The following is a 57,087-nucleotide window of genomic DNA, read 5'->3' as shown; positions in this document are numbered from 1 at the left end:
GATGGGCAACACGGCGAGCGCCTGGGGCAACCAGTCCATCGCACTCGGCTTGGGCGCGCAGGCGGGCGTTCAGGCCAACACGGCGCTACCGAATAGCATCGCGATCGGCACCAATTCGCTCTCTTCCGGCGCTTTCGCCGTCGCGATGGGCAGTGCTTCAATTGCGAGCGGCTCCGCCGGCACCGCGGTTGGCAACACCGCCGTTGCCAGCGGCGCAAATGCCTCCTCGTTCGGGTCTGGAGCCAACGCGGCAGGAGACAATTCGCTTGCTGCCGGCGTCAGCGCCAGCGCCGGCGGGGTAGCCAGCACCGCACTCGGCATCGGCGCCAATGCGTCGGGAGCGAACTCCGCTTCGATTGGTTCCGCCTCCAAAGCCACCGGTGCCAATGCGTTCGCGGGTGGCCGTTCCTCCACTGCCAGCGGTAACGATTCCATCGCCATCGGCACGACGGCCGCCTCGACAGCGGCAGGCTCGACGGCAGTTGGATCGGGCGCGGTGGCACAGGACGTAAACGCGGTCGCCATGGGCACCGCCGCCAGCGCGATCACCGCTGATTCCGTCGCGATCGGCACGGGCGCGGTGGCCGACGGCGGCAAGGCGGTCGCCATCGGTTACGGCAACGAAGCCTTTGGTGACGGTGCGGTCGCCATCGGCGATCCAAGCTATGCCAGCGGTACCGGCGCCTTCACCGGCGGCGCCAACAACATCGCCAACAGCGACGGCACGGCCAGCGCCACCGCCGCCAATCAGGCCGCCGGCGCGGTGGCGATCGGCAACAACAACAAAGCGATCGGGCAGGGCTCGGTGGCGCTGGGCAACGGCTCCACCGCGGGCGCCGCCGGTCTCGCGGGCAATGTCGCGCTGGGCAATGGCGCGACTGCGGCGGCAAGCTCCGGCGACGTGGCGCTCGGCTCCGGCTCGGTGACCGCCGCAGCGGTCGGCACCAGTGGCACGACGATCGGCGGGACGGCCTACAGCTTTGCCGGAACGGCTCCGACATCGACCGTCAGCATCGGCGCTCCGGGCGCGGAGCGGACCCTCACCAATCTCGCGGCGGGCCGGCTCAGCAACGCCTCGACCGATGCCATCAATGGCTCTCAGCTCTTCGCCACCAATCAGCAGGTGACGCAGAACACGACCGATATCGCCAACATTGGCAATACGATCACCAACATCAACACCGGCGCGGGCATCAAGTATTTCCATGCCAACTCGACGCTGCCTGATTCCCAGGCTCTGGGGACGGACTCCGTCGCGATTGGCCCGAACGCGGTGGCCAACAACGCCGGCGACGTGGCGATCGGCCTGAACTCCGTGTCCGGCACCACGACGGTGGTCGGCGGCACAACGATAGGCGGTGTGAACTACACCTTTGCCGGCGGAACGCCGGCCGGCGCATTCTCGGTCGGCTCGGTGGGCGCCGAGCGCCAGATCCAGAACGTCGCGGCCGGGCGGTTGAGCAACTCCTCGACCGACGCGGTCAACGGCTCGCAGCTGTTCGCGACCAACCAGCAGTTGACGCAGAACACGACCGATATCGCCGCCAATACCGCCGACATCACCACTCTCGGCAACACGATCAACAACATCAACACCGGCGGGGGAATCAAGTATTTCCACGCCAATTCGACGCTTGCCGATTCCCAGGCCCTGGGGACGGACTCCGTCGCGATTGGCCCGAATGCCGTCGCCAACAATGCCGGCGACGTGGCGATCGGCCTGAATTCCGTATCGGGCGCCACGACCAATGTCGGCGGCACGACGATCGGCGGAGTGAACTACACCTTCGCCGGCGGAACGCCTGCCGGCGCGTTCTCGGTCGGTTCGGTGGGCGCGGAGCGCCAGATCCAGAATGTCGCAGCCGGGCGGTTGAGCAACTCCTCGACCGATGCCGTCAACGGCTCGCAGCTCTTCGCCACCAATCAGCAGGTGACGCAGAACACCACCGACATCGCCGCCAACACCGCCGACATCACCACTCTCGGCAACACGATCAACAATTTTGCCGGCGACACCTCGACGGCCTACACCGACGCCAATGGAGACGGCATCCGCTACGTGCGCACCAACGACACCACGCTGCCGGTCACCGATGCCTTCGCGCAAGGGGTGGGCTCCTCGGCGCTCGGCTATCAGGCGACGGCATCCGCCGCCAATTCGCTGGCTCTCGGCCGCGGCACAGCGGTCACCATCGCCGACGGCGTGGCGCTTGGCTCCGGCTCGGTCTCGGATCGCGCGGTCGCGCCCGTGTCGGGATCGATCCTCTCCGGCACCGGCCTCATTCCCTACAACACCGCGGACATGACCCTGCTCGGCGCCGTCTCGGTGGGAACCTCCACCGCTTATCGCCAGATCATCAACGTGGCCGACGGCACCCAGGACCAGGACGCGGTCACGCTTCGCCAGCTGAAGGGCGCGCTGAGCTCCTTCGCGGTGACTGGGACCATGTACTTCCACGCCAATTCGTCCGCCCCGGACTCGCTGGCGGTCGGCGCGGAGTCGGTCGCGATCGGCCCGCGCACCACCGTCAACGGCGACAACGGCATCGGTATGGGCAACGGCGCCATCGTCCAGCAGACCGCGCCGGGCGGTATCGCGATCGGCCAGAACGCGACCTCCAACCAGGCTGACAGCATCGCCTTTGGCACCAACTCGACCGCCAACGGCGCCCAGTCCATGGCGCTCGGCGCCGGCGCCACGGCCAATGAGCCGGGCAGCGTCGCGCTCGGCGCCGGCTCGACGACCGCCGCGGCAGTCGCCACCACCGGCACGACAATCAACGGCGTCAACTACACCTTCGCCGGAACCGCTCCGACGAGCACGGTTAGCGTCGGCAGCGTCGGCAACGAGCGCACCGTCACCAACGTGGCGGCGGGGCGGATCAGTGCCTCCTCCACCGACGCCATCAACGGCAGCCAGCTCTACGCGACCAACCAGGCTGTCGAAGCAGTGCAGGGAAGTGTCGGCAATCTGAATGAGTTCGCCGTCCAGTATGACAAGAACCCGGACGGCACCAAGTCCAATTCGCTGACGCTCGTCGGCGGCGACGTGAATGCGCCCGTCGTCATCCACAATGTGGGTGCCGGTACCGCCGACACCGACGCGGTCAACGTCCTACAGTTCAATAACGGGCTGGCGACAACGTTCGACAACTCCAAGGCCTACACCAACCAGGTGGCGGCCACCACGCTGCAGCAGGCCAATGCCTACACCGACTCCAAGCTCAGCCAGCTCAACATGGATATGGGCGAGGCTCGGGGCGAGGCGCGCCAGGCCGCCGCGATCGGCCTTGCGGCCGCCTCGCTGCGCTATGACGACCGTCCGGGCAAGTTGAGCGTGGCGGCCGGCGGCGGCTACTGGCGCGGCGAAGGCGCCGTGGCGTTCGGCGCCGGTTACACCAGCGAGGACGGCCGGGCGAGAGCGAACGTCTCGGGCACGACGGCGGGCGGGCACTGGGGTGTCGGCGCGGGCGTCAGCTTTACCTTGAACTGAGCTCGTTGATGACCAGGCAGACGGCCCTTGCCGTGATATCCGGGACTTGCCTCCTTCTGTCCGGCCCGCACGCGGCCGGGCAGGAGGCGGCCCAGCCTGCCTATCGGATAAAACCTTCCGACGTCGCGGTGCCCGCGGGCGTGAAGCTTGGCGACTATCAGCGCACCACTCGTCCGTTCGAGAACTGGACGCTGATCTGCGACGAGAACCTGCAGGCCAGGAAGAAGGTTTGCAACATCGGCCAGTCTTTCATCGACCAAAGCCAGGCGTTGGTCTTCAGCTGGTCGCTCGCGGCCGACGAGAAAGGCAAACCCTTCATGATATTGCGGACTCCGAGCGCGGCAGGTAAGGGCAGCAAGCTTTCGCTGAGACTTACCGGCCGCAAACAGCCGGTCGACGTTCAACTGCAGGGTTGCGATGCGTCGGTCTGCGTCGGCTATGTGCCCGTCGGCCCGGTGCTTCGCGAGCAAATCGGCAAAGAGACCACCGTCCAGGTTTCCTATTCCCTGCCGTCTGGAGCGACCGTCAGCCTCGATGCCCCGTTCAAGGGACTCAAGACCGCGCTGTCGGCCATCAACTAGAAAGACTTTGAGATGACACGCCAATCCATCGAGGACAGAATCCTGACGCACTCCCAGCCGGTCGCGCTGCCGGAGCCGCCGGCAAGTCCGCCGCCACAGCGTTCGCCAGGCCGGCGCCTGGTGCGAAACACGGCGCTGCTCGGCGCGTTCGCGGTCTTGGTCGCGGCGGCGGTTGTCCTGTCGTTCCGCCTCTATCCCGCGCTTGGAACATTCGTCGCGGGCACGGCCTCCGCGCAGGCGCAGGCGCCCATGCAGGGCAAGCCGGCGGAAGCCGTGCCCGCAACGGCCGACGCCTCGGCAAACAAGAATCCCTTTCAGGCGCATGTCGCGCAGGCAGGCGTCCGCACCTGCGCCAATCTCTTTGCCACGGTGGGGCAGGCTCTGACTGCCGGGTCGACCTATGCGATCCAGACGCAATGGGACAACACTTCGCCCGACACCCACGCCGTGCAGGCCGTCGCCGGGATGAGCTACAACCTGCCGAACTACAAGACACAGGCCGCGGGCGTCGTTTTTGCCTCGCCTCTCGGCCAGAGCTGCGAGGGCGGGTTCGTGCGCGTGGCGCCGTTCCCTCGCTCTTGCCAGGAAGTCGCCGGGACGCTTCCGAAGGGCAGCCTGCTGGCGGACAATCTTTCGAACTCGATGCTTTTCAACCTGGCCGACAATGCCGGCCAGGCGCTGCTGGTCCCGACCGGCAACACTTGCATCGTCGTCTCGGTCGCGCGCATGGGCGGCTAGAGCCGGGCATGACGGTCGACTGCTGAATAGCTGCAACTGGAGCACGAAGATGCTGATCAATCCCCGCCTTTCGATCCCGCTGCTTGCGGCGCTCGCCGGGCTTACGATTGCGAGCAACGCCGCTGACCTGGTCGCCCCGTCACCGCCAGCGTCGGCGAGCGAAGAAAAGGGCATCTGGGGCGCGATCGCCTATTCACCGGGCGACGGCCGTCACGGCTTCTTCTGGGGCGCCGACAAGCGGCAGGAGGCGGAAGACATCGCGCTCAAGCATTGCGAGAACGCGGACGGCAAGGGCTGCCGGGTGGTCGAAGTATTCCGCAACCATCGCCATTGGGACGATGACGACGGCACCGGCTTTCCCTATGAGCACTGCGCGGCGCTCTCGGTCGGCAAGAGCCGTGGCGCGGCGACGCCGTTCTGGGGTGCAGCGTCGGCAACGACCCGCCGCGAAGCCGAGGACAAGGCGACGGCCCAGTGCGGAGGCGAGAACAAGGAGTGCAAGATCCGCGAGTGGGTCTGCACCTGACGAGAGGCAGCGGAATTCGAGCGGCTGCGGCGATCCGTCGGCCCTGGCGCCGTTCACACCGGGATGAGTGGCGCGACCTCGCGGTCCGACGGACGGTCGCTCGATGACAGGCCGGAAATAACACCGGCGCGATCGGCGGCGTTGCGGTTCTGGCTCATCTTGCGCTTGCCTTCGAGCCGGGTAATCGGCATGCGCAAACCGACAATGCCCTTCAGTTGCGACTGGATGAAATCCGCTGGCGCATCCGACACGGCCCAGGGCGAGGCGCGCCCGCCTTCATGCAGATTGGTCAGCCGGGTCACGACCTCGAGCAGCCTATGGGCGTCCTCGAAGAATTCGACAGGACCATGGGCATGGACGGCGACATAGTTCCAGGTCGGGACGACCTTTCCGGTCTCCTGCTTGGTCTGATACCAGGCGGGCGTCACATAGGCGTCCGGCCCCATGAAGATCGCCAAGCCATCGCCCACCAGCGGCACCCGCCATTGCGGATTTGCCTTTGCGACATGGCCATAGATCACGCCATGCTCGCCCTCGTTCTCGTCGAGCAAAAGCGGCAACGGCGTCGCCAACGGACCTTCCGCCGTGGCGGTGATCAGCGTCGCCAGACGCGCCGCGCGGATCGTGGCCATTAGGCTCTCTTGATCGTCGTCACGGAAGGCAGGCGGGATGTACATGATGAAAACTCCTTGCGTTGCACAGCAAGATGCCGGAAAGCTGGCTTGCCTGGAACATCCAGTTTTGAAGGTTTTTAGTGGTCCAGTTGGAGCAGGACGGCGTGGCGCGCCGCATCATCGCGGCCATCAAGGCGCAGATCCACAGCGGCGCCTACAGGCCCGGCGATCGCTTGCCGTCGACGCGGGCCTTTGCCGCCGAATGGGGCGCGTCGCGGACCACGGTGACCGCGGCCTACAGCCAACTCGACGCCGAGGGCTACCTGATCATCCGGCAAGGGTCGCGCGCAATCGTTGCTCCGGGACTGGAGAAGGCGTCGGGAGAAGCGCCCGTCGCGGCCGCTTCGCCACGGCACCTGTCGGCATTCGCCCAACGATTACTGACCCTGCCCCCACCGACGTTGGCGCAGCCGGCCAAGATTGCCGATTTCCGCTATGGCGACCTGTCCGGAGCGGACTTTCCCGTGCTGGCCTGGCGGCGGGCGTCGAACAAGGCAATCGTCAACCGGGCCGCGCGGTTGCGCTATGGCGACCCGCAGGGGTCTTCCGGTCTGCGTAATGCGCTTCAGGCCTATCTCTGGCGGGCTCGCGGCATCAATTGCACGCCGGACCAGATCGTCATCGTCAACGGCTCGCAGCAGGGGCTCGACCTCTGCGCACGGCTGCTGCTCGACCCTGGTGACCCCTTTGTGATCGAGAATCCGGGCTATCTGCTCGCCCGCCACGCCTTCGTGGCGGCGGGAGGCATTGCCGTGCCCGTTCCTGTCGATGCGGACGGGCTACAGACGGGAAAGCTGCCGCCGGCCCGTCTCGCCTATGTGACGCCTTCGCATCAGTTTCCGCTCGGCGGCGTGCTTTCGGCGACACGGCGGCGGTCGCTGCTGGCCTGGGCCGCCGGCACGGGGGCCTATATTGTGGAAGACGATTATGACGGCGAATACCGCCACGACATCAGCCCCATTCCGCCGCTGCAGGCGCTGGACGCGGACACGGTCATCTATGTCGGCACGCTGTCCAAGACGCTCTCGCCGACCTTGAGGCTCGGCTATCTCGTCGTCCCCGTCAGCCTGCGCCGGGCATTCAGCGAGGCCAAGCGCCTGACCGACCGGCATGCTCCGATGCTGGAGCAGGATGTGTTGGCCGAGCTGCTGGCGAGCGGCGCCTACGAGCGCCACGTGCGCAGCATCCGCAGGAAGAACGCCGAGCGCAGACAGGTCCTGCTGAAGGCTTTGACTGACCATCTGGGGCCGCGGGTCACTGTCGCCGGAGCCGATACCGGCCTGCATGTCATCGCCTGGATGAACGGCATCGATGCAGGACGCGAACCGGCGATCATCGCCGCGTCGCGCGCGGCCGGCATCGGCCTCTATCCCGTGTCGCCCCTTTATGATCCGAGCGGGCCCAGGCCGGAAACGGCCGGCTTCATCCTGGGCTACGCCGGGCTCGACGCGGAGGCCTTGCGACGCGGCGTTGCAGTGCTGGCCACGATTTTGGCCGAGCACCGCTGACCGATCTGGGTCTTAGAAAATCTCGTTGGTGAGATTCTTGACCGGGCCGAGCAGGATCGAGCCCGTCGGCACGCCATTATCGATCGGGATCGCCTTGCGCTCCGGCATATTCTCTTCGGGCGCGCCGATATTGGCTGTCACGATGACGGGGGTCTTGGTCGGCACGCGGTCGTAGAGGTCGATGATGTCCTGGTTGATCAACCGCACGCAGCCGGACGATACCGACTTGCCGATCGACCACCATTCGGGCGAGCCGTGCAAGCGGTAGAGCGTGTCCTGGTTGCCCTGGAAGAGATAGAGTGCACGCGCCCCGAGCGGGTTCTTCAGGCCGCCCGGCATGCCGCCATTCTTGGCGCTGAATTGCGTCAGCTCTGGCTGGCGGGCGACCATCTCGTCCGGCGGCGTCCATTTCGGCCATTTCTGCTTCCACTGCACGACCGCGTCGCCCGACCATTCGAAGCCGGCGCGGCCGAGGCCGACGCCGTAGCGGATCGCTTGGCCGCCCTCGCGCACCAGATAGAGGAAGTGGCCAGTGGTATCGACGACGATGGTGCCAGGGCGCTGTCCGGTCGGATCGGGAACGATCTGGCGCAAGAATTGGTGATCAATCTTGTTCACCGGAATTGCCGGCAAGTCGAAGCCATTGTCCGACATCGCGCCATACATCGTCGCGTAATCGCCGAGCGGCGGCTCGACATAGGTGGGCGGCGGCGGCTGGATGGGAGCAGGGGCCGGACCGGTGGTGGTGCAGGCTGAAACGGCGGCCGAAGCAGCGCCAAGGGCCGTGAAATTGAGAAAGCCACGGCGGCTGATGCGGAAGGAAACGTCTGACATGGTTGCCTTTTCTAGGTCTTAATTCGCAAGAAAGCATGAATTCGCGGGCACGTCGCAGGCGGCATTCATAACAGTCGGCGGCGATAGGCGGTTCCAATTCTGGCCTGAGGGTGGACAGAAAAAGGCGAAGCTGTGACCGCGCCGCAGCTGTTGCGCTGCAGCAACAGAAGGCTCAGACGCCCGCCAGAAGGCCTTCCAGTGATGGCAGGATCAGCCCCGGCGGAAAGTCGCGGTATTCGTCCGGCTGATTGGTCCGGTTGATCCAGACTGTACGGAAACCGAACTTTGCGGCGCCGGCTATGTCCCAGCGGTTCGACGACTGGAACGACACCGCGCCCGGATAGAGCCGCCAGCCGGTGACCACCATGTCGTAGACCGAGGGGTCGGTCTTGAAGCGTTTGACCTGGTCGACCGAAAACACGTCGTCGAGGATCTGATCGAGCGCCGCGGATTTGACCGCCGCGTCGAGCATTTCCGGCGAGCCGTTGGAGAGGATCGCAAGCTTCGCGCCCGACGCTTTGAGCGCCTTCAGCACGGCAGGCACCTCGGGGTAGCAATCGAGCCGCCAATAAGCTTCGAGCAATTTCGTCCGCAGCGCCGGATCGGCCGAGGGCACTTTGCGCAAAGCGAAATCCAGCGCCTGCTCGGTCAGTTGCCAGAAGTCGGCGTAAGCACCCCCCATCAATGTCCGCACCCAGGAATATTCGAGCTGCTTGGCGCGCCAGATTTCGGAGAGAAGCTGGCCGTCCGGGCCGATCTCGCCGGCATGACGGCGCACGGCGGCATGCACGTCGAACAACGTGCCATAGGCGTCGAATACATAGGCAGCATGATGCATGGCAAGAGTTTTGAGGCGAGGATGCGTCCCGTGCAAGCGCTGATTGCGCTTTAATGCATGTCGCCCAAAAGTGTGTAGCGGTTTTGAGAAACCGACATGCATCAAACATAAGACTTACAGGGCGTTGCACGATCCGTTTCAGGCGACGCTCTGTAAGTACCGCTGGCCTCAATGATTTTCGGCCATGTCGGTTGACGCCGGCACTCAAAGCATCGTCCTATGCCGGTCCGAAATCACTCGTTTGGACGGCAAATATGACACTGGCGGCAGCGGCGCAAACCGCGACTTGGACCTATGTGGACGGCGACTGGCACGAAGGCAATGTCGCGATACTGGGGCCGCGCAGCCATGCCATGTGGCTTGGCACCAGCGTCTTCGACGGCGCCCGCTGGTTCGAAGGCGTCGCGCCTGACCTCGAGCTGCACTCCGCTCGCGTCAACGCTTCCGCGATCGCGCTTGGCCTGAAGCCTTCGATGACGACGGAAGAGATCGTCGGCCTGACTTGGGACGGTTTGAAGAAATTCGACGGCAAGACGGCGGTCTATATCAGGCCGATGTATTGGGCCGAGCATGGCGGCTATATGGGCGTTCCGGCCGATCCGGACTCGACGCGCTTCTGCCTCTGCCTCTATGAATCGCCGATGATCCCGCCTTCCGGCTTTTCGGTCGGCGTCTCGCCGTTCCGGCGCCCGACCATCGAGACAATGCCCACCAACGCCAAGGCGGGCTGCCTCTACCCCAACAATGGCCGCGCCATTCTGGAGGCCAAGAACCGCGGCTTCGACAACGCGCTGGTGCTCGACATGCTGGGCAATGTCGCCGAGACCGGAACCTCCAACATCTTCCTGGTCAAGGACGGCCATGTGATGACGCCGGCGCCGAACGGCACGTTCCTGTCGGGCATCACCCGCTCGCGCACCATCAACCTGCTCGGCGACTACGGTTTCAGGACCACCGAGAAGACGCTGTCGGTTCGCGATTTCCTCGAAGCTGACGAGATCTTCTCGACCGGCAACCACTCCAAGGTCGTGCCGGTCACCCGCATCGAGAACCGCGATCTGCAGCCCGGACCCGTGGCCAAGAAGGCGCGCGAGCTCTACTGGGAATGGGCGCATTCGGCTTCCGCCGCCTGACCCGCCGGAGCGGCTGACCGTTTCGTTGAAATGGCGAACCGCTCCATCTGTTTGTTTTGCGCAATTGCGGGCGGAAAACCGTTTCGCACTTTTCTCGGAATTGCTCTAAAAAGTCGCTCGGCGTTCCATTCCGGAGTTGCCCCGATCCATTCCAGACCTATCTTAGCTCGGTAGTTTCACCGGACTTTTTCCTCGAGGGAGTACCATCCATGGCTTTTGAGTTGCCCGCTTTGCCTTATGACTACGAGGCCTTGCAGCCTTACATGTCGAAGGAGACGCTGGAGTATCACCACGACAAGCACCACAAGGCCTATGTCGACAACGGCAACAAGCTCGCCGCCGAGGCCGGAATGGGCGACCTGTCGGTCGAAGAGGCCGTGAAGCAGTCCTTCGGCAAGAATGCCGGACTCTTCAACAACGCCGCCCAGCACTACAACCACATCCATTTCTGGAAGTGGATGAAGAAGGGCGGCGGCGGCAACAAGCTGCCGGGCGCGCTGCAGAAGGCCTTCGACAGCGACCTCGGCGGCTACGACAAGTTCAAGGCGGATTTCATTGCCGCCGGCACCACCCAGTTCGGCTCCGGCTGGGCCTGGGTCTCGGTCAAGAACGGCAAGCTTGAAATCTCCAAGACCCCGAATGGCGAGAACCCGCTGGTTCATGGCGGTTCGCCGATCCTCGGCGTCGACGTCTGGGAGCACTCCTATTACATCGACTACCGCAACGCGCGACCGAAGTATCTCGAGGCCTTCGTCGACAACCTGATCAACTGGGACCACGTCCTGGAGATGTACGAGAAGGCCAAAGGTTGAGCGATTTCACTGAAGAGCCCCGGCACGCCGGGGCTTTTCTTTTTCTGCTGAGGGAAACCACAGGACAGCCCGCAAAATCGTCACGGCGAAGGGAATAATCCCGCCGCGACGCCCGTTAGCGTTCAGAGCAATTCCAGAAAAAGCATGGAACGGTTTTCCGTCCGGAATTGCGCCAGCGAACTCTCTTCATCCACGGAGCCAATTGAATGAGAAAGCTTGTCATCGCCATCTCTATGCTTGCCTTTGCCGGCTCGGCCTATGCCGACCCGATCAAGGGTCGTCAGGCCCTGATGAAGGAACGCGGCAAGCTCGCCGGGCAGATCTCGAAGGTGGTCAAGGGCGAGACGCCTTTCGATGCCGCCGCCGTGCTGGACGCGCTGAAGGCACTGCAAGCCAATGCCGAGAAGTTCGATGTCGACACGCTGTTCCCGGCCGGCTCCGACAAGGGCGACACCACCGCCGCGCCGAAGATCTGGGAAGACATGGCCGGCTTCAAGGCGGCCGAGGACAAGTTCCTCGCCGATACCAAGGCCGCGGTCGCTTCCCCACCGGCCGATGTCGACGCGCTGAAGGCGCAGCTCAACACGCTGGGCGGCGATTGCGGCACCTGCCATCAGACCTACCGGATCAAGAAGAGCTGATCGCCTGACGATGGCCTGGCTGAAGAAGCTTGTCGGCGCCGTCGTCCTGCTTGGCGGCGCCGCGGCCGCCGCCGGCTGGGCTCTGTCGGCTCCGGTCGAACTGGACGCCGGCACCGTCGCGCAACTCGGCCCCGGCGACGCCGCCAAGGGCAAGCGCATCTTCTACGCGGGGGGCTGCACCTCCTGCCACGCCAAACCGGGCGCCCAGGGCGACGCCCGGCTGCAATTGGTCGGCGGGCTGGAACTCAAGACGCCGTTCGGTACTTTCGTTCCGCCCAACATATCGCAAGACCGGAAGGACGGCATCGGCGCCTGGAGCGAGGAGGACTTCGCCAACGCCATGCTGAAAGGCGTTTCGCCTTCGGGCGAGCATTTCTATCCGGCCTTTCCCTATGCGTCCTACGCGCGCATGAAGCCGGCCGACATTGCCGATCTCTACGCTTTCATGAAAACGCTGCCGGCGGTTGCCGGCAAGGCGCCGGACCACAAGCTGTCCTTCCCTTTCACCATCCGCCGCGGCATCGGCCTTTGGAAGCTTCTCTATCTCAGCCCCGAACCGGTGATCGCCCTGCCCACTGGCACGCCGGACAAGGTGCTGGCCGGCCGCTACCTCGTCGAAGGGCCCGGCCATTGCGGCGAATGCCACACGCCGCGCGATTTCGCCGGCGGCGTCAAGAAGGCCGAATGGCTGGCGGGCGCCGTGGCCGCCGAAGGCTCGGGCGTCGTGCCCAATATCACCCCGCAGGGTGGCACCAAGGACTGGTCGGAGGCCGACATCGCCAATTACCTCGAAACCGGCTTCACACCCGATTTCGATTCGGTCGGCGGCGCCATGGTCGACGTGCAGCGCAACATGGCGCAGCTGACCGCCGACGACCGGGCTGCGATCGCGGCCTATCTGAAGGCCGTCCCGCCGCATCCGAACGGCTATCCGGCGCGCAAGCCGGCGAGTTAACCTGCGCACGCGGCGTCAAACCCGCGACCATACATGATGGCGTAAAGCGGATTGGCATTCCCAATCAAAGGCATTAGTTGACTTGAATACTCATGTATTATAGGCGCTTCGGGCCAATTCCCCGAGGACCGAAGCTTGCCCACGCCCTCCATCGACCTTGTGTCCGGATTTACCCATGACGAGCAACGCGTGGCGCTTGTCCTCGCCGGCGGACGCATGCTGTCTTACAGGGAACTCGGCAGTCTTGCGCTAGGCTTCGCCTCGCAGTTGGGGCAAAGTCAAAAGCGGCTCGTGGCGATTGCGGCGGAAGCTTCCGAGCACGCAGTCGCCGCCTATATCGGAGCCCTGCAGGCTGGGCACGCAGCGGCCATGCTGCCGCCGTGCGACAATAGGCTTTGGGACGATTTCCAGGCAGCCTTCCAGCCGGATTTCACCTACAGGCCAATCGACGGCCGCTGGCGTCTCGTTGAGGAAGCTCGACCCGCCGGAGATGCGGAGCCGCTGCATCCCGATCTCGCGCTGCTGCTGATGACCTCCGGCAGCTCGGGCGCCGCCAAGGCGGTCAGGCTTTCCTACGGTAACCTCGAATCCAATGCACGCTCGATCGCGGCTTATCTCGAACTCTCTTCCTTCGACCGGGCCGCTCTCGTGCTGCCTCTCCACTATTCCTATGGGCTGTCGGTCCTCAATTCGCATCTGGTTGCGGGCGCTAGCGTCCTCTTCCCCGGGATGTCGGTCATGGACAGCGATTTCTTCAGCACGATCGACGACGGCGGCTGCACGAATCTGTCTGGAGTCCCGTATTCTTACGAACTTCTGGAACGGGTCCGTTTCCGCGACGCTGAGCTCAAGGCGCTGCGCATGATGACGGTGGCGGGCGGAGCGCTTGGCCCGGATCTCATCCGTCTTTATCGGAACCATATGCTCGCCAGGGGCGGCCGCTTCTTCGTCATGTACGGCCAGACCGAGGCGACGGCACGCATGGCTTTCGTGCCGCCGGAGAGCCTTTCCGACAAGGAGGATCGGATCGGCGTGGCGATCCCGGGCGGCAGCCTCGGTATTGTCGACGCAGAAGGCGAGCCGATCAGCCAACCAGGCATTCCCGGAGAGCTCGTCTATCGCGGTCCGAACGTAATGATGGGCTACGGCACGCGGCGCCGCGACCTCGCGCGCGGCGCAGAGATCGAGGCCCTGAACACTGGCGACATTGCCGTACGGGACCAACATGGTTTCTTCCGCATCGTCGGGCGCAGAAGCCGCTTCGCCAAGATCGCAGGCCTCAGGATCGGCTTCGATACGATGGAGCAGGCGCTGGAGCGGGCCGGCATTGCCTCTACGGTGGTTGGCGACGATCGGGGATTGCAGGCCTATGTGATCGGGGCCGACCCGACGGGGAGAGCACGGCGCATTCTTGCCGAAATCAGCCATCTGCCAGCCAATCTGGTTCGGGTTGCGACGCGCGAGGACTTTCCCAGACTTGCCTCTGGCAAGATCGACTATGCCTGCCTCCATCAGGAGATGTTGGAAGGGCGGACGGAAATCCGCTGGGAGCTGGGCGGTCTGCTCGGTGCCTACGCCCGCGTATTCTATCCCCTCGCCGTCGGCCGCAACGACAGCTTTGTCTCTCTTGGCGGAGACTCCCTTCGATTCCTGCAATTGGCTCTGGAACTCGAGCGTCTCGGCATGAACCTGCCGGACGGCTGGGAACGCTTGAGCATTGCCGAGCTGGCAAACCGCCAGGCGGCGGGACTTCCCGAACACCGGCACGCAAGCGAGATGCCGACCGATTTGGTGCTGAGGGCTATCGGGATCCTGCTGGTGGTCGTGCATCACGAAACGCTATGGCCTATCCCCGGCGGCTCCGGCGTCATGATGCTGCTGGCCGGCTACAGCCTTGCTCGTTTCCAGTCGGCCCATTTCCTTGCCGGTCGAATTGGGCACGCGCTCAAACCTGCGATCGACGTCCTGATCCCGTATTTTCTCATTGTCGTCGCTTACGCTGTAGCCTGGGGGACGATCCCCTGGGCTTCGATGACGCTTACTGGGAATTTCGGCTATGCCGAACCGGACCGTCACGAGATGATTCCGTATCTTTACTGGTTCATCGAGGCCTATTCGCAGACGCTCCTGCTCTTCGCTCTAATCTTTGCCATTCCTGTAGTCCGCAAGCTTGCCCGGGCTCACCCCTTCGTTTTCTCGCTCGGCCTTTTGGGCGTTGCCGCTGCCGCGCGCTTTTCGTTCCCATCGTTCGTCGATCTGGGCAACCGCCAGATTTTCACGATCTATTGGGTTTTCCATTTGGCCGCATTCGGTTGGTGTGCCGGTTTTGCAGATGCTCCGGCGAAAAAATTGGCTCTGACTGCGCTTGCCGCCGCTGTGCTGGGTTATTTGGCCTTCTGGGAGTCGGTCTGGTTCGGGACGACGGTAAAGTATCTGATGATCTTCGCGGCGCTTTTGGTCCTTCTTTACCTGCCGCGTGTTCGCCTGCCGGCCGGGGTAGGGCGGCTGGTTGCGCAGGTCGCCGTCGCGGCGTTTCCGATCTACCTTTTCCACCGTTTCGTCCCGGAAATATTGATGGCGCCCGCCGCGGGCAAGCTGCCGGTTCCGATCTTCCAACTGCTGGCCATCGCCGGTGGGATTGCTTTAGGCGTCGTTTCCGGCAAGGCCTTGGCAGGCATTCGAAAACTGCGTGGCAGATTGGCCATGGGACGCCAGCCGGAATTGCTCTTCGCCTGAACCATCTGACCTACGCTCGTGCCGCTACGGGTGGCGGTCACCCAGGAAATCGAAGCCGCTTTCGAAGAAGTGATTGTAGTTGCAGGTGAGTTCCTCGCCCGGCGCGATGTCGCGCAGGGCGTAAGTCTCCTCGGGCGAGGAGACGTCGCAGTTCGGATCGTCGTCGTGGTTCATGTAGCGCGCATCGTCGGCTTCGAACACGATGTAGCTCGGGTCGTGCCGGTCGGGGTAGGAATAGCGGTCGAGATAGGATTTCACCGGTCCCGTTTGGCTCTCATAGGTGTCGACGGGAATGCGCCGGTCGAACCGCGGGTCGAGCTTCCAGATCAGCGTTCCCTTCGGGATGCGATGCCGGGCGAAGACGCCGATGCCCTGGATGGACGATTTGTCGAGATAAGTGTCGACGAGAAGCATGACGAACCTTGTTGAATGGAGATCGGCCGGCCCGGACGCGGCATCCAAAAACGACCGCATCCAAGACGACCGTGCATTGCGTAACGCGCGATCTTCTGGATTGCGAGTGGAAAATCAGGCTTTGCCCGTCACTTTCAACGCAAAGGCGTAAATGTAGGCGATCTCCTCCAGCCGCGAGAACCGGCCGGACGCGCCGGCGTGCCCGGACTCCATGTTGATCTTGAACAGCACCGGATTGTCGCCTGCCTTGCGCTCACGCAGTCTCGCCACCCATTTCGCCGGTTCCCAATAGGTGACGCGCGGATCGGTGAGGCCCGCCAGCGCTAGGATCGGCGGGTAGTCGAGCGCAGCCACATTGTCATAGGGCGAATAGGCCGCGATCGTCTCGTAGTCGGCGGCGGACGCGATCGGATTGCCCCATTCCGGCCATTCCGGCGGCGTCAGCGGCAGGCTGGCGTCGAGCATGGTGGTAAGCACGTCGACGAACGGCACCTCGGCGACGATGCCGCCGAAATCCTCCGGCGCCATGTTGGCGATCCCCCCCATCAGCATGCCGCCGGCGGAACCGCCCTGCGCGATGATGCGGTCATGCTTTGTGTAACGCTCGGCGACGAGATGGCGGGCGCAGGCGATGAAATCGGCGAAGGTATTCATCTTCTTTGCCCGCTTGCCGTCTTCGTACCAACCGTACCCCTTGTCCTTGCCGCCGCGCACATGCGCGATGGCATAGACGAAGCCGCGGTCGACCAGCGACAGGCAGTTGGTGTTGAAGGCGGAAGGCACCGTGATTCCGTAGGAGCCGTAGCCGTAAAGCAGGCAGGGCGCGGAACCGTCGAGCGGCGTGTCGCGATGGTGTAGCAACGAGATCGGCACCAGCTCGCCATCGGCGGCGGGGGCCATCAGCCGGCGCGTGACATAGTGCTCCGGATCGTGGCCGGAGGGCACTTCCTGCGTCTTCAGGAGCACGCGTTCGCGGCTCCGCATATTGTAGTCGAACACCTGCGCCGGTGTCGTCATCGACGAATAGGTGAAGCGCATCACTTCGGTGTCGTATTCGTAGGAGCCGGAGAGACCGAGCGAGAAAGCTTCCTCGTCGAAAGAAATGAAATGCTCCTCGCCGCTGGCGCGCTCGCGCACGACGATGCGCGGCAGGCCTTCCTTGCGTTCGAGCCGGACCATGTGATGCTTGAAGCCGAGTACCGACAGGATCAGCCGGCCGGGCTCGTGCGGCACCAGTTCCTGCCAGTTGGCGCGCACGGGATTGTCGACCGGCGCGGTCATGATCTTGAAGTCCTTGGCGCCGTCGGCATTGGTGAGGATGAAGAAGATGTCGCCGCCTTCTTCCAGGTCGTATTGCAGGCCGGTCTCGCGCACCGCTACCAACTTCGGCTCGGCGGACGGGTCATTGGCGGGCAGCAGGCGGTATTCCGAAGTCTCATGGTCGTTGATGCCGATCATGATCCAGTCGTTGGCACGCGTGCCGCCGACATCCATGAAGAAGCCCGGATCGGTTTCCTCATAGATCAGCCGGTCGTTCTCCGGCCTGTCGCCGAGTGCGTGGAAGAACACTTTCGACGGGCGATGGCTGTCGTCGAGACGGGTGTAGAAGAAGCCGTCGTCGCCGGCGTCCCAGACCCCGCCGCCGCCCGTATCCGGAATCCGGTCGACAAGGTCCTTGCCGCTCGCGAGATCGCGCACGCGCAGCGTGAAGAATTCCGAGCCCTTGTCGTCGAAGGCCCAGATGAGCTTCCGGTGGTCGGCAGAATGGTCGACACCGCCGAGCCTGAAATAGGCCTTGCCCTCGGCCTCCTTGTCGCCGTCGAGCAGGATCTCCTCGGCGCCGCCGTCGCGCGGCGTGCGGAAATAGCGCGGGTGCTCGCCGCCCAGCCGGAAGGAAGAGCCATAAGCATAGGGGCCGTCCTTCATGGGCACCGTCGAATCGTCTTCCTTGATGCGCCCCTTCATCTCGGCAAACAGCTTGCCGCGCAGACCTGCCGTGCCCGCCATCAGCACCGCCTGATAGGCGTTCTCGGCCTCGAGATGGGAGCGGATGCGGCCGTCGAGCAGGGAAGGGTCACGGAACACGGCCTGCCAGTTGTCGGCCCGCATCCAGGCATAGTCGTCGCTGCGGGTGATGCCGTGATGCGTGTCGGAAACCGGACGTTTCTCGGGGATAGGCGGGTTGGCGGCTGGGAAGGCGGAAGTCAAGGCGGAAGCTCTGGTCATTACGTCTCGCTGCGGAATTTGCTTGAATGCCGAATGAACACGCCGCTCAGCGGCGGTTCAAGGGGCGCGGTCCAAGTTGGTCTTCAGAAGCCAAGTTGAAGGGGGAAAGATGAAATCCTGTGTTCTTATCGCGGTGGCAGTTGCGGTATCCGTTCTGGCTTTTTCCACCCAGTCTCATGCAACCGTCTTTGCCGCCTGGCAAGTGGCGGGGGTGCCGTTCGGCGATACGCTCAGTGCGCGAAAATATCCGTCCAATGCATCGCAGAAACAGGCCGCCTATCCGAACGGCACCCTGCTGCAGATGACCGGCCGCTGCACCGGTGGTGTAAACCTGCTCGATATCGGCCGGCAGCCACAATGGAAGCAGCGCCAGGCGATCCGCTATCGCTGGTGCGAGATCTGGCACGATCCGGCGCAGAACGGTCGTTTCGTCACCGGCTGGGTCTACGGCAAATATATCGCGCCTTACTGATGGATCCCGTCGCGTCGCCTTGTCGGGTTCAGCCGCCAAGGCGATGTCCTTGCGCTTCGTTGCGCCGCAGGATTCGTTGTGCGGGCGAAAGGGCACCCAAGCATTAGCGAAGCATTGAACGCCGTGTCGAGTGGCGATCGGATGTCTAACATGCGGATGACGCAACGTCATGCCATGCTGGTCTGACCAGAAAAATCTCGCGAAGTTACACGGCGCACAATTTTTTGAAGCTGAATCGGCAATAGTTGATGAATATCGACCAATATAAGTCAATATGCGAATTGACTTACTTTCAATGCGGCGCCATTAAGATAACCGACGCGAATCTCAGAGCCTTTCCTGAAGGAAATTCGCGCAATGCCCGATCCTAGAAAAAGGGCGCAGTTTCAGAAACAACTCTCGTTGGGGCCTTAGCACTATGGAAATCGTCGAAACACCTTCGAAAAACGGTGATGCGCTGATCGAGCTGACCGCCGATGTCGTCGCCGCCTATGTCAGCAACAACCCGGTCCCGGTCGGGGAACTGCCGAACCTTATTGCCGACGTCCATGCCGCGCTGGGCCGCGTCGGCGGCTCGCCGGAGCAGCCGTCGGCCGAGAAGCAGAAGCCGGCCGTCAACCCGAAGCGCTCCGTTCATGACGACTACATCGTCTGTCTCGAGGACGGCAAGAAGTTCAAGTCGCTGAAGCGGCATTTGATGACCCACTACAATCTCACGCCGGAAGAATACCGTGAGAAGTGGGGCCTCGACGCCAACTACCCGATGGTCGCCCCCAATTATGCGGCCGCCCGCTCGCAGTTGGCCAAGAAGATGGGCCTGGGCCGCAAGCGCAAGGGCCGCTGAAAGGCTTCTGCTCTTTCAAGCAGTTCGACGGCGCCCTTGCGGCGCCGTTTTGCTATAAGCTCCGGATCAGGCCGTCTGCTTCAACGCCGCTTCCGCGTCGCGCTTGATGCGCTTGACCATCGAGCGCAGGCCGTTGGCGCGCTGCGGCGACAGGTGCTCGTCCAGCCCGAGCCCTTTCAGCGTCGCTTCGGCGTCCGTGCTCTGGATTTCGCTTGCCCGCCGGCCCGAAAACAAGGCCAGCATGATGGCGACGAGGCCGCGCACGATATGGGCGTCGGAATCGCCCTGGAAACGAATCACCGGATCGACGCCCGTGCCCTGCTCGGTGGTGAGCCACACCTGGCTCACGCAGCCGGGCACCTTGTTCGCGGCCGTGCGTTCCGCCTCCGGAAAGGGCGGCAGTCCTTCGCCAAGCTCGATCACATAGCGATAGCGGTCCTCCCACTCGTCGAGCAGGGCAAAGTCGTCGCGGATCGTCTGGATCGAGGTGATCATTGCCCGCATATAGTGGCCCAGCACCGCCGCGTCACGGAAAAAGCACGGAAAAGAAAGACGCCGCGGGCGTCGAGAGGTCGGACGGGCCCGCGGCGTTAGAGCAATTCCAGGAAAAGTGCGTAAGCGGTTAGGTTCGGCGACTTCGCCGTAGCCTTCCGTCCGTAATTGCGCCAAAACCAGAGAGCCGGGCAAAACGGCCGGAAAGAATTCAGTTCTTCGCCGTCAACATCACCGGAATGTTGACCTTGGCGGGCAACACGATGTCCTCGGCGACACTGCCGGTGGTCGTGACGGAGCCATCCGCGACCTTTGTCTCAGGCGTGCCTGCCTGCCCGGACTGCCCGGACTGCTTGTCGTCGATCATGGCCGCGGCGATCTTGGCCGTTTCCTTGGCGCGAACGGTAATGGTGTACATGGCCGATTTGCCGGTTTCGCAGACATCGGGCTTGCGCTCGCAGAGCCCGGCAATGTCGCCGACCGCCTCGCGCGCCGCAAACAGCGCCTGGATCGGCCCGACGCTCTGCTGGCCGTCCTCGCCCGGGCCGACGCCGAGCGGCAGCGCCAGCAGCACCAGCGAAAACCAGAAAGCCATCCTGATCAGAAAGCCCATCTTATTTGCCTCTCATCCGAGATGAATGACGCATCCATCCGTGACGGATCATGCATCCCTTGGCATGACCTCTTTTATGGGCACGATAATGGCATAGTCGCGCAAAGGACGGCTTGCATCGAAGCCGCCAATTTTCCTCAAATTTTAGGCAAATTCGAAAGGAATTGGTTTTGAAACGGACTTGTCTCGAATCTCACCGAACGCATTAACTTTATGATAATCATATATCTTATTGTAATTAAACGGTTTTGTTCCCGTCAGAAGTTAGCCGGATCAAGTTGCGGCCCGTTTTGGCACAAGCTTCGCGGCTAACCCGCCGTTTACCATGGCGGCAACTCGGCGTGCTTTGCGAGGCCGGCATTACAATATTTGCCATGAGCCCGTCGCCGGGCCCCGCCAGCCTTATCCATTCCTTAAACGGTGGATGCGAGTTTCAAGCCAATTGATGAGTCACCTGCCAGGCAGGTTTTTTACGACCGGGTATGCGTGCGTTGAGTTCTATTTCAGCCAGATACGTTCAATTGCCCAGCGCGGTTTCCGCTGGCTGCGAACGCATGGTTCACCCGACCGTGACGGGCGAGGCCGAACGCTTGCGCCAGCGCCGCTTCATCGGCGTCATGCTCGCCGCGCCCTTCCTTGCCGCGGGTGCCGCGGTCACGCTTGTCACGTCCAGCCTTGGGGCGGCCGTTACGATAGCCGCGATCTTTGCCGCGTTCGGCCTGTGCTGGTTCGCGGCGCTTCTGGTGGCCGCCACCGGCCATATGGCGCTCGCCGGCCGCATGGCGGTCGTGCTGGGCGGCCTCGCCCTTGCCGGCGCTATTGCCGCGGCGGGCGGATTGGCCTCGCCGGTCGCACTGCTCGCCGTCGCCTTGCCGGTCGAAACCTGGTGGGTCTCGGGATCACGGCGCGCTGCGCTGTCGGGCGCGCTGGCGGCGCTTGCCGCCATCGTGCTGCAGCCCTTTGCCGGGCAGTTCCTGCCGCTCGGCGAGATCGCCACCTGGCATTGGCTGCTGCCGCTCGCCTGGGCGCTGACGCTGTTGCCGCGGGCCGCCGCCTTCGCCAACCCGGCAGGCTCGCGGCTGGTGGAACCTGCCGGCGATCGTCTTGAGGACGTCATCGACGCCGTCGTCCTGCGAGTCGGGCGCCAGGGCGACGTGCTCGATGCCTCCGCCAAGGCGCGCTCGATCCTCAAATTGGCACCGGAGCTCCTGCTCGGCACCGGCCTGTTCGACCGCGTTCATCTTTCCGACCGCGTCGCTTATCTCACCACCTTGGCCGACATGCGCGAGGGCGCGCCGAAGGGCCGGCTTGACTTGCGCATCCGCTTGCCGCGCGAGGGATCCGCCGTGGCTGACAATTTCCGCCCGTTCAGCCTCGAGCTGCTGCGCGGCGAAGCCGACCGCGACGTCTTCACCCTGGTCCTGCGCGAAAACGACGATGTTGCAGCACTTCGCGAGGAGCTGGTGGAAGCGAAGGAGGCGGCCGCGACCGCCGAAGTGGCCAAGGGCCGCTTCCTTGCGGTGGTCAGCCACGAACTGCGCACGCCGCTCAACGCCATCATCGGCTTTTCCGACATGCTGCTCCATGAGATGTTCGGCGCCTTCAAGGACCCGCGCCAGAAGGAATATGTCGGCCTGGTCAGGGAGTCCGGCCAGCATCTTTTATCGGTCGTCACCTCGATCCTCGATGTCTCGCGCATCGAGGCGGGCGCCTATGCGACCGAGCTGGAGCCGTTCCGCTTCGTCGAGGCGGTCGACATGTGCCGCTCGATGATGCGGCCGCTGGCCGACGCCAAGAGCATAGTTCTTGCCACGCAGATCGCGCCGGATGCGGGTGAGATCAATGCCGATCGCCGCGCCGTGCAGCAGATCCTGATCAATCTCGCTTCGAACGCGGTGAAGTTCACGCCCGATGGCGGCAGCGTGGTGATCGGCGCCAAGCGCGTCGGCTCGCGCCTCCATTTCTGGGTGAGCGACACCGGCATCGGCATTGCCGAGGAGGACATGGCAAATCTCGGCAAGCCGTTCATGCAGATCCAGACCGATTACACGCGCCGTTTCGAGGGAACCGGGCTCGGCCTGTCGCTGGTCAAGGGCCTGGTGGCGCTGCACGACGGCACGATGTCGATCGAGAGCGCACCGGGTGAGGGCACGACGGTGACGATCGGTCTGCCGGTAAGCGGGCCTAAGAGGCATTCCGGCGCGCCTTCCGGCGTGCTGGCCATGCCAGCGAAGCCGAAGGGGGACAGAGATGGGGAGAGAAATGGCTCGCTCCGCAAAACGGCCTAAGGTGGTCGAACCCGAGCGCGGCGTGCTTGCCGAAGGCGCGGTCGCGGTCGGTCAGCTGATCGCGAGCAATCCGGTCCTGGTCGGCGGCTCGACCGCCTTCCTGGTGACGCTGTTCTACGTCTCGGCCAATGCGCTCTGGTATCAGCCTTTTCCCCATACCGGCGCCTTCTTTGCCACCCGCAGCATCGAGAATTTCCCGCATACCGTCTCCAACGAACCGGAAACCACCATCAATATCGTGCGCCAGCCACCGCCGCAGCCCGCGGCCAAGCCGGATCCGGTGGTCCAGCAGGTGCAGGCCATTCTGAAGGACCTCAACTTCTACGACGGCACGGTCGATGGCCTTACGGGCCCGGCCACGCGCAAGGCGATCCAGGCCTATCAGCTGAAAGTCGGGCTGCCGGGGTCGGGTGAAATCGACGGGGCGCTGCTCGACCAGCTTGGGGCCCGCCAGACGACGGCGGCCATTCCCCACCCGGCGCCGCGGCCGGCCGATGGCGTGGCCGCCCCGGCCGCCAAGCCGCCGATGATCCCGGTTTCCGCCCCGGCCGATGGCGCCACGCAATCGCCCGATGCCCGCATCGTCAAGATCCAGGCCGGCCTGAAGGCCTTCGGCAACAACGACATGCAGCTCGACGGCAAGGTCGGCGCCCGTACCAAAGCCGCGATCAAGGAATTCCAAGCCTTGTTCGGCCTGCCCGAGACCGGCGAGCCGGACGAAGCGGTCTACGTCAAGATGCGCCAGATCGGCCTGACGAATTGAGCGGCGGTAAGGTCGTTTCGGTTCCTTCATCCTTGCTGTAAGAAACCGCGCATGCCATTCGGAAACCTCCCATGCGCGTAACCACCGACCTCTGGGTCTCGGCCCTTGTGCGCCGCGTCTTCAGCGCCGGCGGTTTTGCTGCCGTGGTCAAACGCGGCGCGACCGAGGCGGGCGCCGTCTTCGTGCTGTCGCGCGGGCGTCTGGGGGAGGTTGCCCTCTATGGGCCGGCGCCGCAGACCAGCTATGATTCGGCCAAGCCCGACGAGCGTTTCTTCACCTCGCTCGATGCCCGCGACGATGGCTCGTCCTTCGATGCGCGGCTGGAGCGGGAGAAGAAATTCGATCCCGACATTTGGGTAGTCGAGATCGAAGCCGGGACCGTTCCAGTCGAAGAGCTTCTTTCGGTGAAGACAGAATAGACCGGATCAGGAGGCCTTGAGGCCGGCACTCGCCTCGTCGCTGTTCGAGGCTTCGCGGCTTTCGATGTCCACCGCATCGGGAGCATCGCCGCGGATCGCCCGCGAGAGAGTCTCGGCCTTCCAGGCGCGTAGCTTGTCCAGTGCCGCCTCGCGATGCAGCAGCCGGTAGCGGTCGAGGAAAAGGCGGATCGCCTGCGGGTGCGGGAACTCGCCGGGATAGACCGCGACCGCGATCAGGAAAGCCCTGTCCTCGCTGAGGTCGAGGGCGCGCAGCGCCGCAAGCAATGCGCCATAGCTCGATTGCTCGGTCACCGAGCGGGCCGTTGCGAAGTCGATCCCCAGCGCATCGGCAAGCGCGGTCTGGAAGAAGGCCGCGTTGCCGGTCAGCGCCGTCTCGCGCAGTTTCACATAGGCTGGCTGGCCGAGGAAGGTGTTGACGTCGGCAGCGTCGCCGGTCGGGCGCATCATCGTGCGCAGGCGGCGCCGCGCGTTCTCCGCTGCTTCGCCGATCGCGGGACGATCGGTGTCCGCCTTGGCCACGGGCTCCGGTTTCGGTGTGAGCTTGGTGACCGTTTCTGGCGGCCGCGTCTTGACCAGCGTCGGTCTTTCCAGCGCGCGGATCAGGTCGGCGATCGTCGGGTTGAGCTCCTTGCGGCGTGCGATGGCGCGCGCGTGCGGCAGTCCGTGCCGGCCGATCAGCGCGATGAGATCGATATCGCTCAGCGCGTTGGAGCGGGTGAGCAAAGGTGCCGCGATCTCGACCGGCTCCTCGGCCAGCCGCCGCACCAAGGCTGTCGGCGCGTAGTCGCATTCGGAAAGGGCGGCGGCGACGTAGCGGCGCGATTCGACCGACACCTCGTCGAACAGCGGCAGCGTCAGGTCCTCCAACTGGGCGATCTCGCGGCGCGAGGGACGCGTCAGCGAACAGAAGGCCGACACCGCGGCGCGGAACAGCCTTTCGGCCTTTCCCGCTTCGGTCCGGATAGCGATTTGCCTGAAATCCGAAGATGACACGGAGGATACGCCCGATACTCGACACACGCCCGAACCGCGCAATCCGGCCGGGCCGGTTTTGGCATCTTCAGGAAAGACAAACATCAAATTAGCCGCGATCCGTTAGCGCTCCGTTAACCCTCTACGCCCTTAATCAACTTTGGAGGCGTTGCGTTGTGCTCCGGTCAAACCGAGAGGAATGCGCGAACCATGGGCATGGTCCTGTCTTTTGTGCCGCGTGCGGCACCTATAAATCGAGCAAGTCACGACACCACGACGGCGGCGGCGGTCATCATTTTTCCCGGTGTGCGTTATGAGTTGCATCCGCAGGCCGATGAGACCCGGCCGGCCGAAAGCGGCTTCGACAGGCCAGGCTCCCCGCCACCTGCCAAGCCGCATCACTGAACGCGTTTTCTCAGTAGTCCTGCAATTCGCAGGCGCTCTGCTCGAGGAAGCGCGACACGATCGGCTTCCAGCTCTCGTCCGGCACGAAGGCGCGGACGACGAAAATGCCTTCCTCGATCGGCGCTTCGACGAAGATCGCGCCCTGCAGATCCTCCGGAAGGTCGCGCCGCACGTCGATCATCTGCGCCGGCGTCAGCACCACCGCATCGAGCTTCTCGCCATTGGCGTTGTGATCGTTGAAGGAATAGATGTTGTGGCCGCTGCGGTCGTAGACCGAGGCCGACCAGAACGGCACGTCGCCCGGCGCCCTGATCCTGACCAGCCCGTCGGCAAGGTCGAACCGGCAGGCGGCCGCATAAAACAGCGGATCGACCGATTTCACCACCGGCGCGCCGCCGGCCTCGGCGTCTAGCCGCCTCATCTTGTAGAGGTCGGATGCCATCGCCAGCCGCGACCAGGCATCGCGTTCGGAAAATTCCGGCACCAGGAACAGCACCACGATATGCACGATGCCGGCGCCGAGCAGGCCGAGGATCAGGGCATGCAGCAGGCTACGCATTGCAGCCCGCCTTCAGGATGCGCGGCAGCGTGACGTCCGAGAGGCCGGTGCTCGAGGCGATCGGCGTGTCGTAGAAGGTCAGCACGAAATACATCTTGCCGGAGCCGCCGGTCAGCAGCCAGTTGCCGGGAGCCGGTCGGCTGCCGACGGAAATGACGACGGAATTGTCGGGCCGGCGCAGCACTTCGTAGGATTGCATCGCCGACTGCCTCGGTTTGCCTGTGTCGATCACGCCAAGCGACTGGTCGGCGGCGTAGAGCGTCCAGAAACGGGCAGTGGGATAACCGCCTTCGATCGTGTAGGTGCATTCGCGTTTCAGCGGCTCGCCCGCATCGTCGCGCTCGGCGACGAAGGCAAGCCCCTCGGCCTGGCCGAGCGCCAGCACGCCCTCGCGTGCCACGCGCGCCTTGGAGTAGGGGTCGGCGGCTAAAGTTCCGACTTCGGGGAAAGCAGTCCATTGGCCGATGCGGATCGCGCCGACGCCGTCCTGCGCATTGAGCGCATACCAGACGCTGTAGCCGCCAAGCCCGATGGCTATGGCAAGCGAAAGCAGCGTCAGGATGGCGTTCTTGAGCATGAGAGCCGCAAACAGAGGAGATTGCCCGGGATATCGCGGCGCGGGGTGTCGTGGCAAGCCGGCTTCATGCAGGCGCCGCCCTAAAGCGCCGAAAGCGTCTCCGGCGGAGTGGGGGCGTCGAGCACCGGCGCGGCCTGGAACGCCTTGGTCATGTCCCGAAGGGTCTGGCTGGTGCGGCTCGAAAGCACCGGCGGGCGTTCGGCCTCGGCCTGCGCTGCCGCCGCGTCGGCTTCCTTCTTTGCCGCTTCCTCTGCCTTGGCCGCGACCTCCGGATCGACCCACGGATGATCGAGACCGGGGATCGGCTTCAGGTCGATGTTCTGGTGCGCATAGACCATGAGCCGCTGCCAGACCATCGCCGGCAGCGTACCGCCGGTCATCTTGTTGGTCGGCGTGAAGTCGTCGTTGCCGAGCCAGACCGCGGCCGTGTAATTGCCGGTGAAGCCGACGAACCAGGCGTCGCGATAGGATTGCGTGGTGCCTGTCTTGCCGGCGACGACGATATTGGGAAGCTGGGCGCGCCGCGCCGTGCCGATCGCCGGCACCGCCGCCAGCATCGTGTTCATGTATTTCAGCGCCTTTTCCGACAGCACGCGGTGCGGCGGCGGCGCATCCTTGGCCCAGTCATAGACCACATCGCCGGTGCGGGTGACGAGCTGCGTGATGCCATGGCGGGAGCCGACGAAACCGTTCTGGGCAAAGACGCTGTACCCGGTCGCCTGATCCATCACCGTCATGCCCGATGTGCCGAGCACCATGGTCTTGTGCGACTCCAGCGGCGATTCGACGCCCATCGATTCCGCCATCGCCTTGATCGGACCGATGCTCAGGTAATCCTTGGCGAGCCGCACCGGCACGGTGTTGATCGACTTGGCGATCGCCGTGATCAGCGTGACGTTGCCGGCCGAGCCGCCATTGTAATTGTGCGGCGACCAGCCGCCCCATGTGATCGCGCCGCCCGAAACGACCGAATCCGGCGTGAAGCCATGCTCCATGGCGGTGGCATAGACATAGGGCTTGAACGATGAGCCGGTCTGGCGCAGCGCCTTGGTGGCGCGGTTGAACTGGCTGGTGCCATAGTCGCGGCCACCGACGATGGCGCGAACCGCGCCATTGGTCTCGATCACCACGACCGCGCCTTCGGTGACGTTGTATTCCTTGCCGAACTGCCGGAGATGGAACTCGACCGACTCTTCCGCGGCCTTCTGGATGTTGGCGTCGAAAGTGGTGTGGGCGACCAGCGAATGCTGGCCGGGCTTGGCGATCTTCTTCACCTCATCGAAGGCCCAGTCGAGGAAATAATCCGGGCTCTTCTGCTCGCCGCGGTCGACGACGTCGGCCGGATGCAGCCGCGCCTGCAGCACCTGGCCCTCGATCATGAAGCCGGCGTCGACCAGGTTGGACAGCACAACATTGGCGCGCGCGCGCGCCGCCGGCAGGTTGATGTGCGGGGCGTATTTGGTCGGCGCCTTGAACAGGCCGGCCAGCATCGCCGCTTCGGCCAGGCTCAGATCCTTGACGCTTTTGCCGAAATAGAAATCCGCCGCCGCCTCGATACCGAACGTGCCGCCGCCCATATAGGCGCGGTCGAGATAGAGCTGCAGGATCTCCTTCTTGGACAGGTTCGCTTCCAGCCATAGCGACAGGAAGGCTTCCTTGATCTTGCGCTCCAATGTGCGCTCGTTGGACAGGAACAGGTTCTTGGCGAGCTGCTGCGTGATGCTGGAGCCGCCCTGGACCACCGAATTGGCGCGCATATTCTCGAAGAGCGCACGCGACAGGCCAAGAATGTCGATACCGTAATGGTCGAAGAAACGCCGGTCCTCGGTCGCCAGCACCGACTTGATGACGATATCGGGCATCTCGTCTACTGGCACGGAATCGCGCTGGATGATGCCGCGCTGACCGATCTCATTGCCGTAGCGGTCCAGGAAGGTCACGGCGAAATCGCCCTGGCTGCGCCAGTCGCCGGCGGTGATGTCGAAGGCCGGCATGGCAAGTGCCAACAGCACCACGAAGCCGCCCGCGCCCATGGTGAAACCTTCGCTTAGCACCTCGATGATGGCGCGGCGCCAGCCATGCACGCGGAAACGGCGGGAAAAGATGGTCGCCGCTTCCCAGAATTCGCGCGCTTTGAAGCTGATCTCATAGAGCGAGGAATCGAGCCACGCGTCGACGGCAAGAGCCGCCGAGGCGATCCGGCCTCTTCTCTTGCGTGGTTTCGAAGGACTTGCCATTCCGACTTCCGCCCCAACGCGCTTTCGCCCGAAAACAGCCTGCGGGCAGTTTCAGGGTGGCACCCTAATTCGACCATTTTATCACCGCTCACAAGGGCAGCGAAGTCACAGCACAAGCTTTGTTGATTGGAGGTGCGCGGGCCGTTAACGGCCGATCGATATCACCGCGCCGCGATGAAGCGCATGAAATGCGCCACATCCGCTTCGGTTGGTTCCTGGCCGGTGAAGGAGCGCAGATAGGCGGCGAGATGGCTGACGCGCGCCTCTACCGGTTCCTTGAGGTCGAGCACGTAATAGCCGATCTGCATGTAGTAGAGGACGCGGGCGCGGATGAAGGCGTCCTCGCTTTCATAGCCGTGCCGGCGGTACATGTCGCGTATGGCAAGCAGACGCTCCTCGTCGGCCTTGTCGATCATGCGCCGCACATCGTCGGAGCGCCTTGCCCACTCGCGGACGGCGAAGTCGAGCCGCGGGTCGAACAGGCGCTCGTCGGCCCAGCATTCGAAGACGTTCATCACTCCCATGATGATGGTGTCGGCCGGCCGGCGGGCACGCTCGACGATCGCCGCGGTGTTGGTCTCGTGCCAATGCTTGAGCAACTGGTCGAGCAGGTCCTGCCGGCTTTCGAAATACCAGTAGAAGCTGGAGCGCGAGACGCCGAGCTTCTGTCCCAGCGTCAGCACGCGCACGCTCTCGATGCCGTCGGAAATCAACGTCTGCAGCGCGACGTTGATCCAGTCCGCGCGGGTCACCTTGATATTGCCGGGCGCCGGCTCGTCCTGGGGAACTGTCATCGTCATGGCCGAACAAGTGGCACGGTACGGGGCGGCGCGCAAGCTCTGGACATAAGTGTCTAGACACATATGTCCAGAAGATATATCGTGAGGGCCTCCAACGAGAGGGAGAGGCTCGTGAAGTCGCATTACCGGGCAGTGGTCATCGGAGGAGGCGTGGTCGGCGCCTCGGTGCTCTATCACTTGACGCGTTTCGGCTGGAGCGATGTGGCGCTGATCGAGCGCGCCGAACTGACGGCAGGCTCGACTTGGCATGCCGCGGCCGGGTTCCACGCGCTCAACGCCGACCCCAATGTCGCGGCGCTGCAGGACTACACGATCAAGCTCTATCGCGAGATCGAGGCCGAATCCGGCCAGAATGCCGGTCTGCATATGACAGGCGGCGTCAACATGGCGAGCGACCCGCAGCGCTGGGAGTGGCTGAAATCGGCTCGGGCGGTGTTCCAGTCGGTCGGCATCGAGACCGCGCGACTGGTCACGCCGGATGAAATCAAGGAGATCTGCCCGATCGTCGATGTGAATGGCGTGCTGGGCGGGCTCTATGATTCCAACGAGGGCCATCTCGATCCTTATGGCACCACACACGCCTATGCCGGCGCCGCGAAGAAGCGCGGCGCCGACGTCATCCTGCGCAACCGCGTCGTCGATTTGAAGCAGCGCGCCGCCGGCGGCTGGGACGTCGTCACCGAAAAAGGCACGATCGTCGCCGAGCACGTCGTCAACGCCGGCGGTCTTTGGGCCAAGCAGGTCGGGCTGATGGCCGGCGTCGACCTGCCGGTGACGCCGATGGAGCATCATTATTTCGTCACCGAGGACATTCCGGAAGTCGCCGCCCTCGACAAGGAACTCGGCCTGGCCGTCGATCTCGACGGCTTCTCCTATCTTCGCCAGGAGCGGAAGGGCGTGCTGCTCGGCGTCTACGAGCAGAATCCGAAACACTGGAACATGGACGGCGCGCCCTGGGATTACGGCATCGAGCTGATCCCGGAGGATATCGATCGCATCAGTCCCGAGCTTGCCAAGGCCTATGAGCGCTTTCCATGTCTGGCCACGGCCGGCATCCGCAAATGGGTCAACGGCGCCTTCACCTTCACGCCGGACGGCAATCCGCTGGTCGGCCCGGTCAGAGGGCTGAGGAACTACTGGGTCGCCTGCGGCGTCATGGCCGGCTTCAGCCAGGGCGGCGGCGTCGGCAAGTCGCTGGCCGAGTGGATGATTTACGGCGAGCCGCAAGCCGATATCTTCGGCATGGACATCGCGCGCTACGGCGCCTTCGCCGCCAACCGGGAGTATCTCCGGCAGACGACGGGCCAGTTCTATGCCCGCCGCTTCGTTATGACCTTCCCCAACGAGCGCCTGCCTGCCGGCCGGCCGCTGAAGCGTCCCGGCGCCTATGACGGCATGAGCGCCGCCGGCGCCGAATGGACGGCCTCATGGGGACTTGAAATCCCGGCCTATTTCGCACCGATGGGGTTTCGCGAGGAGACCACGCTGAAGCGCTCCAACGCTTTCGAGATCGTCCGCGACGAAGTGCTGCAGGTGCGCCGCGCCGCCGGCCTTGTCGATACCACGGCCTTCTCGCGCTATGTGGTGTCAGGCCCGGGTGCCGAGGCCTGGCTTGACCGGCTGCTTGCCTGCCGGCTGCCGAAGCCCGGCCGCGCAAAGCTGGCGCCGATGCTTGGCTCCGACGGCAGGCTGAAGGGCGACCTCACCGTGCTCAACTGGGGCAGCGCCGATTACTGGATCATGGGCTCCTACTATTTGCGCGAATTCCACATGCGCTGGTTCGAGGCGCACGTCACCCAAGGCGTCTCGGTCACCGACATCTCGGACGCCATGTCCGGCTTCCTTGTCACCGGTCCGAACGCACGCCGGATCGTCGAACGCACCACGCATCAGGACGTCTCGGCGGCAGCCTTGCCGTTCATGGCTTGCGGCAAATTCGACATCGACATGGCGCGCGCCCGGGTGGCCCGGCTGTCCATCGCCGGCGAGCTCGGCTTCGAGATCAACTGCCCGGCCACCCTGCATTCGAGCCTGCGCGAAACGCTGCTCGTTGCAGGCGAGGATCTCGGCCTGGCCGAAATCGGCTATTACGCCCTGAATTCGCTGCGGCTGGAAAAGAGCTTTGGCATCTGGTCGCGCGAATTCACGCAGGGCTACACGCCCGGCCAGACCGGGCTCGACCGCTTCATCGCTTTCCACAAGGGCGATTTCATCGGCCGCGAGGCGGCGCTGAAAGAGCGCGAGGCCGGCGTCTCGCGGCGGATCGTGACGCTGGAGGTCGACGCCGTCGACGCCGACGCCACCGGCTTCGAGCCGGTCTGGTACAAAAGCCGGCGTGTCGGCTTCGTCACCTCGGGCGGCTACGGCTACAGCATCGGCAAGAGCGTCGCCCTGGCGTTGCTTGACGACGATTTCGCCGGGGAGGGGACCGAACTTTCCGTACACATTGTCGGGGTCGAACGGCCGGCGCGAGTCATCGCGGCCTCGCCCTATGACGCCGAAGGAAAGGCGATGCGGCAATGAGGAGGAACCGCCATGATTGACGAGGCCGCACGTGATCTCAGGCGCGAGCGCCGGCGGGGACGCACCGGCGAGGCGGGCAGCGATACGAGTCGGCATCCGAACTACCGGTCGCTGAAGAACCCCTTCCTGCCGCAGCCGATCTTTTCCGACGACCAGGTCGCGGCCATCCACGCTACCGCGCTGCGCGTGCTGGAAGAGCTCGGCATCAAGGTGCTGCTGCCCGAGGCCCGCGCCATCTACGCCAAGGCCGGCGCTTTGGTCGACGAAGACAGCCAGATGGTCAGGATCAGCCGCGACATGGTCGAGGCAGCACTTGCCTCGGCGCCGCGCTCCATTCCGGCACTCGGCGGCGATCGCTCGCGCGACCTGACGCTCGAGCTCGGCTCGATGGCCTTCCTGGCCGGCTCCGGTGCTCCCAATGTCACCGATCTCGAGCGGGGACGACGGCCGGGCACGCTCCAGGCCTTCGAAGAATTCATGAAGCTGATCCAGCATTTCGATGTGTTGCACATGCTCGGACCCTGCGTCGAGCCGCAGGACATCGACAACCGCTTGCGCCACTATGCCGTCAACCGGGCGCAGCTAACGCTGTCGGACAAGTTCCCCTTTATCTTTGCGCGCGGCACGCCGCAGGTCGAGGACGGTTTCGAGATGATCCGCCTGGCGCGGGGCCTTTCGCAGGACGAGTTCCGCGCCGGCGCCCATTGCTACACTGTCATCAACACCAATTCACCGCGTCAGCTGGATATCCCGATGGCGCAAGGCATCATTGACTTCGCCAAGGCCGGCCAGGTCCTGGTCATCACGCCTTTCTGCCTGGCCGGCGCCATGGCGCCGATCACGGTCGCCGGCGCGCTGACCTTGCAGCATGCCGAGGCGCTAGCCGGCCTGACGCTGGCCCAAATCGTGCGGCCCGGCGCGCCGGTGGTCTATGGCTCCTTCTCGTCCAATGTCGACATGAAGTCCGGCGCACCGGCCTTCGGCACGCCGGAACACATCAAGGCGACGCTTGGGGCGGGGCAGCTAGCTCGCTATACAGGCCTGCCTTGGCGTTCCGGCGGCGGCAGCGCCGCCAACGTCTCCGATGCGCAGGCCGCGCACGAGACACAGTTCGCGCTATGGGGCTCGGTGCTGGCCGGCGCCACCGTCTGCATCCACGCCGCCGGCTGGCTGGAAGGCGGTCTCAGCGTTTCGCTGGAAAAGCTGATCACCGACGTCGAGGCGCTGCAGACGGTCGCCGAGCTTTGCGCCACAACGCCGGGCGACGCCGACGCCATCGGCTTCGAAGCGATTGCCGAAGTGCAGCCCGGAGGTCATTTCTTCTCGGCCGCGCATACGATGGCTCGCTACCGCACCGCCTTCTACGAGCCGGTCGTGGCTGACTGGTCGAATTTCGGCAACTGGACGCAATCCGGTTCGAAGACGGCGACGGAACGCGCGACCAGCATATGGAAACGGATCCTCGCCGACTTCCAGCCGCCGGCCTCCGCCGCCGCTGCCGTCGGTGTGCTCGACGAGTTCATTGCCAAGCGCACCGAAGAAGGCGGCGCGGCTCCGGTGCCGTGATTTGACGAAAACGTAACAAATTCGAGACCTTCGCCCTTCACGTTATAGTCAAAGCGATTCGCGATCTGGCATCGGATCGCGAGCGCGGTTACGTTGCCGGAGATTGGCGTGGCGCGGAGACATGTTTGGCGATGGACGGTAGATGACGGCGCCTGACGATTTGATGCAGGCCTTGTTCCTGAGGCTAAAAACCGACGCGTCGCTGTCGGCGCTGCTCGGCGGCGCGGGCCTGCTCGAGCAGGCGAACGACAAGGCCGCCTTTCCGAACGTCACCTACGGTCGTACCAGCGCCTTCGACCTTGAGACCGGCGCCGACAACGACAATCACCAGCTGGTCACCTTGCACGTCTGGTCGAAAGCTCAAGGCGAGGCCGAGACACGCCTCATTATGGATAGCATCAAGGCGCGCCTCGATGGCGCGGCACTGTCCATCGGTCCGCGCGGCCAGACGCGGCTGTCGCTGGAATTCGCCGAGGCACGGTATGACGAGGACCTTGCGGTCCATCATGGATTGCTGCGTTTCCGCGCCTTGACGCAGGAAAGTGCATAGGGTGTGTTGAGATTCAGGTCAGGCCGAGTCGAAAATGGTGGCTTCCGAGAACCGGCCTACGCCGGCCGTAGCCTTCATAGAGCGCATACACTTAAGAGGGCTTCGGCCGGCGAAGGCCGGAGCGGAGCGTACTTAAAGTACCTGAGCACCTGGAAGCGCAGGAAGCCGGCATTTGCAGGCCGGCCTCACCTGAACATCAACACACCCTAGAGCTGCGCCTGGATCGCGGCCTTGTCGATGACCGACCAGACCTCCCTTATGCGGCTGTCGTGGAATTCGTAAAAGACGTTTTCGGCAAAGCTGACGCGCTTGCCGTGGACCGGCAGGCCGAACAACACGCCCTTGGGCCGGCAGTCGAAATGCAGGCGAGCCGCCACGCGCGGCGGCTCCGAGATCAGAAGCTCGATGTTGAAGCGCAGGTCGGGAATGGCCTCGAAATCGCCCTCGAGCATGCGGCGATAGCCCGAAAGTCCGATTGTCTCGCCATTATACTGGACCTCGTCGCCGACGAAGCGGCCGAGACTGTCCCAATCCTGGTCATTCAGGCAGGCGACGTAGCCCCGGTAGAGATCGGCAATATCCTCGCGCGCCATCGCATCCTCCCCATCGTCGTCCGGCGTTTCTACACTAGGTAGCGCGGGGGCGGAATCGGGAGGCCAAAAAGCGTAGCGGATCGACTGTTTTTCCGGCTATGAATCCGAAGCCGGCTTGAGGGAGTCTTGGCATCGGCACGCGCGCAGGGGGAATGGCGGGCATGGATTTTCGATTGTTCACCGTTCATTTCACGTTCAGCCCATATGCGCTAGAATCGTGATCATGAAAAATCTTTGGTTCCACCTCCGCAAAGCAGTGCTGGCGCTTGCCGCAGCCGGCTTCTTTGCGTCGCAGACGACGGCAATGCCGGTCATCGACCCATCGGTCGACCAGACGGTCGTGCTTGCCGCCAACGATTGCTACGCCATCGGTCAGCAGGTTGCCGCGCAGAACGGCGGCACGCTGGCCAAGGCCTCGCAAGCGACGCGGGGAGGCCAGCAGGTCTGCGTCATCGTCGTGCTCGTTCCAGGCAAGGATGGACAGCGTCCGCGCCGCTCGGAAATCGTCGTCCCGATGGGCTGACCCCTCTCGTTTCCCTGGCTGGCGGAATCGGCCTATACGTCCACCCAACAACAGGCTTCAACCCATGCGCGTGCTCGTCGTCGAGGATGACAAGGATCTCAACCGGCAACTGGCCGATGCGCTGGTCGATGCCGGCTATGTGGTCGACCGCGCCTATGACGGCGAGGAGGGGCATTTCCTCGGCGACACCGAGCCTTACGATGCTGTGGTCCTCGATATCGGCTTGCCGCAGATGGATGGCATCAGCGTCGTCGAGCGTTGGCGCCGCGGCGGGCGCAAGATGCCTGTGCTGATCCTCACCGCGCGTGACCGCTGGAGCGACAAGGTCGCCGGCATCGACGCCGGCGCCGACGACTATGTGACAAAGCCCTTTCATATCGAGGAGGTGCTGGCCCGGGTGCGGGCGCTGATCCGTCGCGCAGCGGGCCATGCTTCGTCCGAGCTTACCTGCGGACCGCTGCGGCTGGACACCAAGGCGTCCAAGGCCGACGTGAACGGCGTGCCGCTCAAACTCACCTCGCACGAGTTCCGGCTGCTCGCCTATCTGATGCATCATATGGGCGACGTGGTGTCGCGCACCGAACTGGTCGAGCATCTCTACGATCAGGATTTCGACCGCGATTCCAACACCATCGAGGTGTTTGTCGGCAGGCTTCGCAAGAAGATGGGCATCGACATGATCGAAACTGTGCGTGGCATGGGCTACCGCATGCGTGAGCCGGAGGCGTGACGCGGAACCGCTGAAGCCAACGATGAGAACGTGGCTTTCAAGGCTGCGGCTCTGGCCGCGCTCGCTGACCTTTCGCGTCATCGCCTTTTCGACCATCTGGGCGATCCTGACGCTGGTCGTCATCTTCACCCTCATCACCACGCTTTACCGCCAGGCCAGCGAACGCGGCTTCGACAGCCTGCTTTCGGCGCATCTGTTCAACCTGATCGGCTCAGTCGGCATTTCCGACAGCGGTGCGCTGACCGGCTCGCCCGACCTTGGCGACCTGCGCTTTTCCGAGCCGAATTCCGGCTGGTACTGGTCGGTGGAGCCCGCCTCCGAAGGCGTGCACGGCGAAATCCATTCCTCCTCGATGACGACCTCGCTCCTGTCGCCGAGCGTGGCGGAGGTGCCTTTCAACGCGAATTTCCAGCGCAGCTACTCGATGGAAGGCATCAAGGGTGAGCGGCTCGAAGTGTTCGAGAGCGAGTTCGTCCTCGACGCCAAGAACCGCGCCGCGCGTTTCCGCGTCATGGGCAACCACAGCGAGCTCGAACAGGAGATCGCGAGTTTCCAGCGTCGCCTGCTCACTTATCTCTCGCTGTTCGGCGTCGGCATGATCGCCATCAACGCTATCGCCATTCTGCTGGGTCTCCAGCCTTTGCGCCAGGTCCGCAACGCGCTAGCCATGGTGCGCGAAGGCACCGCGCAGCGGCTCGACGGCAGCTTCCCGGCCGAGATCGAGCCGCTGGCCAACGAGACCAACGCGCTGATCGAGAACAACCGGCGCATCGTCGAGCGCTCGCGCACCCAGGTCGGCAACCTTGCCCATTCGCTGAAGACGCCTTTAGCCGTGCTGATCAACGAAGGGCGCGCGCTCGGCGGCGCCAAGGGCCAATTGATCGCCGAGCAGGCTGCCTCCATGCAGAAACAGGTCGACCATTATCTGCAGCGCGCGCGTGTCGCCGCGCAGCGCGACAGCGTCGTCTTCCGCACGCCGGTTTCGCCGCTGGTCGAGCGCATGGTGCGCGTTGTGCGCAAGCTCAACCCGCAAACCGGGCTGACGCTGTCCCTGCCGTCAGCCGAGATCGTCTTTGCCGGTGAGCGCGAGGATCTCGAGGAACTGCTCGGCAATCTGCTCGACAACGCGATGAAATGGGCAAAGAGCGCCGTTGGCGTGACGATCGCCACTATTTCGGGAAGCGGCAACCTGTTTGAGATCGTTATAGAGGACGACGGTCCGGGCATTCCCGAGGAGAGCGCGCGGGAGGTGTTGAAGCGTGGCAAGAGACTGGACGAGACGAAGCCGGGAACCGGGCTTGGCCTTGCCATTGTCGCCGACCTCGTCAACGAGTATGGAGGCTCGCTGGCGCTGGAACGGTCCAGCATAGGCGGCTTGAGGGTGGTGGTGAGATTGCGGAGCCTTCAGTGATTTTTTTTATCGATTTGCGTGCGGCTGCCAACGGCCAAATTTCCGACAAATATCAACACTATGGCGATGAAAACGTCCTGATGGCGCGCCCCCAGTCCATCCAGTTCCATCCCGCTGAAGAGAACCGGTTGTCGGCATGAAGATTCGCGTCGCGTTCGTTTCCGCCCTGCTCGCCGTTTCCGGCTGCACGACGCTAGGCAAGGGTGGTCCGACCTCTCCTGTCACGCCTGTTTCTACGCCGCCGACCGGCGGCAAGGTCTCGACCAGCATCGTTTCGGCCATGAATGGCGGGCTTATCGGAGGATTGATCGGTTCGGGCCTCAGCGACGCCGAAAAGCGCAAGGGCCTGGAAGCGGAATATAAGGCGCTGGAATACAACACCAGTGGCCAGAAGGTGACGTGGAAGAGCGACAACTCCTCGCATTATGGCGAGGTCGTCGCCGCCCAGCCCTATCGGGTAGGCTCGCAGGATTGCCGCCAGTACACCCACACCGTCTATACAAGCGGCGCGGGCGTCACCGCGCGCGGCACCGCCTGCCGCAACGCCGACGGCAGCTGGACGCCGCTGAGCTAGAAGACAAGCCGGGCCTGCCTAATTATTTGCTCGGGTTGAGTTCGATCAAGGCCGAGTGGCGCGCCCGCCGTCAAAGCGTCGCACGATGGCCATGTTGGCAGGACAGGGCTCTGCCGTTATTGGAATGGGCATGCTGTTCTGGGTCATAGCCGCAATCCTCACGCTGGGCGCCAGCCTGGCGGTGCTGTTGCCGCTTACCGGCGGCATGAAAGGCGCGTCGCCGGCCGGTGATCACGATCTCGAAGTCTATCGCGACCAGCTGTCCGAACTCGACCGCGACATGGCGCGCGGCCTGATCCAGCCCGGGGAGGCCGAGGAGGCGCGTGCCGAGATCGGCCGCCGCATCCTGCGTCTGGGCGCGGCTGCGCAACCCGGCGCGGCAATGTCCAAGCCCTCGCGCAGCGCCAGATGGGTTGCCAGCGTGGCCGTGCTTGCGGTTCCCCTGCTGAGCTGGGGGCTTTACGGCATGCTCGGCTCTCCCGATCTGCCGTCGCAGCCGCTGGCCGAACGTCTGGCCAAGAACCCGGCCGATTCCTCGGTCGACGAACTGGTCGCCCGCGCTGAAGCCCATCTCGCCGCCAATCCGTCCGACGGGAAGGGCTGGGACGTGCTGGCGCCGATCTATCTTCGGCTGCAGCGCTTTCCTGACGCCGTGACCGCCTACCGCAACGCGATCCGCCTCGACGGCGACAGCGCCGTGCGCCAAGCAGGTCTTGGCGAGGCGATCGCCAGTGCTGCCGGCGGCATCGTTTCGGCGGACGCTCAAAAAGCCTTCGAGGCAGCCCTGAAGCTCGATCCGGCCAACGCCAAGGCGAATTTCTACCTGGCGGTGGGCCTCGCCCAGGAAGGCAAGAAGGCCGATGCCGTTGCCGCCTGGCAAAAGATGCTCGGCCAGCTCGCGCCGGATTCGCTCTGGCGCAGCGCCGTCCAGCAGGCGCTCGCCGAGGCGGGCGGCCCCGCTGTCGCCGATGCCGCGCCGGCCAAAGGCTCCGACGCGCAACAGGTGGAAGCCGCGCAGCAGATGTCGCCCCAGGACCGGCAGGCGATGATCGAGACCATGGTCGCCGGGCTCGACGACAAATTGAAGCAGAATCCCCGCGACGAGGAAGGATGGATGCGGCTCATCCGTTCCTATGTCGTGCTTGGCAAGGCCGACCAGGCGCGCGACGCGCTCGGCCGCGCTGTCGCCGCCTTTGGCGCGGACAGTGAACAGGCCAAGAAATTCACCGCCTTCGCCGCCTCGCTCGGCGTGACGGCGACGGAGTAAGGCAATGACGCGCAAGCAGAAGCGGATGTCGGTGATCCTGGCGGGGCTGGCTTTCCTCGGTGCCGCTGCCGGACTCACCTTCTATGCGCTAGGACAGAAGGCCTCCTATTTCTACATGCCGGCCGATCTCGCCACGGCGAGTGTGCCGCCCGGCCAGCGCATCCGGCTCGGCGGTCTCGTCGAGAAGGGCACCGTCGTGCGCGGGCAGGGCGCCACTGTCGCCTTCTCGGTCACCGACAAGCAGAAATCGGTCAAGATCACCTATACCGGCATCCTGCCCGATCTGTTCCGCGAGGAGCAGGGCGTCATCACCGAGGGCGCTTTCGGCCCGGACGGCGTCTTCGTTGCCGACAGCGTCTTGGCCAAGCACGACGAGCGCTACATGCCGAAGGAAGTCGCCGACGGCCTGAAGGCCAAGGGCGTCTGGCAGGAAAGTACGAACTGATGGTTGAGACTGGACATTTCGCGCTTGTCCTCGCCTTCGCGCTGTCGCTGGTGCAAATGCTGGTGCCGCTGGTCGGCGCCCGCACCGGCAACCAGCGGCTGATGGCGGTCGGCGGTCCGGTTACGGTGACCGGCTTCGCGCTGACCGCACTCTCCTTCGCCGCCCTTGCCAGCGCCTATGCCGGCTCGGACTTCTCGGTAGCGAGCGTGTGGGAGAACTCTCACTCCCTGCAGCCGATGATCTACAAAATCACCGGCACCTGGGGGAACCACGAAGGCTCGATGCTGCTTTGGGTGCTGATCCTGACCTTCTTCGGCGCGCTCGTCGCCGTCTTCGGCAACAATCTGCCGGCGACGCTCAAGGCCAATGTGCTGGCCGTGCAGGGCATGATCGGCGCCGCCTTCTTCCTGTTCATCCTGGCGACGTCTAACCCGTTCATCCGTCTCAATCCGGCGCCGATCGAGGGCCGCGATCTCAACCCGATCCTGCAGGACCTCGGCCTCGCGATCCACCCGCCGATGCTTTATCTCGGCTATGTCGGCTTCTCGATCTGCTTCTCCTTCTCGGTCGCGGCGCTGATCGAGGGGCGCATCGACGCCTCCTGGGCACGCTGGGTGCGGCCCTGGACGCTTGTCGCCTGGATGTTTTTGTCCGGCGGCATCGCCATGGGCTCCTACTGGGCTTATTACGAGCTCGGCTGGGGTGGCTTCTGGTTCTGGGATCCGGTCGAGAACGCCTCTTTCATGCCCTGGCTTGCCGGCACTGCGCTGCTTCATTCGGCGATCGTCATGGAGAAGCGCTCGGCGCTGAAGATCTGGACGCTGCTCTTGGCCATCCTGACCTTCTCGCTGTCGCTGCTCGGCACTTTCCTGGTGCGTTCCGGCGTGCTCACCTCGGTGCATGCCTTTGCCACCGACCCGGCGCGCGGCGTCTTCATCCTGTGCATCCTCACGCTGTTCATCGGCGGCTCGCTGGCGCTCTTTGCGCTTCGCGCCTCGCGGCTGACTGCGGGCGGCCTGTTCCATCCGATCTCGCGCGAGGGCGCGCTGGTGCTGAACAACCTGTTCCTCACCACCGCCACGGCAACGGTGCTGGTCGGCACGCTCTACCCGCTGGCGCTCGAAGCGCTGACCGGCGGCAAGATCTCGGTCGGCGCGCCCTTCTTCGACCTGACCTTTGGCCCGCTGATGCTGCCGCTATTGGCGATCGTGCCGTTCGGCCCCTTGCTCGCCTGGAAGCGTGGCGACATCATTGCCGCCTCGCAGCGGCTGATGGCGGCTTTCGCGGCGGCGATCGCCGCGATGCTGGTAACCGGCCTGTTCATCGACGGCGCCTCGGTCTTTGCCGCCCTCGGCGTCGGCCTCGCCGTCTGGCTGGTCGGCGGCGCGCTGAGCGACCTTGCCGTCAAATCCGGCTTCGGCTCTGTGGCGCCGGCCGTCATGCTGCGCCGCTTCGCCGGCCTGCCGCGCTCCGTCTTCGGCACGGCGTTGGCCCATCTCGGCCTCGGGCTGACCTTGCTCGGCATCGTCGGCACGCTCTGTTTCGGCACCGAAAAAATTCTTTCCATGCGCCCTGGCGAAACGGTGGAGCTCTCCGGCCACACGCTGCGCTTCGAAGGGCTCTCGCCGCAGAAAGGCCCGAACTTCACCGAGGATCGCGGCCGCTTCCTGCTGATGGGCGCCGACGGCAACGCCGATGGCGCGATCACCTCCGCAAAACGCTTCTACCCGGTGCGCCAGACGGTGACGACCGAGTCCGGCATCAGGACGATTGGATTGAGCCAGCTCTATCTGTCGCTCGGCGACGAGAACAATGACGGCTCCGTCGTCGTGCGCCTCTGGTGGAAGCCGCTGGTGACGCTGATCTGGGGCGGCGGCCTGGTGATGATGGCGGGCGCCGCCATGTCGCTGCTCGACCGCCGCCTGCGCGTCGGTGCGCCGGCAAAGCGGCGAACACCGGCCGCAGCCCTGGCGAACCCGACATGAGGGCGAGATTTTCACTCGCCTCGCTGGTCCTGCTGCTGGCGCTGTTTTTCGCCGGGGCGGCCCAAGCGGTGAAGCCCGACGAAGTGTTGCAGGACCCGGCGCTGGAGGCGAGGGCGCGTGTGCTGTCCGAAGGCCTGCGCTGCATGGTCTGCCAAAACCAGTCGATCGAGGAATCCGATGCCGATCTTGCCCGCGACCTGCGCATCCTCGTGCGCCAGCGCCTCGTCGCCGGCGACACCGACCAGCAGGTGCTGGACTATATTGTCTCGCGCTACGGCGAATTCGTTCTGCTCAAGCCGCGCTTCAGCCTGCGCAACGCGCTTTTATGGGGCGCGCCGGTGCTTCTGCTCCTGGCCGGCGGCCTGTTCATCGTGCTCACTGCCCGCTCGCGCCGCCCGGCATCGGCCGCGCTTTCTGCCGAAGAGCAGGAAGCCCTGGATAAGATGCTGCGCAACTGAGCGCCATCGCGGACCTTGGTGATTGGCTTCAACCGCTCTCGGATCGTCATTCTATGGCGGAGCAAGGAGCGGAGCGACGCGCGCAGACCCTGGAATGACGAAGTCTCGGGTGCTTCCGCCAAGCCTTCGAGCGCGGCATGCCTGTGGTCACCCCCAACATTACAAAACTTTCATGTATCGGAAATGGCGCCGTAATGTGCGGCTCTCTAATCCTCTTGCCCGAGGATGCTTCGCCTGAGCGCATCCACGTCGATAGAGGACAAGAAAACCCCATGAATAATGCCCCCAAATCATTTGCCTCCACCCGAAAGCGCCTGATGGCGGCTGCAGCGTCCCTGGCCGTTATCGGTGCGGTCGGCGCGGGCGCGCTTGCCACCGGCACCGCCCCCGTGCTGGCCGATGCAGTGCGCGTCGAAGCCCCGCAGGTGCCGAGTTTCGCCGATGTCGTGGAGCATGTCTCGCCGGCGGTCGTCAGCGTCAAGGTCAAGGCCAAGATCCAGCCGACGGCCGACGACGGCTCGGACGATCAGGACGGCTTCGACAATCTGCCCGACAATCCGCAGCTGCGCCGCTTCTTCAAGGAATTCCGTGGCTTTGGCGACCAGGGTCAGGGTGGCCAGTTCGGCATGCGCCGCTTCAACCATCGCGACCATGGCAATGGCCAGCCGCGTCCGGTCGCTCAAGGGTCGGGCTTCTTCATCTCGGAAGACGGCTATCTCGTCACCAACAACCACGTCGTCTCGGAAGGCTCGGATTTCAGCGTCGTCACCAATGACGGCAAGGAGCTTGACGCCAAGCTGATCGGCACCGACCCGCGCACCGACCTTGCCGTGCTCAAGGTCGATGGCGGCGGCAACAAGTTCACCTATGTCGACTTCGCCGACGATTCCAAGGTCCGCATCGGCGACTGGGTGGTTGCCGTCGGCAATCCCTTCGGCCTTGGCGGCACCGTCACCGCCGGCATCGTCTCGGCCCGCGGCCGTGACATCGGCGCCGGCCCCTATGACGACTTCATCCAGATCGACGCTTCGGTCAACCGCGGCAATTCGGGTGGTCCGACCTTCAACCTCAACGGCCAGGTGATCGGCATCAACACTGCCATCTTCTCGCCGTCGGGCGGCAGCGTCGGCATCGCCTTCGACATCCCGGCCTCGACCGCCAAGCAGGTCGTCCAGGACCTGATGAAGAGCGGCTCGGTTCAGCGCGGCTGGCTCGGCGTCGAGATTCAGCCGGTCACCTCCGACATCGCCGAGTCGCTCGGCCTGAAGTCGGACAAGGGCGCGCTGGTCTCGAGCGCCCAGGACGGCGGGCCGGGCAAGAAGGCGGGCATCGTCGCCGGTGACGTCATCACCAAGGTCGACGGCAAGGACGTTGCCTCGCCGAAGGAGCTCGCCCGCATGATCGGCGCATTCGCGCCGGGCAAACCGGTCGACGTCACCGTCTGGCGCAACGGCAAGGACGAGACGGTCAAGGTCGATCTCGGCACGCTGCCCGCGAGCGACAAGCAGGCCTCGAACGACGACAGCAACAAGCAGTCGGCGCCCGCCGCCAAACCCGACACGCTTGCCGATCTCGGCCTGACCGTCACCAAGGCCGAAAACGGCAAGGGCCTCGTGGTCACCGATGTCGATCCCGACAGCAACGCGGCCGACCGCGGCATCCAGCCCGGCGACGTCATCACCTCGATCAACTCGAACGACGTGAACACAACCGACGACGTCTCCAAGGCGATGACCGATGCCGCCAAGGCCGGCCGCAAGGCCGTGCTGATGCAGATCACCCGCGACGACTCGAACCGCTTCGTCGCGCTGCCGGTCGGCAAGGGCTGACATCGACTTTCAACTTTCCCCATGGCGGTATCAACACCCCCGAGCCGCCGTGGGGAAACATGGGGCCGAGCACGTAAGTCAGTCACCGTGTTTCGCTCCTGGCGGCAGCGGGTTTCCCATCACCCGCTGCCGCTTATCGCATGTCGCCCAAAGTGGGCACCGGTTTTGGCATCACGACATGCGGAACGAAATGCATGTCGCCCAAAAGTGGTCGCCGGTTTTGGGAAGAAGACATGCGACTAATGAATGCAAGGCATGAAGAATGACTGCCCCTCAACCTTCCAATGAAATCGCGTATAACGGCTCCATGAAGATTCTCATCATGGAAGACGATCGCGAGGCGGCGGACTACTTGCAGAAAGCCTTCGCCGAGGCGGGCCACACCGCCCATGTCGCCGGCGACGGCGAGACCGGCTTCGCGCTCGCCGATGCCGGCGACTATGACGTGATGGTGGTCGACCGGCTGATGCCACGCCGCGACGGTCTGTCGGTGATCGCCGCCCTTCGCTCGCGCGGCAACACCACGCCGGTGCTGATCCTTTCGGCCTTGGGCGAGGTCGATGATCGCGTCACCGGATTGCGCGCCGGCGGCGACGATTATCTCACCAAGCCCTATGCCTTTTCCGAATTGCTCGCCCGCGTCGAGGTGCTGAACCGCCGCGCCAGCGCGCGCGAGTCCGAGACCGTTTACCGCGTCGGCGATCTCGAGCTCGATCGGCTGTCGCATTCGGTCAAGCGCGCCGGCCGCGAGATCACGCTGCAGCCGCGCGAGTTCCGCCTGCTCGAATATCTGATGCGCCATGCCGGCCAGGTGGTGACGCGCACCATGCTTCTGGAAAATGTCTGGGATTATCACTTCGATCCGCAGACCAATGTCATCGATGTCCACGTCTCGCGCCTGCGCGGCAAGATCGAAAAGGGCTTCGACAAGCCGATCCTGCACACGATCCGCGGCGCCGGCTACATGCTGAAAGGCGGCTAGGGAGCAAGATGGCTCTTTCCCTGCCGGCCATCATGAAGACGACGGCGGCCCGGCTTTCGGCGCTTTATCTTCTGCTTTTCGCGCTCTGCGCGGTGCTGCTCGTCCTTTACATGACGTCGCTGTCGGCGCGCATGTTGACCGCGCAGACGCAGGAGACCATCAATGACGAGGTGCTGGGCCTTGCCCGCGCCTATCAACGCGGCGGCCTGCCGGTGCTGGTGCGCGTCGTCGAAGCCCGCTCGCGCCAGCCCGGCGCCAATCTCTATCTGATCGCCGATGCCAATGGCCAGATCCTGACCGGCAATGTGCAGAGCCTGGAGCCGGGGGTGATCGAGACCGAGGGCTGGACGACGGAACCGTTTTCCTACCAGCGCTTCGGCGAGGGTGAGCTCGACCGGCTGCGCAGTGGGGCTACCGACCAGCCCGCACCCCAGACCGGCGACAACAGCAACACTCCCCAATCGACAGGGGAAAAGGGCCATAACGCCATCGCGCTGGTGCTGAGACTGCCCAACCAGATGATCATGCTGGTCGGCCGCGACCTCGGCGAGCCGGAGCGCTTCCGCGCGGTCATCAGTCGCGCGCTGACTCTGGCGCTCGGCATGATGGGGCTTGGCGGCATTCTGATCTGGTTCTTCGTCGGGCGCGCCGCGCTGAAGCGCATCGACAGCGTCTCGGACGCCAGCCGCCGCATCATGGGCGGCGATTTGTCCGGACGGCTGCCGGTCACCGGCGCCGGCGACGAATTCGACCGCCTGTCGGAAAACCTCAATTCGATGCTGGCCAGGATCGCCATGCTGAACGAGGGGCTGAAGCAGGTCTCCGACAACATCGCCCATGATCTGAAAACGCCGCTGACCAGGCTTCGCAACCGCGCCGAGGCGACGCTCGCCGGCCGGCACAAGATCGAGGATTACCGCCAGGCGTTGGAAGGCACGATCGCGGAATCCGACCAGCTCATCAAGACGTTCAACGCCATCCTGATGATCTCGCGCCTGGAGGCCGGCTATTCCTCGGAACAGACCGGCCCCGTCGATCTCGCCGCCACGGTGAGCGATGTTGTCGAGCTCTACGAGCCGGTGGCTGAGGAAGCGGGCGTCGCGCTGGAAGCGACCGCGCCCGAGGCCTTGACGATCAACGGCAACCGCGAGCTGATCGGCCAGGCGCTGTCCAACATCGTCGACAACGCCATCAAATACTCGACCGACGCTGCCGAGGCACCAAAAGTGCGGGTGGCGCTGGAGCGCGTCGGCAACGAGGTCAAGCTTACCGTCACCGACAATGGCCACGGCATTCCCGACGACGCCGATCGTGCCCGGGCCACCGAGCGCTTCGTGCGCCTGGAAAAGAGCCGCTCGCAGCCGGGCTCGGGTCTCGGCCTCAGCCTGGCCAAGGCGATCATGACTTTCCACAACGGAAGGCTTGATCTTTTGCCCGCCAATCCCGGATTGTCCGTGGTCATGAGTTTCCCGTTGCGGGAGACGCATTGATGGCGCGGATAAATGGCGAAGAAGATAATCGAATCCGAGTTCCGGCTTAGCCCGACGCTGGCACTCTGCCCTTTGGATGCAGGCTATGCCCGGCGCGAATTGTCGGAAATCGCCGATGCCGCCGAGGAAGAGGGGCTTTCCCGCCTTGCTGCGTTCCTGGCGGGCGAGGGGCCGCTGCAGGACCTGCTGGCGGCCGTCTTTGACCTCTCGCCCTTCTTGCGCGATGTCGCGCGCCGGCGGCCGGCAATTCTCGACACGCTGTTCGACCGGAAAATCGAAGCGCGGCTCGGCGCCATCGGCGAGGCGATCGGCGGCGCGGCCAGCGGGGATGATGCCTCGGAATCGAGCCTGATGATGGCGCTGCGGCAATGGAAGACCGAAGCGCATTTCCTGATCGCGCTGGCCGATCTTTCGGGTGAAGCGGAGACCTCGGTGACGGTGCGCCGTCTCAGCGATCTCGCGGATGCCTGCACAAAAGCCGCCGTCGATTTCCTGCTGCTCGACGCGCACCGGCAAGGCAAGCTCAAGCTGCCGAATCCGGCGGAACCGGCGAAGGGTTCGGGCTGGATCCTGCTCGGTATGGGCAAGCTCGGCGCGCATGAGCTGAATTTCTCCTCCGACATCGACCTCGTCGTCTTCTTCGATCCGGAAGCGCCGGCCGTCACCGATCCGCTCGACGCCACCGAGCTGTTCTCCAGGCTCACCCGTCGTCTCGTGCGCATCCTCCAGGACCGCACCGAGCATGGCTATGTCTTCCGCACCGATCTGAGGCTTCGCCCCGATCCCGGCTCGACGCCGCTGGCGATCCCCGTCGAGGCGGCACTTCGCTATTACGAGGCGCGCGGCCAGAACTGGGAACGCGCGGCCATGATCAAGGCGCGGCCGGTGGCGGGCGACGTTGCCGCGGGCGCGGCCTTCCTCAAGGAATTGCAGCCCTATGTCTGGCGCAAATACATGGACTATGCGGCGATCGCCGACGTCCATTCGATCAAGCGCCAGATCCATGCCCACAAGGGCCATGGCGAGATCGCGGTCAAGGGCCACAACGTCAAGCTCGGCCGCGGCGGCATCCGCGAGATCGAGTTCTTCGTCCAGACCCAGCAGCTCATCGCCGGCGGTCGCTTCCCGGAACTGCGCGGCCGCGAGACGGTGCCGATGCTCGCAGCGCTCGCCGCGCGCGGCTGGATCACCGCCGACGCGCGCGACGCGCTCACCCGGCAATACTGGTTCCTGCGCCGCGTCGAGCACGCCATTCAGATGGTGGCGGACGAGCAGACGCATATCCTGCCGGAAGAAGACGAGGAGCTGAAACGCATCGCGCTGATGCTGGGTTTTGCCGGCGAGGCGGAATTCACGCAGGCCTTCCGCGCCTCGCTGCAGCAGGTCGAGCGCCACTATGCGGCGCTGTTCGAAACCGCTCCCGAACTTTCGGCCGGCGTCGGCAATCTGGTCTTCACCGGCGATGTCGACGATCCCGACACGCTGCAGACGCTGCATCGCCTGGGCTTCCAGCGGCCGAGTGACATCTGCCGTGTCATCCGCGGCTGGCATTTCGGCCGCTACCGCGTCACGCAATCGGCCGAAGCCCGCGAGCGGCTGACGGAATTGACGCCGGCGCTGCTCAAAGCCTTCGGCCAGACGCGGCGCGCCGACGAGGCGCTGATGCGCTTCGACGAGTTCCTCGCCGGCCTGCCGGCGGGCATCCAGCTTTTCTCCCTGCTGCAATCCAACCCGGCGCTACTTAAGCTGATGGCGACCATCATGGGGGCCGCGCCGCGGCTGGCAGCCATCATCACGCGCCGCCCGCACGTCTTCGACGGCCTGCTCGATCCGGCATTGCTCACCGAACTGCCGGATCGCGCCTATCTCTCGGCGCGGCTCGCCGCTTTCATCGAGGGCGACCGCGCCTATGAGGATGTGCTCGACCGGTTGCGCATCTTCGCCTCCGAGCAGAAATTCCTGATCGGCGTGCGCCTGCTTGCCGGCTCTATCGATCCGGCGCGGGCGGGGCGCGCCTTCTCCGATCTCGCCGACCTCACCATTGAGGCGGCGCTCGACGCGGTGATCGCCGAATTCGCGCTGCGCCATGGCAGGATCGCCGGCGGGAGGGTGGCGCTGCTCGGCATGGGCAAGCTCGGCAGCCGCGAGCTCACGGCGGGTTCGGATGTCGATCTCATCCTGCTCTACGACCATGATGCCGATGCCGAGGACTCCGACGGCGAGAAGCCGCTGGCGCCTTCGCATTACTATACCCGCATGACGCAGCGCCTGATCGCCGCCGTCTCGGCGCCGACGGCCGAAGGCGTGCTCTACGATCTGGACCTGCGCCTGCGCCCCTCCGGCAACAAGGGACCGGTCGCCACCCATATCGACGCGTTCAAAAAGTATCAGCGCCAGGACGCCTGGACCTGGGAGCATATGGCGCTGGCACGGGCCCGCGCCATCGGCGGCGATGCCGAGCTCTGCGCCGAGATCGAGACGGAAGTGGCGGCGGCGCTGGCGCAGCCGCGCGATGCCGCCAAGGTGAAAGCCGAAGCCTCGGACATGCGGGCGCTGATCGAAAAGGAGAAGCCGTCGCGCGACCTCTGGGACATCAAGCTGATCCCGGGCGGGCTCATCGATCTCGAATTCATCGCCCAGGTCGCGACTATCACCGGCAATGTCGAGCCCGGCCGTCGGGTTACGGCGACGGCCGACATTCTGGCCCGCCTTTCTCCGGATTTCGTCGCAGCTGATATCCGCGAAGAGCTTGGCGAAGCCTATCGACTCTATCTGGCGCTGACCCAGATGATCAGGCTTTGCCTCACCGGCGAGTTCCAGCGCGACGATGTCCCCCCGGGGCTTTCGGACCTGCTTCTGGCGGTCACCGATCTACCGGATTTCGCTGTGCTGGAGGCGCATCTTAAGGAGACGTCGCGGAAGGTCAGGAAAGACTTCGATCTGCTGCTTCGCGCGGGCGCGGCGAAACACGGGATGAATTAAGCCGCCGCCTTCACCGCCGCTGGCGCCTTCTTCAGCGGAATGCGCACCGACACGATGGTGCCGACGCCTTCGGTCGAGCGGATCTTCAGCGCGCCGCCTTGCAGCTCGGCCAGCGAGCGCGAGATGGCGAGGCCGAGTCCCGAGCCGGTGTGGTTCTTGGAGAACTGGTTCTGCACCTGCTCGAAGGGCCGGCCGAGCTTGCTCAGCGCCTGCTTGGGGATGCCGCAGCCATTGTCCTCGATGGTAAGCAGCAGCGCGCCTGAGGTGTTGCGCGCCCTGACCGTGATCTTGCCGCCCTGTCCGGTGAATTTCACCGCATTGGAAAGAAGGTTGATGGCGATCTGCTTGATCGCGCGGCGGTCGGCGTAGACCCGCATCGCGTCGGCGATGCGCGTTTCGACATTGATCGACTTTTCCGCCGCCTGCAGCGAGATCACCCGTACCGTTTCCTTGATCAGCGGGCAGAGGTCGATCTCCTCGCGGTCGAGCGAGAACTGGCCGGCCTCGATTTTCGACATATCGAGGATGTCGTTGATGACGCCGAGCAGGTATTTGCCGCTGCCGTTGATGTCGGTCGCGTATTCCTCGTAGCGCTCCGAGCCGAGCGGCCCGAACAGGCCCTGCTGCATCAATTCGGAGAAGCCGATGATGGCGTTGAGCGGCGTGCGCAGCTCATGCGACATGTTGGCGAGGAATTCGGATTTTGCCCGATTGGCCGCCTCGGCGCGCTCGGTTTCCTTCATGTATTTGCGGTTGAGCTCGACCAGCTCGCTGGCGCGTTCCTCCTCGGCGCGGCGGGCGAGGCTGAGATCGTGGATTGTCGCCATCAGCCGACGCTCGCTATCGACCAGCTTTTCCTGATGCAGCTTGATCTGGGTGATGTCGGAGCCGACCGAGACGATGCCGCCGTCGCGGGTTCTGAGCTCATTGACCTGCAGCCAGCGGCCATCTGCGAGCTGGCGCTCGAAGCTGATGCCGCCCTGCGGCCCGTTGGCGTTGGCAAGCCTGCGCTCCGAGGCGAAGGCCAGCATCCGCTCCTCCACCGAGTCGCGGAGAATGCCGGGCACGACATCGCGGTCCGACAGCCCGTTGTCCTTCTGGAACTTCGAATTGCACATGATCAGCCGCTCGGCGGCGTCCCACAGCACGAAGGATTCGTTGATGTTCTCGATCGCGGTCCTCAGCCGCATGTCTGCCGCTTCCGACCGGAGCGCCAGGTGCCGCTGCTCGGTGACGTCGACGGCGATGCCGATCAGCTGGATCTCCGGTGCTTCCGGATCGATCACCTGGGCGCGGGCCCGCATCCACACCCACTGTCCGTCGGCATGGCGCATGCGGAACACCTGGTCGATATGGTCGATCTCGCGTTCGACGATGCGGTTGGCGAGCTCGAACAGGTCGCCGTCGTCGGGATGGATGATCTCGTCGACCTCGCCGAAGGAAAGCATCGTGTCGCAGGGCTCGTAGCCCAGCATATCGTACATCGAGCGCGACCAGTACATCTTGCCGCGCACCATGTCCCAGTCCCACAGGCCGCAACGGCCGCGCACCAGCGCCATGTCGATGCGCTGATGCGCCTCGAGATAGATGCGGTCCGCGGCCTGGGCACGCGCCGCCTGGCCGAAATAGGCATAGAGGATGACGATCAGCACGCCCGCCGTCAGCACGAACAGCGTGACGTTGAGCGACATCGACTTGCGCCAGCTGTCGAACACCGCTTCCTGCGGCACCAGCACGGCGGCTGCATGTTTGCGATCGCCGCCGAGGCTGACGGCGGCAAACCAGTCCTGTCCTGAGATGCTGACATCCATCACGCCGGCGCGGTCGCCGAACATGAACAGCGGCTGGCCGCCCAGCACGAGGCTGTCGAGCGTGCGGCCCTGCCAGCCCGTGGACAGCGGCGAGACGGCGATGACCTTGAAGTCGGCGTCGGTGATGGCAAGCACATGGGCCCGGCTCATGGCGCCCTGGCGGCTGGTGTTCTCCAGGAGGCTTATGGCGTTGGCGCCGGCCGCGCTGGGGTCGGCGGTGACAGCCTGCGCCATCTGGCCGGCGCCCAGCGCCAGCACGGCCTTGGCGTCGCGCTCGATCTCGTCATGCTCGTTCATCAGCGACACGAAGCGCAGCGCGGCGATGACGATCAGGAAGATGATGATCAGAGCCGGGATCGAACGGCGCAGCAGCGGCTCGGCGGCTAAGAGCCGCTGATAGGCAGGTTCGGCGATCAGGCGCGTATTGCCGGCAAGTCCATCGTTCCTTGCCTTGCGACGCGCAAAAGCCTTCCCTCCGGGCGCGCCCCACGCGTCCGCCTTGGCCATAAATGGCACTCCCCGATCTGCCGTATACTGGATGATCCGGATACGCCGCACGCCCGAATCGCCATTAAAGAATCAAAGCCGATTCGCCTTGTCCAGAGGCGCGGGCAAAAAAGATTAAAAGTTGATTGAAATTCGTCTTTTTCCCTTCTCCCCTTGTGGGAGAAGGTGGATCGGCGCGCAGCGCCGAGACGGATGAGGGGTGTTCCAGCGGAATGAGACGCTGGCGAATTCTGGCCGGATGAGCGGCGCCGCCAAGCTGGAGCACCCCTCATCCGTCGCCTTTGGCGACACCTTCTCCCGCGAGGGGGAGCGGGAAGAGCGCTAAGCCAGCGTTCGCTCCACAATATCCCGCAGATCAGCCGACAGGTTCTCAACCTTCGCCATGTCGAGCAGCGTCTGCCTCGCCTTGGCCTGCCGTCTGGGCTCCAGCGAGCGCCAGGACCTGAGCGCCGTCGCCAGCCGCGCCGCCACTTGCGGGTTGCGCTTCTCCACCTCCAGCACCGTCTCGGCGAAGAGGCAGTAGCCTTCGCCGTCGGCGCGGTGGAAACCGGTCTGGTTGGCGCTGGAGAAGGTGCCGATCAGCGAACGCACCCGATTTGGGTTGGCGATCGAGAAAGCCGGATGTCGCATCAGCTCGCGCACCTTCTCGACGGTCTTCGCGCCGGGTACGCCGGCCTGGATCTGGAACCATTTGTCCAGCACCAGCGCGTCGCTGCGATAGCGGGCCTCGAAGGCGGCCAGCGCCTCTTCGGCCTCGGCCGTGCGTGGGTGGCGATGCGCCAGCACGGCCAGCGCCGCGGCGCGATCGGTCATGTTGGTGGCAGCGGTGAAGTGCCGCGCGGCGAGGCCCGCGCCACCCGGCTGCAGCGAGAGGTAGTCGAGCAAAGTGTTGCGCAGCGCGCGCCGTCCTGCGCTCGCAGCATCAGGGCTGAACGGACCCTTGTCGGCAAGCCTGTCATAGAGCGCCGCGAATGCCTCGCGGTTCACCTCGCCGATCGTCCGCGCCAGCGCCTCGCGCGCGGCAAAGATGGCGTCGGGGTCGATGCCCTTGCCGATGTCGCGGGCAATGTCGGCTTCACCGGGCAGCGCCAGCGCCAAGGCCCGGTAGGCCGGCTCAAGCGTCTCGTCGCCGGCAATCCTGCCGGCCAACACGGCCAGCTTTGCCGCGAAGGCCGGCTGCTTGCCGCCGAGGATCTGGCGGAAGGCGGCGATCAGCGCGTCGGTCAAAAGCGTGTTGAATGCCTGCCAGCGTGAGAAGGCATCGCTATCATGCGCCGCGAGGAAGAACTGGTCGTCCGTCTTCTGCTGCACCGAAAGCGTGATCGGCGCCGAGAAGCCGCGGTTGAGCGACACCGAGGGCCGTTCCGAGACGCCCGAAAACCGCACCCTGTGCCGGCGCTTGCGGATATGGATGACGCCGTCATCCACAGTTGCGCCCTCCACGGCCGTCCAGGTGACAGGCTTGCCGTTGGCGCCGACCAGGCCGAAGGCTAAAGGAATATGCATCAGCCGCTTGCGGCTTTCCGACGGCGTGGGCGGCACCGACTGTTCGATCTCCAGTGTGAACTCCTTGGCCGCCGCATTGTGCGTGGAGCTCACAGTCAGGTTCGGCGTGCCGGCCTGGTGATACCAAAGCGCGAATTGCGCGAGGTCACGGCCCGAGACGTCCTCGAAGACTTTCAAAAAGTCTTCGATCGTCGCGGCCTCGCCGTCATGCCGCTCGAAATAGAGGTCCATGCCGGCACGGAAGGTCTCCGCGCCGAGGATGGTGCGGATCATGCGCACCACTTCCGAACCCTTTTCGTAGACGGTCGCCGTGTAGAAGTTGTTGATCTCGCGGTAGCGCCGCGGCCTGACCGGATGCGCCAGCGGCCCCTGGTCTTCCGGGAACTGGTGCGCGCGCAGCGTGCGCACCTCGGCGATGCGCCTCACCGCCCGCGAACGCTGGTCGGCGGAGAATTCGTGGTCTCGGTAAACCGTCAGCCCTTCCTTCAGGCAGAGCTGGAACCAGTCGCGGCAAGTGATTCTGTTGCCAGTCCAATTGTGGAAATATTCATGCGCGATGATCGCCTCGATATTGGCGAAGTCGGCATCCGTCGCGGTCTCCTCGTCGGCCAGCACATATTTGTCGTTGAAGACGTTGAGGCCCTTGTTCTCCATCGCGCCCATGTTGAAGTCGGACACGGCGACGATGTTGAAGACGTCGAGGTCGTATTCGCGGCCGAAGGCGTCCTCGTCCCATTTCATGGAGCGCTTCAGCGCGTCCATCGCATATCCGGCAAGCCGCTCCTTGCCGGGTTCGACATAGATGCCGAGCTCGACCTCCCGGCCGGACATTGTGGTGAAGCTGCTCGCCACCTTGCCGAGCGCGCCCGCCACCAGCGCGAAGAGGTAGGAGGGTTTGGGGAAGGGGTCGTGCCAGACCGCGTAATGGCGGCCGTCGGCGAGCGTGCCGCGTTCAACGGGATTGCCGTTGGAAAGCAAGAGCGGCGCCTCGTTGTGCGGCGCTTCGATGCGCACCGTGTAGACCGACAGGATGTCGGGGCGGTCGAGGAAATAGGTGATGCGGCGAAAGCCCTCGGCCTCGCATTGCGTACAATAGACATTGTTGGAGCGGTAGAGGCCCATCAGCGCCTCATTGCGCGAGGGCGCGATCTCCGTCTCCAGGCACAGCTCGAAGCGCTGCGCCGCCGGTGGCTTGAGGATCGTCAGCCGGTCCGCCGTCGCCTCGTAATCGCCGGCCGCCAGCGCTTTCCCGTCTATCGCCACGCCAAGCAGCGTCAGCCCGTCGCCGTCGAGCACCAGCGGCGCCGAGACGGCGATGCCTTCGCGCCGTTCGATGGTAAGCAGCGCGGTGATATGGGTCGCGTCCGGCGACAGGCGGAAGTCCAGGCTGGTCGCGGGGATGAGATAGTCGCTGGGGCGATAGTCTTCGAGCCTGAAGACATGGCCGGTATCGGTGCGCATTCCTAGACTTTTCCTGTCGATTTCGGGCGGAAGGCCAGCTTGGCTGGTCCAAGAATTTTAAGGTGCGCGCTCTTTACACGAAACGGCCACTCGACAAAACTGCGCAAAGGCCTCATTCGCGGCTTCGTTTTCCGACCCTCCTTACGAGGCAATATGACCGTCGATCATGCCGTCGGCCACAACACGCTGCGCGGCATCACGCTGAAGATCGTCTCGGTGACGGTTTTCGTCGGCATGCAGACCTGCATCAAGACGGCCGGCGACGTGCCCGCCGGGCAGATCGTCTTCTTTCGCTCATTCTTCGCCATCTTCCCGATCATCGCGTTCCTGGCCTTCAAGGGCGAGCTCGCCACCGCGTTCACGACCAGGCGTCCGTTCAACCATATCGCGCGCGGCCTGGTCGGCGTCGGCGCCATGGGGCTCGGCTTCTTCGCGCTGACCAGGCTGCCGCTCCCCGAAGCGATCACGCTGAACTATGCGCAGCCGCTGCTGGTCGTGGTGTTCTCCTCGGTTTTCCTCGGCGAGACGATCCGCGTCTATCGCTGGAGCGCGGTCGCGGTCGGTCTTGCCGGCGTGCTGACCATCTCCTGGCCGGAACTGACGCTGCTCAATTCCGGCGCGGGCCTCGATGACCAGGAGGTGCTGGGCGTCATGGCCGCGCTGATCGCCGCCGCGATCTCGGCCGTCGCCATGCTTCTGGTGCGCAATCTCGTGCAGACGGAGAAGACGGCGACCATCGTGTTGTGGTTTTCCTCGACGGCTTCGGTGCTGTCGCTCTTCACGCTGCCCTTCGGCTGGCAGGCGTTGACGCCGATGCAGGCTGCGCTGCTCGTCGTCTCGGGCTTCTGCGGCGGGCTCGGCCAGATCCTGATGACGGCGGCCTACCGCCACGCCGAAGCCTCGGTCGTGGCGCCGTTCGAGTACACCTCGATGATCCTCGGCGTCGTCGTCGGCTATTTCGTCTTCGGCCACGTGACCTCGCTCAACACGCTGGTCGGCGGCGTGATCGTGGTCGCCGCCGGCATCTTCATCATCTGGCGCGAGCGGCAGCTCGGCCTGGAGCGCACGCGCACCAGGAAAGCCGCACCGCCGCAGGGATAGTTCCGTTGCGTGAATCTCATGCGCCGAGTTCCTTCACACCCCCTCTGTCCTGCCGGACATCTCCGCTGCAAGGGGGGAGATTGGCAGTTCCGTCGGCGGCGCAATTCCCGCCACATTGATGACTGACGAAAGCGGCCGCGACATTTGATCTCCCCCCTTGCTTGCGGGGGAGATGGCCGGCAGGCCAGAGGGGGGTGCGCCAGCATTACCGGTTTAGTCCGCAACCCGCTCCTTCGCCGTTCGCACCAGTACCGCCCGTGTCTGCTCATCGGCCGGGAAGAAGGATTCGATCGCCAGCTCCGACAGGGTGACGTCGAGCGGCGTGCCGAAAACGGTGATCGTGCTGATGAAGGACAGCACCGTATCGCCATGCGCGAGCTTGAGCGGATGGACGATGCCGCTCGGTTCGACCGGCCCCGGCCGGCCGCTCTTTAGGCCGGACGGATAGGTCCGCAGCTCGCGCTCCAGCTCGATAAGCACCCCATCGCCGGTGGCGTCGTTCTGGTGCTTGAGCCGCTCCAGCAGATGCGCGCGCCATTCCGCCAGGTTGACGATGCGCGGCGCCACACCACCCGGATGAAGGCTGAGCCTCAGCACATTGACCGGGGGCTGGAGCAGGGACGGCTCGGAAATATCGGCAAGGAACGGGGCGATCGAGCCATTGGCGGAAACGAGATTCCAGTGCCGGTCCACCGCCAGTGCCGGAAAGGGCTCGTGGCCCTTGAGCACGGTCTCGACCGCGGCCATCGCCGGCGCAAGCGTTGCGTCGGTGAGCGGCTTTTCGCTGAAGCTTGGTGCGAAGCCCGCGGCGAGCAGGAGCTGGTTGCGCTGTCGCAGCGGGATCGACAGCTGCTCGGCCAGATGCAGCACCATGTCGCGCGACGGCTGGGCGCGGCCGCTCTCGACGAAGGAGAGATGCCGCTGCGAGATGTCAGCCTCCATGGCGAGATCGAGCTGGCTCATGCGCCGCCGCGTGCGCCATTCGCGGATCAGGCTGCCGGCGGACATATGGGATGTGGTCATGGGAGAGGAGTAGGGCGGCGAGGGGCGGAGTTCAATTACCTGGGTGGTTATAACTCCACCTTCTCCCCTTGTGGGCCTGTTGCGCAGTTAGCGAGGACAGGCTCGCGGAGCGATTTGGTCGCGAGGTCTCGCTCCGTTTTGGCTTTGGGGTGGAATTGAGGGTGGCGGTGTGGCCTCAGGCCGGATGCTGGACGCACCT

Annotated in this window: 50 protein-coding genes (1 of these 50 only partly in view); 33 read left to right on the top strand and 17 right to left on the bottom strand. The window is 64.5% G+C overall.

The window, feature by feature from the left end; genetic code table 11:
* The 4 genes in view from O7A05_RS23445 to O7A05_RS23430 are tightly spaced (at most 49 nt apart) and all read left to right on the top strand, a layout consistent with a single transcriptional unit that may run on beyond the window.
* Window positions 1-3,493, top strand: partial view of a YadA-like family protein gene (locus O7A05_RS23445; protein WP_463151564.1) — the 3' portion only. 824 nt of this gene lie to the left of the window's left edge; only the last 3,493 of its 4,317 coding nucleotides appear in the window; its start codon lies beyond the left edge, outside the window; it ends in the stop codon at window positions 3,491-3,493.
* Between the two features lie 8 nt (window positions 3,494-3,501).
* The gene (locus O7A05_RS23440) at window positions 3,502-4,074 is read left to right on the top strand and encodes an invasion associated locus B family protein (protein ID WP_337095311.1); all 573 of its coding nucleotides are present in this window, start codon (window positions 3,502-3,504) and stop codon (window positions 4,072-4,074) included.
* Between the two features lie 12 nt (window positions 4,075-4,086).
* Entirely contained in the window at window positions 4,087-4,812 is a 726-nt protein-coding gene (locus O7A05_RS23435; protein WP_337095310.1) for a hypothetical protein, read from the top strand.
* 49 nt (window positions 4,813-4,861) lie between these two features.
* Window positions 4,862-5,338, top strand: a complete 477-nt coding sequence (locus tag O7A05_RS23430; RefSeq protein WP_224588129.1) for a DUF4189 domain-containing protein — start codon at window positions 4,862-4,864, stop codon at window positions 5,336-5,338.
* Between the two features lie 53 nt (window positions 5,339-5,391).
* On the opposite strand, the gene O7A05_RS23425 is transcribed toward O7A05_RS23430, so the two are convergent.
* On the bottom strand, window positions 5,392-6,015 hold the full coding sequence (locus tag O7A05_RS23425) for an FMN-binding negative transcriptional regulator (RefSeq protein ID WP_337095309.1): 624 nt from the start codon (window positions 6,013-6,015) through the stop codon (window positions 5,392-5,394).
* A gap of 101 nt (window positions 6,016-6,116) precedes the next feature.
* Between O7A05_RS23425 and pdxR the strand changes: the two genes are divergently transcribed.
* On the top strand, window positions 6,117-7,520 hold the full coding sequence (gene pdxR, locus O7A05_RS23420) for a MocR-like pyridoxine biosynthesis transcription factor PdxR (protein WP_337095308.1): 1,404 nt from the start codon (window positions 6,117-6,119) through the stop codon (window positions 7,518-7,520).
* A gap of 12 nt (window positions 7,521-7,532) precedes the next feature.
* Here pdxR and O7A05_RS23415 read toward each other — a convergent pair whose 3' ends face one another.
* Entirely contained in the window at window positions 7,533-8,354 is an 822-nt protein-coding gene (locus tag O7A05_RS23415; RefSeq protein WP_337095307.1) for a L,D-transpeptidase, read from the bottom strand.
* A gap of 172 nt (window positions 8,355-8,526) precedes the next feature.
* Window positions 8,527-9,192 carry a haloacid dehalogenase type II gene (locus O7A05_RS23410; protein WP_337095306.1) on the bottom strand — a complete coding sequence of 222 codons (666 nt, stop codon included), beginning with the start codon at window positions 9,190-9,192 and terminating at the stop codon, window positions 8,527-8,529.
* A gap of 254 nt (window positions 9,193-9,446) precedes the next feature.
* Between O7A05_RS23410 and O7A05_RS23405 the strand changes: the two genes are divergently transcribed.
* From O7A05_RS23405 to O7A05_RS23385, 5 genes are all read left to right on the top strand, one after another.
* Window positions 9,447-10,325 (top strand): branched-chain amino acid aminotransferase, encoded by an 879-nt coding sequence (locus tag O7A05_RS23405; RefSeq protein WP_337095305.1) that lies wholly within the window; start codon window positions 9,447-9,449, stop codon window positions 10,323-10,325.
* 209 nt (window positions 10,326-10,534) lie between these two features.
* Window positions 10,535-11,137: a superoxide dismutase gene (locus tag O7A05_RS23400; RefSeq protein WP_337095304.1), complete on the top strand. Its 603-nt coding sequence runs from the start codon at window positions 10,535-10,537 to the stop codon at window positions 11,135-11,137.
* Between the two features lie 206 nt (window positions 11,138-11,343).
* Window positions 11,344-11,778 (top strand): c-type cytochrome, encoded by a 435-nt coding sequence (locus O7A05_RS23395; RefSeq protein ID WP_337095303.1) that lies wholly within the window; start codon window positions 11,344-11,346, stop codon window positions 11,776-11,778.
* A 10-nt stretch (window positions 11,779-11,788) separates the two neighbouring features.
* Window positions 11,789-12,733: a cytochrome c gene (locus O7A05_RS23390; protein WP_337095302.1), complete on the top strand. Its 945-nt coding sequence runs from the start codon at window positions 11,789-11,791 to the stop codon at window positions 12,731-12,733.
* A gap of 216 nt (window positions 12,734-12,949) precedes the next feature.
* Window positions 12,950-15,469: an AMP-binding protein gene (locus O7A05_RS23385; protein WP_337095365.1), complete on the top strand. Its 2,520-nt coding sequence runs from the start codon at window positions 12,950-12,952 to the stop codon at window positions 15,467-15,469.
* 24 nt (window positions 15,470-15,493) lie between these two features.
* On the opposite strand, the gene O7A05_RS23380 is transcribed toward O7A05_RS23385, so the two are convergent.
* Window positions 15,494-15,883, bottom strand: coding sequence for an SET domain-containing protein (locus O7A05_RS23380; RefSeq protein ID WP_224512317.1), 390 nt, complete (start codon window positions 15,881-15,883; stop codon window positions 15,494-15,496).
* 114 nt (window positions 15,884-15,997) lie between these two features.
* A complete protein-coding gene (locus tag O7A05_RS23375) occupies window positions 15,998-18,109 on the bottom strand; it encodes a S9 family peptidase (protein WP_337095301.1) in 2,112 nt (703 codons plus the stop codon).
* Window positions 18,110-18,218: 109 nt separating this feature from the next.
* Here O7A05_RS23375 and O7A05_RS23370 point away from each other — a divergent pair, with 109 nt between their 5' ends.
* Window positions 18,219-18,581: an SH3 domain-containing protein gene (locus O7A05_RS23370; protein ID WP_337095364.1), complete on the top strand. Its 363-nt coding sequence runs from the start codon at window positions 18,219-18,221 to the stop codon at window positions 18,579-18,581.
* Between the two features lie 418 nt (window positions 18,582-18,999).
* Entirely contained in the window at window positions 19,000-19,425 is a 426-nt protein-coding gene (locus tag O7A05_RS23365; protein ID WP_027164827.1) for a Ros/MucR family transcriptional regulator, read from the top strand.
* A gap of 66 nt (window positions 19,426-19,491) precedes the next feature.
* Here O7A05_RS23365 and O7A05_RS23360 read toward each other — a convergent pair whose 3' ends face one another.
* Entirely contained in the window at window positions 19,492-19,920 is a 429-nt protein-coding gene (locus O7A05_RS23360) for a SufE family protein (RefSeq protein ID WP_337095363.1), read from the bottom strand.
* Between the two features lie 208 nt (window positions 19,921-20,128).
* The gene (locus O7A05_RS23355; RefSeq protein WP_337095300.1) at window positions 20,129-20,530 is read right to left on the bottom strand and encodes a DUF5330 domain-containing protein; all 402 of its coding nucleotides are present in this window, start codon (window positions 20,528-20,530) and stop codon (window positions 20,129-20,131) included.
* A 554-nt stretch (window positions 20,531-21,084) separates the two neighbouring features.
* Between O7A05_RS23355 and O7A05_RS23350 the strand changes: the two genes are divergently transcribed.
* The 3 genes from O7A05_RS23350 to O7A05_RS23340 all read left to right on the top strand — a co-directional run bounded on the left by O7A05_RS23350 (window position 21,085) and on the right by O7A05_RS23340 (window position 24,000).
* Entirely contained in the window at window positions 21,085-22,818 is a 1,734-nt protein-coding gene (locus tag O7A05_RS23350; RefSeq protein ID WP_337095299.1) for a sensor histidine kinase, read from the top strand.
* Window positions 22,793-23,581 carry a peptidoglycan-binding domain-containing protein gene (locus tag O7A05_RS23345; RefSeq protein WP_337095298.1) on the top strand — a complete coding sequence of 263 codons (789 nt, stop codon included), beginning with the start codon at window positions 22,793-22,795 and terminating at the stop codon, window positions 23,579-23,581. Before O7A05_RS23350 ends, O7A05_RS23345 begins: the two co-directional genes overlap by 26 nt.
* A 71-nt stretch (window positions 23,582-23,652) precedes the next feature.
* Complete coding sequence (locus O7A05_RS23340) at window positions 23,653-24,000, top strand: DUF1491 family protein (protein ID WP_337095297.1); 348 nt, start codon at window positions 23,653-23,655, stop codon at window positions 23,998-24,000.
* A 6-nt stretch (window positions 24,001-24,006) separates the two neighbouring features.
* Here O7A05_RS23340 and O7A05_RS23335 read toward each other — a convergent pair whose 3' ends face one another.
* Window positions 24,007-25,014 carry a DUF2336 domain-containing protein gene (locus O7A05_RS23335; protein ID WP_337095296.1) on the bottom strand — a complete coding sequence of 336 codons (1,008 nt, stop codon included), beginning with the start codon at window positions 25,012-25,014 and terminating at the stop codon, window positions 24,007-24,009.
* Window positions 25,015-25,203: 189 nt separating this feature from the next.
* Between O7A05_RS23335 and O7A05_RS23330 the strand changes: the two genes are divergently transcribed.
* The gene (locus tag O7A05_RS23330) at window positions 25,204-25,398 is read left to right on the top strand and encodes a hypothetical protein (RefSeq protein ID WP_337095295.1); all 195 of its coding nucleotides are present in this window, start codon (window positions 25,204-25,206) and stop codon (window positions 25,396-25,398) included.
* A 10-nt stretch (window positions 25,399-25,408) separates the two neighbouring features.
* Here the strand turns inward: O7A05_RS23330 and O7A05_RS23325 are convergent, their stop codons facing one another.
* The 4 genes from O7A05_RS23325 to O7A05_RS23310 all read right to left on the bottom strand — a co-directional run bounded on the left by O7A05_RS23325 (window position 25,409) and on the right by O7A05_RS23310 (window position 29,571).
* Entirely contained in the window at window positions 25,409-25,957 is a 549-nt protein-coding gene (locus O7A05_RS23325) for a DUF1254 domain-containing protein (protein WP_224588091.1), read from the bottom strand.
* Window positions 25,950-26,534, bottom strand: a complete 585-nt coding sequence (locus O7A05_RS23320) for a DUF1214 domain-containing protein (RefSeq protein WP_337095294.1) — start codon at window positions 26,532-26,534, stop codon at window positions 25,950-25,952. The genes O7A05_RS23325 and O7A05_RS23320 overlap by 8 nt, the downstream gene beginning before the upstream one ends.
* Before the next feature lie 80 nt (window positions 26,535-26,614).
* Entirely contained in the window at window positions 26,615-28,771 is a 2,157-nt protein-coding gene (locus O7A05_RS23315; protein ID WP_337095293.1) for a transglycosylase domain-containing protein, read from the bottom strand.
* 161 nt (window positions 28,772-28,932) lie between these two features.
* Window positions 28,933-29,571, bottom strand: coding sequence for a TetR/AcrR family transcriptional regulator (locus tag O7A05_RS23310; RefSeq protein WP_337095292.1), 639 nt, complete (start codon window positions 29,569-29,571; stop codon window positions 28,933-28,935).
* Between the two features lie 111 nt (window positions 29,572-29,682).
* On the opposite strand from O7A05_RS23310, the gene O7A05_RS23305 reads away from it, so the two are divergent.
* The 3 genes from O7A05_RS23305 (at window position 29,683) to O7A05_RS23295 (ending at window position 34,210) form a co-directional block, all read left to right on the top strand.
* The gene (locus tag O7A05_RS23305) at window positions 29,683-32,094 is read left to right on the top strand and encodes a GcvT family protein (RefSeq protein ID WP_337095291.1); all 2,412 of its coding nucleotides are present in this window, start codon (window positions 29,683-29,685) and stop codon (window positions 32,092-32,094) included.
* Window positions 32,095-32,106: 12 nt separating this feature from the next.
* Window positions 32,107-33,660, top strand: coding sequence for a trimethylamine methyltransferase family protein (locus tag O7A05_RS23300; protein WP_337095290.1), 1,554 nt, complete (start codon window positions 32,107-32,109; stop codon window positions 33,658-33,660).
* Window positions 33,661-33,802: 142 nt separating this feature from the next.
* Complete coding sequence (locus O7A05_RS23295) at window positions 33,803-34,210, top strand: DUF3168 domain-containing protein (RefSeq protein WP_337095289.1); 408 nt, start codon at window positions 33,803-33,805, stop codon at window positions 34,208-34,210.
* A gap of 206 nt (window positions 34,211-34,416) precedes the next feature.
* Here the strand turns inward: O7A05_RS23295 and O7A05_RS23290 are convergent, their stop codons facing one another.
* Complete coding sequence (locus tag O7A05_RS23290) at window positions 34,417-34,803, bottom strand: ester cyclase (RefSeq protein ID WP_337095288.1); 387 nt, start codon at window positions 34,801-34,803, stop codon at window positions 34,417-34,419.
* Window positions 34,804-35,026: 223 nt separating this feature from the next.
* Between O7A05_RS23290 and O7A05_RS23285 the strand changes: the two genes are divergently transcribed.
* The 13 genes from O7A05_RS23285 (at window position 35,027) to O7A05_RS23225 (ending at window position 49,479) form a co-directional block, all read left to right on the top strand.
* Window positions 35,027-35,326: a hypothetical protein gene (locus tag O7A05_RS23285; protein ID WP_337095287.1), complete on the top strand. Its 300-nt coding sequence runs from the start codon at window positions 35,027-35,029 to the stop codon at window positions 35,324-35,326.
* A 64-nt stretch (window positions 35,327-35,390) separates the two neighbouring features.
* On the top strand, window positions 35,391-36,056 hold the full coding sequence (locus O7A05_RS23280) for a response regulator transcription factor (RefSeq protein ID WP_224588071.1): 666 nt from the start codon (window positions 35,391-35,393) through the stop codon (window positions 36,054-36,056).
* A 22-nt stretch (window positions 36,057-36,078) separates the two neighbouring features.
* Window positions 36,079-37,467, top strand: a complete 1,389-nt coding sequence (locus O7A05_RS23275) for an ATP-binding protein (RefSeq protein ID WP_337095286.1) — start codon at window positions 36,079-36,081, stop codon at window positions 37,465-37,467.
* Window positions 37,464-37,607: a hypothetical protein gene (locus tag O7A05_RS23270; protein ID WP_337095285.1), complete on the top strand. Its 144-nt coding sequence runs from the start codon at window positions 37,464-37,466 to the stop codon at window positions 37,605-37,607. Before O7A05_RS23275 ends, O7A05_RS23270 begins: the two co-directional genes overlap by 4 nt.
* Window positions 37,604-38,041 (top strand): hypothetical protein, encoded by a 438-nt coding sequence (locus O7A05_RS23265; RefSeq protein ID WP_337095284.1) that lies wholly within the window; start codon window positions 37,604-37,606, stop codon window positions 38,039-38,041. Before O7A05_RS23270 ends, O7A05_RS23265 begins: the two co-directional genes overlap by 4 nt.
* Before the next feature lie 130 nt (window positions 38,042-38,171).
* Window positions 38,172-39,308, top strand: a complete 1,137-nt coding sequence (gene ccmI / locus O7A05_RS23260; protein ID WP_337095283.1) for a c-type cytochrome biogenesis protein CcmI — start codon at window positions 38,172-38,174, stop codon at window positions 39,306-39,308.
* A 4-nt stretch (window positions 39,309-39,312) separates the two neighbouring features.
* Window positions 39,313-39,753: a cytochrome c maturation protein CcmE gene (gene ccmE / locus O7A05_RS23255; RefSeq protein ID WP_337095282.1), complete on the top strand. Its 441-nt coding sequence runs from the start codon at window positions 39,313-39,315 to the stop codon at window positions 39,751-39,753.
* Window positions 39,753-41,738 carry a heme lyase CcmF/NrfE family subunit gene (locus O7A05_RS23250; RefSeq protein ID WP_337095281.1) on the top strand — a complete coding sequence of 662 codons (1,986 nt, stop codon included), beginning with the start codon at window positions 39,753-39,755 and terminating at the stop codon, window positions 41,736-41,738. The genes ccmE and O7A05_RS23250 overlap by 1 nt, the downstream gene beginning before the upstream one ends.
* Entirely contained in the window at window positions 41,735-42,196 is a 462-nt protein-coding gene (locus tag O7A05_RS23245; RefSeq protein WP_337095280.1) for a cytochrome c-type biogenesis protein, read from the top strand. The genes O7A05_RS23250 and O7A05_RS23245 overlap by 4 nt, the downstream gene beginning before the upstream one ends.
* Window positions 42,197-42,468: 272 nt before the next feature.
* A complete protein-coding gene (locus O7A05_RS23240; RefSeq protein ID WP_337095279.1) occupies window positions 42,469-44,025 on the top strand; it encodes a Do family serine endopeptidase in 1,557 nt (518 codons plus the stop codon).
* Window positions 44,026-44,332: 307 nt separating this feature from the next.
* On the top strand, window positions 44,333-45,007 hold the full coding sequence (locus tag O7A05_RS23235; RefSeq protein WP_224588053.1) for a response regulator transcription factor: 675 nt from the start codon (window positions 44,333-44,335) through the stop codon (window positions 45,005-45,007).
* An 8-nt stretch (window positions 45,008-45,015) separates the two neighbouring features.
* Window positions 45,016-46,497, top strand: a complete 1,482-nt coding sequence (locus O7A05_RS23230) for a sensor histidine kinase (RefSeq protein WP_337095278.1) — start codon at window positions 45,016-45,018, stop codon at window positions 46,495-46,497.
* A gap of 12 nt (window positions 46,498-46,509) precedes the next feature.
* Entirely contained in the window at window positions 46,510-49,479 is a 2,970-nt protein-coding gene (locus O7A05_RS23225; protein WP_337095277.1) for a bifunctional [glutamine synthetase] adenylyltransferase/[glutamine synthetase]-adenylyl-L-tyrosine phosphorylase, read from the top strand.
* Here O7A05_RS23225 and O7A05_RS23220 read toward each other — a convergent pair.
* The 3 genes from O7A05_RS23220 to pepN all read right to left on the bottom strand — a co-directional run bounded on the left by O7A05_RS23220 (window position 49,476) and on the right by pepN (window position 54,764).
* Window positions 49,476-51,797, bottom strand: coding sequence for a PAS domain-containing sensor histidine kinase (locus O7A05_RS23220; RefSeq protein ID WP_337095276.1), 2,322 nt, complete (start codon window positions 51,795-51,797; stop codon window positions 49,476-49,478). The genes O7A05_RS23225 and O7A05_RS23220 overlap by 4 nt on opposite strands.
* Before the next feature lie 64 nt (window positions 51,798-51,861).
* Window positions 51,862-52,062: a hypothetical protein gene (locus tag O7A05_RS23215; RefSeq protein ID WP_337095275.1), complete on the bottom strand. Its 201-nt coding sequence runs from the start codon at window positions 52,060-52,062 to the stop codon at window positions 51,862-51,864.
* A gap of 56 nt (window positions 52,063-52,118) precedes the next feature.
* Window positions 52,119-54,764 (bottom strand): aminopeptidase N, encoded by a 2,646-nt coding sequence (gene pepN, locus O7A05_RS23210; protein WP_337095274.1) that lies wholly within the window; start codon window positions 54,762-54,764, stop codon window positions 52,119-52,121.
* Between the two features lie 153 nt (window positions 54,765-54,917).
* On the opposite strand from pepN, the gene O7A05_RS23205 reads away from it, so the two are divergent.
* Entirely contained in the window at window positions 54,918-55,865 is a 948-nt protein-coding gene (locus O7A05_RS23205) for a DMT family transporter (RefSeq protein ID WP_337095273.1), read from the top strand.
* Window positions 55,866-56,078: 213 nt separating this feature from the next.
* Here O7A05_RS23205 and O7A05_RS23200 read toward each other — a convergent pair whose 3' ends face one another.
* On the bottom strand, window positions 56,079-56,888 hold the full coding sequence (locus tag O7A05_RS23200; RefSeq protein ID WP_337095272.1) for a helix-turn-helix domain-containing protein: 810 nt from the start codon (window positions 56,886-56,888) through the stop codon (window positions 56,079-56,081).
* Window positions 56,889-57,087 lie beyond the last annotated feature (199 nt).

The sequence above is a fragment of the Mesorhizobium argentiipisi (SeqCode) genome (genome assembly GCF_037179585.1).
GTDB lineage: Bacteria > Pseudomonadota > Alphaproteobacteria > Rhizobiales > Rhizobiaceae > Mesorhizobium > Mesorhizobium argentiipisi.
The sequence above is the reverse complement of the archived record's forward strand: the minus strand, read 5'-3'. Positions and strand labels throughout refer to the sequence as shown.

Bases quoted from the DNA above. Each gene is read 5' to 3' on its own strand.
- O7A05_RS23345 (WP_337095298.1), top strand. From the start codon at position 22,793: ATGGCTCGCTCCGCAAAACGGCCTAAGGTGGTCGAACCCGAGCGCGGC.
- O7A05_RS23400 (WP_337095304.1), top strand. From the start codon at position 10,535: ATGGCTTTTGAGTTGCCCGCTTTGCCTTATGACTACGAGGCCTTGCAG.
- O7A05_RS23240 (WP_337095279.1), top strand. From the start codon at position 42,469: ATGAATAATGCCCCCAAATCATTTGCCTCCACCCGAAAGCGCCTGATG.
- O7A05_RS23295 (WP_337095289.1), top strand. From the start codon at position 33,803: ATGACGGCGCCTGACGATTTGATGCAGGCCTTGTTCCTGAGGCTAAAA.
- O7A05_RS23425 (WP_337095309.1), bottom strand. From the start codon at position 6,015: ATGTACATCCCGCCTGCCTTCCGTGACGACGATCAAGAGAGCCTAATG.
- O7A05_RS23315 (WP_337095293.1), bottom strand. From the start codon at position 28,771: ATGGCAAGTCCTTCGAAACCACGCAAGAGAAGAGGCCGGATCGCCTCG.
- O7A05_RS23410 (WP_337095306.1), bottom strand. From the start codon at position 9,192: ATGCATCATGCTGCCTATGTATTCGACGCCTATGGCACGTTGTTCGAC.
- O7A05_RS23395 (WP_337095303.1), top strand. From the start codon at position 11,344: ATGAGAAAGCTTGTCATCGCCATCTCTATGCTTGCCTTTGCCGGCTCG.
- ccmI (WP_337095283.1), top strand. From the start codon at position 38,172: ATGCTGTTCTGGGTCATAGCCGCAATCCTCACGCTGGGCGCCAGCCTG.
- O7A05_RS23375 (WP_337095301.1), bottom strand. From the start codon at position 18,109: ATGACCAGAGCTTCCGCCTTGACTTCCGCCTTCCCAGCCGCCAACCCG.
- O7A05_RS23205 (WP_337095273.1), top strand. From the start codon at position 54,918: ATGACCGTCGATCATGCCGTCGGCCACAACACGCTGCGCGGCATCACG.
- O7A05_RS23350 (WP_337095299.1), top strand. From the start codon at position 21,085: ATGGTTCACCCGACCGTGACGGGCGAGGCCGAACGCTTGCGCCAGCGC.
- O7A05_RS23245 (WP_337095280.1), top strand. From the start codon at position 41,735: ATGAGGGCGAGATTTTCACTCGCCTCGCTGGTCCTGCTGCTGGCGCTG.
- ccmE (WP_337095282.1), top strand. From the start codon at position 39,313: ATGACGCGCAAGCAGAAGCGGATGTCGGTGATCCTGGCGGGGCTGGCT.
- O7A05_RS23385 (WP_337095365.1), top strand. From the start codon at position 12,950: ATGCTGTCTTACAGGGAACTCGGCAGTCTTGCGCTAGGCTTCGCCTCG.
- O7A05_RS23355 (WP_337095300.1), bottom strand. From the start codon at position 20,530: ATGGGCTTTCTGATCAGGATGGCTTTCTGGTTTTCGCTGGTGCTGCTG.
- O7A05_RS23230 (WP_337095278.1), top strand. From the start codon at position 45,016: ATGGCTCTTTCCCTGCCGGCCATCATGAAGACGACGGCGGCCCGGCTT.
- pepN (WP_337095274.1), bottom strand. From the start codon at position 54,764: ATGCGCACCGATACCGGCCATGTCTTCAGGCTCGAAGACTATCGCCCC.
- O7A05_RS23340 (WP_337095297.1), top strand. From the start codon at position 23,653: ATGCGCGTAACCACCGACCTCTGGGTCTCGGCCCTTGTGCGCCGCGTC.
- O7A05_RS23405 (WP_337095305.1), top strand. From the start codon at position 9,447: ATGACACTGGCGGCAGCGGCGCAAACCGCGACTTGGACCTATGTGGAC.
- O7A05_RS23440 (WP_337095311.1), top strand. From the start codon at position 3,502: ATGACCAGGCAGACGGCCCTTGCCGTGATATCCGGGACTTGCCTCCTT.
- O7A05_RS23235 (WP_224588053.1), top strand. From the start codon at position 44,333: ATGAAGATTCTCATCATGGAAGACGATCGCGAGGCGGCGGACTACTTG.
- O7A05_RS23250 (WP_337095281.1), top strand. From the start codon at position 39,753: ATGGTTGAGACTGGACATTTCGCGCTTGTCCTCGCCTTCGCGCTGTCG.
- O7A05_RS23430 (WP_224588129.1), top strand. From the start codon at position 4,862: ATGCTGATCAATCCCCGCCTTTCGATCCCGCTGCTTGCGGCGCTCGCC.
- O7A05_RS23225 (WP_337095277.1), top strand. From the start codon at position 46,510: ATGGCGAAGAAGATAATCGAATCCGAGTTCCGGCTTAGCCCGACGCTG.
- O7A05_RS23330 (WP_337095295.1), top strand. From the start codon at position 25,204: ATGGGCATGGTCCTGTCTTTTGTGCCGCGTGCGGCACCTATAAATCGA.
- O7A05_RS23290 (WP_337095288.1), bottom strand. From the start codon at position 34,803: ATGGCGCGCGAGGATATTGCCGATCTCTACCGGGGCTACGTCGCCTGC.
- O7A05_RS23435 (WP_337095310.1), top strand. From the start codon at position 4,087: ATGACACGCCAATCCATCGAGGACAGAATCCTGACGCACTCCCAGCCG.
- O7A05_RS23365 (WP_027164827.1), top strand. From the start codon at position 19,000: ATGGAAATCGTCGAAACACCTTCGAAAAACGGTGATGCGCTGATCGAG.
- O7A05_RS23300 (WP_337095290.1), top strand. From the start codon at position 32,107: ATGATTGACGAGGCCGCACGTGATCTCAGGCGCGAGCGCCGGCGGGGA.
- O7A05_RS23325 (WP_224588091.1), bottom strand. From the start codon at position 25,957: ATGCGTAGCCTGCTGCATGCCCTGATCCTCGGCCTGCTCGGCGCCGGC.
- O7A05_RS23360 (WP_337095363.1), bottom strand. From the start codon at position 19,920: ATGATCACCTCGATCCAGACGATCCGCGACGACTTTGCCCTGCTCGAC.
- O7A05_RS23310 (WP_337095292.1), bottom strand. From the start codon at position 29,571: ATGACGATGACAGTTCCCCAGGACGAGCCGGCGCCCGGCAATATCAAG.
- O7A05_RS23415 (WP_337095307.1), bottom strand. From the start codon at position 8,354: ATGTCAGACGTTTCCTTCCGCATCAGCCGCCGTGGCTTTCTCAATTTC.
- O7A05_RS23280 (WP_224588071.1), top strand. From the start codon at position 35,391: ATGCGCGTGCTCGTCGTCGAGGATGACAAGGATCTCAACCGGCAACTG.
- O7A05_RS23390 (WP_337095302.1), top strand. From the start codon at position 11,789: ATGGCCTGGCTGAAGAAGCTTGTCGGCGCCGTCGTCCTGCTTGGCGGC.
- O7A05_RS23220 (WP_337095276.1), bottom strand. From the start codon at position 51,797: ATGGCCAAGGCGGACGCGTGGGGCGCGCCCGGAGGGAAGGCTTTTGCG.
- O7A05_RS23285 (WP_337095287.1), top strand. From the start codon at position 35,027: ATGAAAAATCTTTGGTTCCACCTCCGCAAAGCAGTGCTGGCGCTTGCC.
- O7A05_RS23265 (WP_337095284.1), top strand. From the start codon at position 37,604: ATGAAGATTCGCGTCGCGTTCGTTTCCGCCCTGCTCGCCGTTTCCGGC.
- O7A05_RS23200 (WP_337095272.1), bottom strand. From the start codon at position 56,888: ATGACCACATCCCATATGTCCGCCGGCAGCCTGATCCGCGAATGGCGC.
- O7A05_RS23370 (WP_337095364.1), top strand. From the start codon at position 18,219: ATGAAATCCTGTGTTCTTATCGCGGTGGCAGTTGCGGTATCCGTTCTG.
- O7A05_RS23275 (WP_337095286.1), top strand. From the start codon at position 36,079: ATGAGAACGTGGCTTTCAAGGCTGCGGCTCTGGCCGCGCTCGCTGACC.
- O7A05_RS23380 (WP_224512317.1), bottom strand. From the start codon at position 15,883: ATGCTTCTCGTCGACACTTATCTCGACAAATCGTCCATCCAGGGCATC.
- O7A05_RS23320 (WP_337095294.1), bottom strand. From the start codon at position 26,534: ATGCTCAAGAACGCCATCCTGACGCTGCTTTCGCTTGCCATAGCCATC.